53 protein-coding genes and 1 tRNA gene (2 of these 54 running past the window's edge) are annotated in these 57,671 nt (G+C 41.9%); 26 read left to right on the forward strand and 28 right to left on the reverse strand.

All coding sequences use genetic code 11. The features are described 5' to 3' along the window. Nucleotides 1–30, forward strand: the final stretch of a protein-coding gene (locus ACEYW6_RS07910) for an AAA family ATPase (RefSeq protein ID WP_412979279.1). It extends 5,646 nt beyond the left edge of the window; the window shows 30 of its 5,676 coding nt (coding positions 5,647–5,676); its start codon lies beyond the left edge, outside the window; the stop codon is at nt 28–30. Between the two features lie 170 nt (nt 31–200). Here ACEYW6_RS07910 and ACEYW6_RS07915 read toward each other — a convergent pair whose 3' ends face one another. Together ACEYW6_RS07915 and ACEYW6_RS07920 are read right to left on the reverse strand one after the other, a co-directional pair. Further along, nucleotides 201–1,592: a cytochrome P450 gene (locus ACEYW6_RS07915; protein WP_412979367.1), complete on the reverse strand. Its 1,392-nt coding sequence runs from the start codon at nt 1,590–1,592 to the stop codon at nt 201–203. A 160-nt stretch (nt 1,593–1,752) separates the two neighbouring features. After that, nucleotides 1,753–2,721: a terpene synthase family protein gene (locus tag ACEYW6_RS07920; protein ID WP_412979280.1), complete on the reverse strand. Its 969-nt coding sequence runs from the start codon at nt 2,719–2,721 to the stop codon at nt 1,753–1,755. A 383-nt stretch (nt 2,722–3,104) separates the two neighbouring features. Between ACEYW6_RS07920 and ACEYW6_RS07925 the strand changes: the two genes are divergently transcribed. The 6 genes from ACEYW6_RS07925 to ACEYW6_RS07950 all read left to right on the forward strand — a co-directional run bounded on the left by ACEYW6_RS07925 (nt 3,105) and on the right by ACEYW6_RS07950 (nt 9,530). Then, nucleotides 3,105–3,272 carry a hypothetical protein gene (locus tag ACEYW6_RS07925; RefSeq protein WP_412979281.1) on the forward strand — a complete coding sequence of 56 codons (168 nt, stop codon included), beginning with the start codon at nt 3,105–3,107 and terminating at the stop codon, nt 3,270–3,272. A gap of 59 nt (nt 3,273–3,331) precedes the next feature. After that, nucleotides 3,332–4,651 (forward strand): response regulator, encoded by a 1,320-nt coding sequence (locus tag ACEYW6_RS07930; RefSeq protein ID WP_412979282.1) that lies wholly within the window; start codon nt 3,332–3,334, stop codon nt 4,649–4,651. A gap of 42 nt (nt 4,652–4,693) precedes the next feature. Next, the gene (locus ACEYW6_RS07935; RefSeq protein ID WP_412979283.1) at nt 4,694–5,845 is read left to right on the forward strand and encodes an FIST signal transduction protein; all 1,152 of its coding nucleotides are present in this window, start codon (nt 4,694–4,696) and stop codon (nt 5,843–5,845) included. A 6-nt stretch (nt 5,846–5,851) separates the two neighbouring features. Beyond that, a complete protein-coding gene (locus ACEYW6_RS07940; RefSeq protein ID WP_412979284.1) occupies nt 5,852–6,895 on the forward strand; it encodes a sensor histidine kinase in 1,044 nt (347 codons plus the stop codon). Between the two features lie 623 nt (nt 6,896–7,518). Then, nucleotides 7,519–8,061 (forward strand): methanogen output domain 1-containing protein, encoded by a 543-nt coding sequence (locus ACEYW6_RS07945; RefSeq protein WP_412979285.1) that lies wholly within the window; start codon nt 7,519–7,521, stop codon nt 8,059–8,061. A gap of 83 nt (nt 8,062–8,144) precedes the next feature. Continuing rightward, a complete protein-coding gene (locus ACEYW6_RS07950; protein ID WP_412979286.1) occupies nt 8,145–9,530 on the forward strand; it encodes an ATP-binding protein in 1,386 nt (461 codons plus the stop codon). Nucleotides 9,531–9,595: 65 nt separating this feature from the next. Here the strand turns inward: ACEYW6_RS07950 and ACEYW6_RS07955 are convergent, their stop codons facing one another. From ACEYW6_RS07955 to ACEYW6_RS07970, 4 genes are all read right to left on the reverse strand, one after another. Next, nucleotides 9,596–11,200 carry an NAD(P)H-quinone oxidoreductase subunit N gene (locus tag ACEYW6_RS07955; RefSeq protein ID WP_412979287.1) on the reverse strand — a complete coding sequence of 535 codons (1,605 nt, stop codon included), beginning with the start codon at nt 11,198–11,200 and terminating at the stop codon, nt 9,596–9,598. A 341-nt stretch (nt 11,201–11,541) separates the two neighbouring features. Next, entirely contained in the window at nt 11,542–11,814 is a 273-nt protein-coding gene (locus ACEYW6_RS07960) for a hypothetical protein (protein WP_412979288.1), read from the reverse strand. Between the two features lie 248 nt (nt 11,815–12,062). Further along, a complete protein-coding gene (locus tag ACEYW6_RS07965) occupies nt 12,063–13,124 on the reverse strand; it encodes a WD40 repeat domain-containing protein (RefSeq protein ID WP_412979289.1) in 1,062 nt (353 codons plus the stop codon). Between the two features lie 93 nt (nt 13,125–13,217). Then, on the reverse strand, nt 13,218–14,189 hold the full coding sequence (locus ACEYW6_RS07970; protein WP_412979291.1) for a CobW family GTP-binding protein: 972 nt from the start codon (nt 14,187–14,189) through the stop codon (nt 13,218–13,220). A 299-nt stretch (nt 14,190–14,488) separates the two neighbouring features. On the opposite strand from ACEYW6_RS07970, the gene ACEYW6_RS07975 reads away from it, so the two are divergent. Next, entirely contained in the window at nt 14,489–15,433 is a 945-nt protein-coding gene (locus ACEYW6_RS07975) for an all3515 family Zur-repressed PEP-CTERM protein (protein WP_412979292.1), read from the forward strand. A 53-nt stretch (nt 15,434–15,486) separates the two neighbouring features. Here the strand turns inward: ACEYW6_RS07975 and ACEYW6_RS07980 are convergent, their stop codons facing one another. The 5 genes from ACEYW6_RS07980 to prfC all read right to left on the reverse strand — a co-directional run bounded on the left by ACEYW6_RS07980 (nt 15,487) and on the right by prfC (nt 22,585). Then, nucleotides 15,487–16,401, reverse strand: coding sequence for an alpha/beta fold hydrolase (locus tag ACEYW6_RS07980; protein WP_412979293.1), 915 nt, complete (start codon nt 16,399–16,401; stop codon nt 15,487–15,489). 108 nt (nt 16,402–16,509) lie between these two features. After that, nucleotides 16,510–16,950: a SufE family protein gene (locus ACEYW6_RS07985; RefSeq protein ID WP_196510832.1), complete on the reverse strand. Its 441-nt coding sequence runs from the start codon at nt 16,948–16,950 to the stop codon at nt 16,510–16,512. Between the two features lie 478 nt (nt 16,951–17,428). Then, complete coding sequence (locus ACEYW6_RS07990) at nt 17,429–17,935, reverse strand: RNA recognition motif domain-containing protein (protein WP_190892801.1); 507 nt, start codon at nt 17,933–17,935, stop codon at nt 17,429–17,431. A gap of 636 nt (nt 17,936–18,571) precedes the next feature. Beyond that, nucleotides 18,572–20,848 carry a M48 family metalloprotease gene (locus ACEYW6_RS07995; protein WP_412979294.1) on the reverse strand — a complete coding sequence of 759 codons (2,277 nt, stop codon included), beginning with the start codon at nt 20,846–20,848 and terminating at the stop codon, nt 18,572–18,574. Nucleotides 20,849–20,956: 108 nt separating this feature from the next. Next, nucleotides 20,957–22,585: a peptide chain release factor 3 gene (gene prfC / locus ACEYW6_RS08000; protein WP_190892805.1), complete on the reverse strand. Its 1,629-nt coding sequence runs from the start codon at nt 22,583–22,585 to the stop codon at nt 20,957–20,959. A gap of 125 nt (nt 22,586–22,710) precedes the next feature. On the opposite strand from prfC, the gene ACEYW6_RS08005 reads away from it, so the two are divergent. The 8 genes from ACEYW6_RS08005 (at nt 22,711) to ACEYW6_RS08040 (ending at nt 30,051) form a co-directional block, all read left to right on the forward strand. Further along, nucleotides 22,711–23,070, forward strand: coding sequence for a DUF4870 domain-containing protein (locus ACEYW6_RS08005; protein ID WP_190892807.1), 360 nt, complete (start codon nt 22,711–22,713; stop codon nt 23,068–23,070). A gap of 294 nt (nt 23,071–23,364) precedes the next feature. Further along, nucleotides 23,365–24,345: a porphobilinogen synthase gene (gene hemB / locus ACEYW6_RS08010; protein WP_412979295.1), complete on the forward strand. Its 981-nt coding sequence runs from the start codon at nt 23,365–23,367 to the stop codon at nt 24,343–24,345. 9 nt (nt 24,346–24,354) lie between these two features. Continuing rightward, nucleotides 24,355–24,600 (forward strand): hypothetical protein, encoded by a 246-nt coding sequence (locus tag ACEYW6_RS08015; protein ID WP_412979296.1) that lies wholly within the window; start codon nt 24,355–24,357, stop codon nt 24,598–24,600. A gap of 845 nt (nt 24,601–25,445) precedes the next feature. Beyond that, nucleotides 25,446–26,429, forward strand: coding sequence for an alpha-ketoacid dehydrogenase subunit beta (locus ACEYW6_RS08020; protein ID WP_190892814.1), 984 nt, complete (start codon nt 25,446–25,448; stop codon nt 26,427–26,429). A gap of 126 nt (nt 26,430–26,555) precedes the next feature. Further along, the gene (gene secD / locus ACEYW6_RS08025) at nt 26,556–27,968 is read left to right on the forward strand and encodes a protein translocase subunit SecD (RefSeq protein ID WP_196510880.1); all 1,413 of its coding nucleotides are present in this window, start codon (nt 26,556–26,558) and stop codon (nt 27,966–27,968) included. Further along, on the forward strand, nt 27,965–28,951 hold the full coding sequence (gene secF, locus ACEYW6_RS08030) for a protein translocase subunit SecF (RefSeq protein ID WP_412979297.1): 987 nt from the start codon (nt 27,965–27,967) through the stop codon (nt 28,949–28,951). Before secD ends, secF begins: the two co-directional genes overlap by 4 nt. 115 nt (nt 28,952–29,066) lie before the next feature. Beyond that, on the forward strand, nt 29,067–29,459 hold the full coding sequence (locus ACEYW6_RS08035; protein ID WP_412979298.1) for a hypothetical protein: 393 nt from the start codon (nt 29,067–29,069) through the stop codon (nt 29,457–29,459). Nucleotides 29,460–29,556: 97 nt separating this feature from the next. Then, nucleotides 29,557–30,051 carry a GNAT family N-acetyltransferase gene (locus tag ACEYW6_RS08040; protein ID WP_412979299.1) on the forward strand — a complete coding sequence of 165 codons (495 nt, stop codon included), beginning with the start codon at nt 29,557–29,559 and terminating at the stop codon, nt 30,049–30,051. On the opposite strand, the gene ACEYW6_RS08045 is transcribed toward ACEYW6_RS08040, so the two are convergent. The 6 genes from ACEYW6_RS08045 to ACEYW6_RS08070 all read right to left on the reverse strand — a co-directional run bounded on the left by ACEYW6_RS08045 (nt 30,014) and on the right by ACEYW6_RS08070 (nt 35,006). Next, nucleotides 30,014–30,955, reverse strand: coding sequence for a sensor histidine kinase (locus ACEYW6_RS08045; RefSeq protein ID WP_190892823.1), 942 nt, complete (start codon nt 30,953–30,955; stop codon nt 30,014–30,016). The two genes, ACEYW6_RS08040 and ACEYW6_RS08045, sit on opposite strands and share 38 nt — an antisense overlap. Nucleotides 30,956–31,053: 98 nt before the next feature. Then, nucleotides 31,054–31,662 (reverse strand): L-threonylcarbamoyladenylate synthase, encoded by a 609-nt coding sequence (locus ACEYW6_RS08050; RefSeq protein ID WP_412979300.1) that lies wholly within the window; start codon nt 31,660–31,662, stop codon nt 31,054–31,056. Nucleotides 31,663–31,741: 79 nt separating this feature from the next. After that, entirely contained in the window at nt 31,742–32,632 is an 891-nt protein-coding gene (prmC, locus tag ACEYW6_RS08055) for a peptide chain release factor N(5)-glutamine methyltransferase (protein WP_412979301.1), read from the reverse strand. 25 nt (nt 32,633–32,657) lie between these two features. Then, nucleotides 32,658–33,476: a Tic22 family protein gene (locus ACEYW6_RS08060; protein ID WP_412979302.1), complete on the reverse strand. Its 819-nt coding sequence runs from the start codon at nt 33,474–33,476 to the stop codon at nt 32,658–32,660. A gap of 599 nt (nt 33,477–34,075) precedes the next feature. After that, nucleotides 34,076–34,149: transfer RNA gene (locus ACEYW6_RS08065), tRNA-Pro, on the reverse strand. A 305-nt stretch (nt 34,150–34,454) separates the two neighbouring features. Continuing rightward, nucleotides 34,455–35,006: a GNAT family N-acetyltransferase gene (locus ACEYW6_RS08070; RefSeq protein ID WP_190892834.1), complete on the reverse strand. Its 552-nt coding sequence runs from the start codon at nt 35,004–35,006 to the stop codon at nt 34,455–34,457. A gap of 438 nt (nt 35,007–35,444) precedes the next feature. On the opposite strand from ACEYW6_RS08070, the gene ACEYW6_RS08075 reads away from it, so the two are divergent. Continuing rightward, entirely contained in the window at nt 35,445–36,164 is a 720-nt protein-coding gene (locus ACEYW6_RS08075) for a hypothetical protein (RefSeq protein WP_012410214.1), read from the forward strand. Between the two features lie 154 nt (nt 36,165–36,318). After that, complete coding sequence (locus tag ACEYW6_RS08080; RefSeq protein ID WP_412979303.1) at nt 36,319–37,230, forward strand: alpha/beta fold hydrolase; 912 nt, start codon at nt 36,319–36,321, stop codon at nt 37,228–37,230. 38 nt (nt 37,231–37,268) lie between these two features. Here ACEYW6_RS08080 and tsaD read toward each other — a convergent pair whose 3' ends face one another. Beyond that, nucleotides 37,269–38,318, reverse strand: coding sequence for a tRNA (adenosine(37)-N6)-threonylcarbamoyltransferase complex transferase subunit TsaD (gene tsaD, locus ACEYW6_RS08085; protein WP_412979304.1), 1,050 nt, complete (start codon nt 38,316–38,318; stop codon nt 37,269–37,271). Between the two features lie 272 nt (nt 38,319–38,590). Here tsaD and ACEYW6_RS08090 point away from each other — a divergent pair, with 272 nt between their 5' ends. From ACEYW6_RS08090 to ACEYW6_RS08100, 3 genes are all read left to right on the forward strand, one after another. Continuing rightward, nucleotides 38,591–39,085 carry a Photosystem I reaction center subunit III gene (locus ACEYW6_RS08090; RefSeq protein WP_190892841.1) on the forward strand — a complete coding sequence of 165 codons (495 nt, stop codon included), beginning with the start codon at nt 38,591–38,593 and terminating at the stop codon, nt 39,083–39,085. A 39-nt stretch (nt 39,086–39,124) separates the two neighbouring features. Further along, nucleotides 39,125–39,274, forward strand: a complete 150-nt coding sequence (gene psaJ / locus ACEYW6_RS08095) for a photosystem I reaction center subunit IX (RefSeq protein ID WP_190892844.1) — start codon at nt 39,125–39,127, stop codon at nt 39,272–39,274. A gap of 274 nt (nt 39,275–39,548) precedes the next feature. Then, entirely contained in the window at nt 39,549–40,070 is a 522-nt protein-coding gene (locus tag ACEYW6_RS08100) for a photosystem I reaction center protein subunit XI (protein WP_190892846.1), read from the forward strand. A gap of 102 nt (nt 40,071–40,172) precedes the next feature. Here ACEYW6_RS08100 and gmk read toward each other — a convergent pair whose 3' ends face one another. Both gmk and remA read right to left on the reverse strand, forming a co-directional pair. Continuing rightward, complete coding sequence (gene gmk / locus ACEYW6_RS08105) at nt 40,173–40,772, reverse strand: guanylate kinase (RefSeq protein ID WP_412979368.1); 600 nt, start codon at nt 40,770–40,772, stop codon at nt 40,173–40,175. Between the two features lie 169 nt (nt 40,773–40,941). Then, complete coding sequence (remA, locus tag ACEYW6_RS08110) at nt 40,942–41,208, reverse strand: extracellular matrix/biofilm regulator RemA (protein WP_012410221.1); 267 nt, start codon at nt 41,206–41,208, stop codon at nt 40,942–40,944. 252 nt (nt 41,209–41,460) lie between these two features. Here remA and ACEYW6_RS08115 point away from each other — a divergent pair, with 252 nt between their 5' ends. Beyond that, nucleotides 41,461–41,625, forward strand: coding sequence for a hypothetical protein (locus ACEYW6_RS08115; RefSeq protein ID WP_412979305.1), 165 nt, complete (start codon nt 41,461–41,463; stop codon nt 41,623–41,625). 230 nt (nt 41,626–41,855) lie between these two features. Here ACEYW6_RS08115 and ACEYW6_RS08120 read toward each other — a convergent pair whose 3' ends face one another. Genes ACEYW6_RS08120 through tyrS form a run of 3 tightly spaced genes read right to left on the reverse strand, consistent with a single transcriptional unit; the run spans nt 41,856 to nt 44,530 of the window. Further along, nucleotides 41,856–42,590 carry a hypothetical protein gene (locus tag ACEYW6_RS08120; RefSeq protein ID WP_412979306.1) on the reverse strand — a complete coding sequence of 245 codons (735 nt, stop codon included), beginning with the start codon at nt 42,588–42,590 and terminating at the stop codon, nt 41,856–41,858. Continuing rightward, a complete protein-coding gene (gene pyrF / locus ACEYW6_RS08125) occupies nt 42,587–43,318 on the reverse strand; it encodes an orotidine-5'-phosphate decarboxylase (RefSeq protein WP_412979307.1) in 732 nt (243 codons plus the stop codon). The genes ACEYW6_RS08120 and pyrF overlap by 4 nt, the downstream gene beginning before the upstream one ends. 21 nt (nt 43,319–43,339) lie before the next feature. After that, nucleotides 43,340–44,530, reverse strand: coding sequence for a tyrosine--tRNA ligase (tyrS, locus tag ACEYW6_RS08130; protein WP_412979308.1), 1,191 nt, complete (start codon nt 44,528–44,530; stop codon nt 43,340–43,342). A 173-nt stretch (nt 44,531–44,703) separates the two neighbouring features. On the opposite strand from tyrS, the gene ACEYW6_RS08135 reads away from it, so the two are divergent. After that, entirely contained in the window at nt 44,704–46,629 is a 1,926-nt protein-coding gene (locus tag ACEYW6_RS08135; protein WP_412979309.1) for a transglycosylase domain-containing protein, read from the forward strand. 50 nt (nt 46,630–46,679) lie between these two features. Here the strand turns inward: ACEYW6_RS08135 and ACEYW6_RS08140 are convergent, their stop codons facing one another. Together ACEYW6_RS08140 and ACEYW6_RS08145 are read right to left on the reverse strand one after the other, a co-directional pair. Continuing rightward, a complete protein-coding gene (locus tag ACEYW6_RS08140) occupies nt 46,680–47,003 on the reverse strand; it encodes a DUF1825 family protein (RefSeq protein WP_012410226.1) in 324 nt (107 codons plus the stop codon). A 126-nt stretch (nt 47,004–47,129) separates the two neighbouring features. Then, nucleotides 47,130–48,062 carry a DnaJ domain-containing protein gene (locus tag ACEYW6_RS08145; protein WP_412979310.1) on the reverse strand — a complete coding sequence of 311 codons (933 nt, stop codon included), beginning with the start codon at nt 48,060–48,062 and terminating at the stop codon, nt 47,130–47,132. Between the two features lie 189 nt (nt 48,063–48,251). Here ACEYW6_RS08145 and ACEYW6_RS08150 point away from each other — a divergent pair, with 189 nt between their 5' ends. Beyond that, complete coding sequence (locus ACEYW6_RS08150; protein ID WP_412979311.1) at nt 48,252–48,626, forward strand: NINE protein; 375 nt, start codon at nt 48,252–48,254, stop codon at nt 48,624–48,626. 14 nt (nt 48,627–48,640) lie between these two features. After that, the gene (locus tag ACEYW6_RS08155) at nt 48,641–49,174 is read left to right on the forward strand and encodes a helix-hairpin-helix domain-containing protein (RefSeq protein ID WP_196510849.1); all 534 of its coding nucleotides are present in this window, start codon (nt 48,641–48,643) and stop codon (nt 49,172–49,174) included. A gap of 101 nt (nt 49,175–49,275) precedes the next feature. On the opposite strand, the gene lepB is transcribed toward ACEYW6_RS08155, so the two are convergent. Beyond that, nucleotides 49,276–49,848, reverse strand: coding sequence for a signal peptidase I (gene lepB / locus ACEYW6_RS08160; RefSeq protein ID WP_190892856.1), 573 nt, complete (start codon nt 49,846–49,848; stop codon nt 49,276–49,278). A gap of 1,657 nt (nt 49,849–51,505) precedes the next feature. Between lepB and ACEYW6_RS08165 the strand changes: the two genes are divergently transcribed. Further along, nucleotides 51,506–52,414, forward strand: a complete 909-nt coding sequence (locus tag ACEYW6_RS08165; RefSeq protein WP_412979312.1) for a polysaccharide deacetylase family protein — start codon at nt 51,506–51,508, stop codon at nt 52,412–52,414. Nucleotides 52,415–52,581: 167 nt separating this feature from the next. On the opposite strand, the gene ACEYW6_RS08170 is transcribed toward ACEYW6_RS08165, so the two are convergent. Together ACEYW6_RS08170 and gltB are read right to left on the reverse strand one after the other, a co-directional pair. Then, a complete protein-coding gene (locus ACEYW6_RS08170) occupies nt 52,582–53,325 on the reverse strand; it encodes a class I SAM-dependent methyltransferase (RefSeq protein WP_412979313.1) in 744 nt (247 codons plus the stop codon). Between the two features lie 366 nt (nt 53,326–53,691). Continuing rightward, nucleotides 53,692–57,671 carry the 3' portion of a glutamate synthase large subunit gene (gene gltB, locus ACEYW6_RS08175; protein WP_412979314.1) on the reverse strand. 763 nt of this gene lie beyond the right edge of the window, so only the last 3,980 of its 4,743 coding nucleotides appear in the window; the start codon falls outside the window, past its right edge; it ends in the stop codon at nt 53,692–53,694.

The following is a 57,671-nucleotide window of genomic DNA, read 5'->3' on the forward strand; positions in this document are numbered from 1 at the left end:
GAGATCCCGATGCAACAGTCAGATATCTAGACTAGTAACACTTCTTTTAAAATACAAAGTTGGTTAAGTGAAGCGAAACCTAACATTTGGAAGTTTGTCGAGTTTTGTTTTGCTCTACCCAACTGATAATTCTAAAAACCCAGTTTGTTATAACAAACTGGGTGGTTGTTAAGACTCATCACAACAACTCTGACAAGCTACTAGGATACGGGTGTAGTTGTCATATTAACTAAAGACTCTTGACGCGCACGTCGTCCTGTAATTACCATCTTGACTCCACTGGCAGGTCCAAGGGTAAAACCTCGACGCTGAGGTCGCTCTGGACGCTGATCAGCTAGCGCCAAGTTATAGCGTGACAAAACGGTTGCTAATACTAGCTTCATTTCAAATATAGCCAAAGCTTCACCAATACAACGACGCGCACCACCGCCAAAGGGCAGGAATTCATAGGGAGAAAATTGACGTTCAACAAAGCGCTCTGGTTGAAACTCTTTGGGCTGGGGATATAAATCCTCTCGTTGATGAGTGAGATAAATACTGGGAAGCAGTACAGTTCCAGGCTCTAAAGGATGTCCCAATAATTCAACGGGTTCTTGCACTACTCTAGGAAACGAAAACATTGTAACGGGGTGAATTCGCAAGGTTTCATTACAGACAGCTGTGAGATATGGCAGTCGGTAAATGCTCATAGGGTCTGGGGAATCACCGAGAGTGTCCAGTTCTTGGAGTAGTTTTTCATGGACTAAAGGCTTTTGGTGAATCCAGTACAATCCCCAAGCCATTGCCGATGCCGTAGTTTCATAACCGGCAAGTATTAGGGTTATTAACTGATCGCGCAACTCCTGAGCCGTCATCGGTTGGCCTGCTTCATCCCGACATGATATCAGCAAAGAGAGAATATCGATGCGTTCTGGATCAGGTTGTTGCTGACACTCGGCAATTTCAGTATAGAGAAATTGATCAATTTGCTCTCGATTGCGTAGGAACTTCCCCCAAGGACTCCAAGCTCCTAAATCCTGTTGCAAGAATGAGAAAAAGAATAAACTAGAAGTGAAAGGTGACTGAAAAAGCTCTAACAGCAACGGCAATAGTTGTCTAAGTTTTTGAATTTTTTCTCCCTCAGACAAGCCAAAGATAGCCTGTAAAATGACTTGCTGGGATATATCCTGTGTTAGATTACGTGCTAAAAAGGGCTTATTTAGTGGTAACTGACTAAAGATTTTTTCAGACACATTACAGATTAGCTGACCATAGGCTTGCATCCGCTCTCCATGAAAAGAGGGTGTCACCAGTTGTCGTTGACGTTTGTGGCGATCGCCCTCCAGCATCAGGACTGAATAACTCCCCAAAATCGGCTGCAAAATTCCGTTGAGTTCCCCAACGGCTGTAAACTTCTTTCTATCATTAGTTAATATTGCCTGGATTGCTTTGGGATGGTTTACAAAGACTACCGTGTCACCAAAACCGATTATCTTACCAGTAAAAATATCGGGATACTGTTGAGCTGCATTTTCCATATAGCTAACAGGGTCAATAACCCATTGAAGCTTTTGTCGCAATGAAGGAGTTGGCAGAGGATTAGGTAGTTGCATTGAATGTTTCATGATGAAATTTTGCTAATTTACCGCCCTCATCTTTAGAGTAATAAGTGGCTATTGACTTTTTATGTTCAAATCTCAGAACTACAAGCGGCAAAAAATACAAGTAAAATGCGCGACAGTTTCCGACTTTACTTAGAAAATTGCAATTCTTCTAACATTTAATGACCTCTAGCTTTTCAACAGTCTGATAGCGAGTAGATTGAGCACACCAAGCGAGATTGGCACTTATCCAGCTATGCAATCCTGATATATATTTTGCGATTTCAGCATCTTCTTGTTCTCCAAAATTTGGAATAGATGCTTCTAGATTCATCATAGTTAGCACGTCTTGATCGTGGATTTCAGCAGCACGCTTGATTGCTTGTTCCAAAGGCAACTTCTGTTGATAATGCAATACCAATACTAAATTATGAACATCGCCATCTTCCATTTCCCTAAGTGCCGAGAAAATATCATTACCCCAGCAAAGAACCTTATTTGCCATCAGTTTTAGTTCTTTGACAATGTATTGTTCTCGGACAAAATCAGGAATTATTAAATGATCGCAAAATTCAATCAATTCGATAACAGGCTCCACCCCTCCGGCTAATATACGTATCGCCATATAAGTGTCAATATCAGGTACAACTCCCTGTATACGGTTAGTGGCTTCTTCCACACATCCTTGGAAGTAGCCTTTAAAGCTACAGAGAAAGTGATGAAACCATTTTCTATTTCCTCTTTCGAGTATTCTATGTCTTAAGTTACTTAAGGCATAAGCAAGGGGTACATCTTGATTCGTAAGTTCTTCCCCATTTAATATTTCCAAAAATCTATTGTGAAAACCCTTAAGTAGTTCAGGTTGTTTTCCTAAATCTGACAAATCGCATTGGTCATCCCAAATAAATAACCAACTCAATAAGTCATTTGCAATCTTAAGTTCTTCAAGCTGACAGGAAGGATAAGTACCTGCGGCTAGTAAAAAGAATTTTGCCTTATAGAAACGCTGATAAGACGATTCATGTGCCAGAAGGTTAAAGCGTAGCACCCATTCAAAAGCATACTCTTCCAAAACATCTACATGCTTATTTATCTGAGTTGAAAATGGGCAGTATAAATCAGGAATACTTGTTTGTTTCATATCAGTAGTCTTCATGAAGTTATTAATAATTTAGGAAATATAGGTTTTAAATTTAATTCCTATTCACATCACGCTTGCACAGCCAGCAAACTAGCTTTACATTAATAGTGGTGAAATTTTAAGGTGTGTAAATATTTCCCAGCTAATCAGCAATTATTCATTATATTTTTTAAAAACATATCCGAGAATATATGGATTTCACATTCTCTAAAAAAGACGTTCATATATATTTATGCTCATCATAAATACAGATTACAAACTTCCAAAACTAGTATTAAACATCAGTAAAATTATACTGAAATAACACTAACCTTATAAAAAGACAAGGGTAATAATGACTAATTTTAGAGCGATCGCCTTATGAAAGAGGATATTCAACTCTAGTGAAAGTGAAGATTGGTGGTAAATTTCCATCGTGTAGCGATCGCCCCCGTGGTCGCATAGAGCAATTTAGTGTGAAAATGTTGCTGTTGTCAGACTTTTTGGGAACTATAGGATTGTCAGACGAGAAAATTATCAGTCAGCCTGCGAACAAAATAGAGGTGACTTAGCTGCGATCGCGGGGCTAAATAGTAAACAAGTCATAAGGAGTCAGATTAATTTAAATACAATGACTTATAAGCCAGACATACCAATGCTTTATGTACCAAAAGATAGTTTAATTCTAGTAGTTGATGACACTACTACAAATTTAGAAATTGTCTTTGATGTATTAACTACTGTAGGTTTTGAAGTTACTACAGAGCATGATGGAGAAAGGGCACTTAAACAGGCTGAATATCTACTGCCTGATTTAATTTTATTAGATGTGATGATGCCAGGAATAGACGGATTTGAAACCTGTAAAAGGCTGAAACAAAATTTAGCTACTTGTGATATACCAGTAATTTTTATGACGGCAAATTCTGATACTGATAGTAAAGTAAAGGGTCTAAATATAGGGGCAGTTGATTATATCACTAAGCCCTTTCATGAAGAAGAATTATTAGCTAGAATTAAAACCCATCTTCAATTACGAAATCTCACAAAAACTTTAGAAAAGCGAGTTTCAGAAAGGACAGCAGCGTTGTCTAGGGCATTAAAAGACCTACAAGATTCTCAACTTCAGCTTGTACAGACAGAAAAAATGTCTGCCCTTGGTCAATTAGTAGCAGGTGTTGCTCATGAAATTAATAATCCAGTTGGTTTTATTCATGGCAATCTTGGACATGCTTCAGTATATTTCCAAGATATGGTTAACATTATTAGTCTCTATCAGCAGTACTATCCTCATCCGGTTCCAGAAATTCAAGAGGAAATTGCAGCGATAGATTTGAAATATATGCTTGCTGATCTACCTAATTTAATTTCCTCGATGAAAGAGGGAGTTCAGCGCATTCGCAATATTAGTACCAGTCTGAGAACCTTTTCTCGGTCAGATAGCGATCGCAAGGTTTATTGCAACATTCATGATGGTATAGACAGCACCATCATGATCCTCAAACATCGCTTAAAGGCATCCGAGGATCGTCCTGATATTCAAGTAATTAAAGATTACGATAATTTGCCAGAACTAGAATGTTTTATCGGACAACTAAATCAGGTATTTATGAATTTATTAGCTAATGCTATTGATGCTTTAGAGGAGTCTAATGTAGGACGCACCTATATTGAAATTGAAGCAAATCCCAATCAAGTTTTGATTCAAACTTCCCTCACTGAAGATAAAAATCATATATTGATTCGGATTCAAGATAATGGCGTGGGAATGTCAACTGATGTCCAGCAAAAAATCTTTGATCATTTATTCACTACCAAGCCTGTGGGTCAAGGTACAGGATTAGGATTATCAATTGCCCATCAAATTGTTGTCGAAAAACATGGAGGAACTCTAGAGGTAAATTCAACACTAGGACAAGGTTCAGAGTTCATTATTAAGCTTCCCATTTAGGGATCATAGCAAATTGCGTTCATCAACATAATAGGTAAATTTATGTTTAAGGCAGTAGTAGGCCACAGTAACGATCCAGATTCTCTATCCGCAGTTGAAGAAGTTATTGAGCAATGTTCCAGTTCTCTTGCAGGAGATATACCAAAAGCTGGAATTCTTTTTGCTGCAATTGATTTTGAACATTCTCTCATTTTGCAGCAAATTTATCAGGCTTATCCAGGGATTGAGTTGATTGGTGGAACAACAGATGGAGAAATTTCTTCAGTCTTAGAGTTTCAGCAGGACTCAATCACCTTGATGTTGTTCTGCTCAGACGAAGTTGAAATTTATGCAGGAGTTGGACGCAAAGTTTCAGCTGATCCAATTACTGCAACTAAACAAGCTGTAGAGCAAGCAAAAGCAAAAAGTACTGCACCTCCAAAGCTATGCTTAACTCATCCAGAGAGCCTCACAACTAGTGGTGTGTCTATATTGAATGGCTTAAAGCTAGCTCTTGGACAACATGTGCCGATATTTGGTGGTTTGGCAGCCGATCAGTCAAGATACCAAAATACATATCAATTTTTTCAAACAGAAGTATTAAGTGATTCTGTACCAATTCTGCTTTTTTCCGGCACAATATTCTTTTCTCACGGGATTGCAAGTGGTTGGCATCCCATCGGTCAAATAAGCAAAGTAACTAAGGTAGATAAGAATATAGTCTATGAAATAGATGGTAAACCAGCTTTAGATTTTTATCAAAATTATCTAGGTTTGCTTCCTCCTTCAATGGAATATCCGCTAGCAGTGTTTGCTCAGAATGGAGACAATTTTTATATAAGGGCACCTATTGCTTACAACCAAGAATCTGGTAGCATAACCTTTTTTGGAGATATTCCCGACCAAGCAATTATTCAAATTTCAGAAGCAGCTTATGAAGATATTCTAGCAGCTTCCAAAGCTTCATTCATGAGTGCCTTAGATAATTATCCAGGTGCAGAACCCAGTGCTGTTGTGTTTTTTTCATGTGTAGCTCGTCGGCAAATACTTGGTACTAGGGCACAAGAAGAGTACCAGAATACAAAACTTTGTATGGCTAAATATTTTCCTGCTTGTGGATTTTATTCTTATGGAGAGATTGCTCCTATAGATCGAATTAGTCAGACGCAATTTCACAATGAAACTTTTGTAACTTTAATTTTGGGAACTCGGTAAAAACTGATGGAAATGGGGGATTATCAACAAGAAATTAAGGAACTAAAAAAAGCCAATAGAATTCTCCAAAAGCAATTGGAACGTTCTGAATCTGATCGGATAAAACTTGAAGATGTAAATAACAAGAAAGAATGTTTGCTCAGAAAAGTAATTGATGAGTTAAAAGAATATCAAAACAAGTTAGAAGACAGAAGTCATGAACTAGAAATGATGCTTCTTAATCTTCAGATAATGCAAAATAAGATGTCTACTCTGGGAAGTCTTGTCGCAGATGTAGCTCATGAAATTAATAATCCAGTTGGCTTTATAGCAGGTAATCTGACTCCGGCTAAAGAGTACATTCAGAATTTATTACATCTCATCGACCTTTATCAGCAAACCTATCCCAAGGCATCTCAAGAAATTCAAGAAACAATCCAAGTGATTGATCTGGAGTATGTGCGCGAGGATCTACCTAAACTGATTTCCTCAATGAGAGAAGGCACAGATCGCATTTCCAACATTAGCAATAGCTTGCGAACTTTCTCTAGAGCAGATACAGAACAAAAAGTTATTTTTGATATTCATGAAGGCATGAATAATACTCTCCTCATTCTCAAGCACCGTTTGAAAGCTAATAAGATTCGTCCTGCTATTCAAATAGTTAAAGATTACGGCAATTTCCCTCCAGTAAAATGCTTTCCAGGACAACTGAATCAGGTATTTATGAATCTATTGGCAAATGCCATTGATGCTTTAGAAGAATCTAATTCTGGACTGAGCTTTAATGAGATTAAGGCAAATCCCAATCAAATCACAATTCATACTGACCTAATTGAAGATATAAATCACGTATTGATTCGGGTTAAAGATAATGGTGTGGGAATATCGCCTGATGTTCAGCTTAAAATGTTTGATAATTTATTTACAACCAAACCTGTGGGAAAAGGAACAGGATTAGGATTATCAATTGCTTATCAAATAATTGTCCAAAAACATAAAGGAACTTTAGAAGTAAATTCTGTGTTAGGAGCAGGTTCTGAGTTTATAATTACCATTCCAATTTCTTGAAATAGCAAATATAGTAATTACTCAAATTAATATTCTGAAAAATAAATGTTCAATTTGGTAGCAGGTCATGATGATTGAATAATTCATGGTTTATAATTCGTAATTACTTACGGTTTAAAAGCAACAAGTCTATTTATGGAAAACAGGAAAATTTTATCCTGATTATGAGCAAGCAGATTTATGTATGGGTTAACAATACAATAAGTAGTTAAACAAAATTAATTACAAAAAGTTAAGAGATGAAACCCTTGTCCAGACTAAAAACTCATGTGTAAATAATTGTTAGCGATTACTTATACTTGGTATTAGTGATATTTTGCCCCAGAAGATCCTCAAAACCCGTTTTTAAGGAGACTTAATTCCCTCCTTTTTAAGGAGGGTTAGGGAGCATCAAGCCTTAACCCAAAAGCATATTGGGTGATGGGAACATAAGCTAGAAAAGACTTTGCAAAATCTGGAACTGTCGTAACAAGAAAGTTCAGAATTTGTGATGACTATTACATTACTATTTATTAAAAACAAAAGTAAACATCAAATTTTCTAAAGAAAAAGATTAAGCAGTTACTTTGGAGGCATTTTGGGGAACTCTATAACTGTAGTTCAAGATTGTGTCCTCAAAATTTATGACCAATGCACTTAACCACTCAATAGCTACACTTAATCTTCCTTTAGAACGCGATATATTTTTACGTACATTAATCAGAGAGTTATCTGGCACTTTGCAGGACGTAGTTGGCTTAGAAGAAGCTTCTGGATTTATTAGCGTAGTTGGTCAAAGGATGGCTAGGCAGCTCAACCAAGATTACAAATCTGCCCTGGAAGTTTCCAACCTTTCTCGTAAGCAGGTCGCTGATGTCTTGATTGACTTAAAAAAACGAATTCAAGGTGATTTTTATGTCATTGAGCAGGATGATGAAAAAATTGTCTTTGGCAACCGCGTTTGCCCATTTGGCGAAAAAGTGCTTAATCGCCCTGCCATGTGTATGATGACCTCAAATGTCTTTGGGACGATCGCAGCTAATAATCTGGGATATGCGAAAGTAGAATTGCAAGAAACCATAGCACAGGGTGCTTCTGGATGTAGAGTTATTGTTTACTTAAAATTTACAGAAGAGGCAGAAGATGCAGAAGGTAGAGAATACTTTAGAGGACTAGAATCTGTATAAACTCTTCACCACCAAAATAACTTCGGGATATAAGTTTAGTGCAGATATGTAAAGTAGAGTCGAACCTTGAAATTGGAAGCCCCATGACTCCTGAACAATTTCTTGAACTGGCCAAAGTTTTACCAGAACCTTTACTCCTGGTAAGTGGAGAGGGTCAGTTGTTAGCTACCAATCAACCAGTAGCAGATATGCTAGGTTTACGCCGTCAGGAACTGCGCGGAAGAATGCTCTTTGAAATTGTAACTGAGTCTACCAACGATATTGTCAGGTATCTGCAAGCTTGTTCAAGTAGTAGGGCAATGGTTCTTGGCTCCTTGACTTTACGAAAGAATGATGGACAAACGTTAATATGTCGTAGCCAAGGAGCCGTTATTCAACCTTGGTCTCCTGAATCTTCAGCTTTAATTCTCTTACGCTTGGAAAATAGAACTCTGACCAGCAGTAATTTCGTTCTTCTAAACGAAAAAATCGATGAGTTAGCAAAAGAAGTTCAAAGACGAAAACAAGCAGAGGAAGCGCTTTGGAAAGCGAATCAAGAGCTAGAAATTCGGGTTGAGGAACGTACAACTGCTTTACAAGAAACACTAAACGAACTACAACTTACCCAAACTCAGCTTATCCAAGCTGAGAAAATGTCTAGTTTAGGTCAGATGGTAGCTGGTATTGCCCATGAAATTAATAATCCCGTGAGTTTTATTTATGGCAACCTTCATCACGCCCATAAATATACTCAAGATTTACTGAAATTGGTGCAAATTTATCAACAACTTTGTCCAAATACTCCTCTTGAAATCCAAGAGCAAGTAGAAGAAATAGACTTAGATTTTCTGATTCAAGATATAACTAAACTTTTCCAGTCCATGAAAGTGGGAACAGAACGCATTCAGGAAATTGTTAAATCACTACGTAACTTTTCCAGACTTGATGAAGCAGAACTTAAGCAAGTCAATATCCATGAAGGAATTGATAGTACTTTAATGATTTTGGAGCATCGCCTTCAAGCTAGGCATGAGTACCCAGAAATCAAAGTCATCAAAAAATATAGTCAACTGCCGAATGTAACTTGCTATCCTGGCCAACTTAATCAAGTTTTTATGAATATTCTTGCTAATGCGATCGATTCATTGGAGGCATCGGTAAATCCACAAACAACTGACAATCAAAAACTGATAAATAATAATCCCCAAATTCAAATTAAAACTGAGCTAATCGATGAAAAATGGATAACGGTTACTATTGCTGATAATGGTTTGGGGATAAATGAACAAGTTCGCTCAAAGCTATTTGATCCATTTTTTACCACTAAATCTGTGGGCAAAGGTACTGGACTAGGACTATCTATAAGCTATCAAATTATAGTTGAAAAACATAACGGAGAACTTAGTTGTTTTTCTGTTCCAGGAAAAGGTGCAGAATTTGTGATTAAGATACCTATTAACTCAGTCTCATATTTAAGTGAAAAGATATGACAAACGCCTGTCTGCTAATTAGCAAACAGGCGTGTATTTGAGTACAAAGTTTGGTTGAGAATCGGTTAAATCTTAGCAGTAGAATCAACTGAGGGTTGAGACTGACTAACCGAATCTAACTTTGGCAAAAGCAGTAGATTTTGTGCTTTTACATTACTGTTGATTGTTGCTTGCAAAAATGGTGTGTGGGAGATGGAATTATTAGCCAATGTAAACAGTGGATTTGACAAAATCCCTGCTATAGAAGTGGCAATCAATGTTACCACCAACCCGACTTGCAAAGGTCTTAGCCCAGGCAAATCCCAACGCACTTGTGGATAATTCTTCACCGCGTCGGACATTTCATGGGGTTCTTTGACTACCATCATCTTAACTACGCGAATGTAGTAATAGATCGAGACGACGCTAGTAACTAAGCCTAGCAAGACTAACCAATAAAGTCCTGCTTGCCAACCAGCCCAAAATAAGTAAATCTTGCCGAAAAATCCAGCTAATGGTGGAATACCACCCAAGGAAAGCAGGGAGATACTCAACGCCAGTGTTAGGAGTGGGTCTTTTTGATATAAACCAGAGTATTCGGCAATCTGGTCAGTTCCCGTCCGTAGTGAGAACAGGATGATGCAGGTAAAGCCGCACAGGTTCATGAACAGATAAACCAGTAGGTAAAATATCATACTGGCATACCCTGCCTGTGTACCAGCAATTAAGCCAATCATCACAAACCCAGCTTGGGCAATGGATGAATAAGCTAGCATCCGTTTCATGCTGGTTTGAGCTAGGGCGACTACGTTACCCAAAATCATGCTGAGAACGGCTAGAGCCGTGAAGACAAACCTCCACTCGTCAGCAACAAGAGGGAAGGCTGTTGTCAGCAAGCGGATGGCTAGGGCAAACCCAGCTGCTTTGGAACCGACAGATAAAAAGGCGATAACTGGGGTGGGAGCGCCTTCGTAAACGTCTGGTGTCCACTGGTGGAAGGGTGCAGCGGAGATTTTGAAGCCAATACCCGCGATCGCAAAAACCAGGGCAATCACTAAACCTAAAGATTGTCCTACTTTCGCTGTGGCAATGCCATTTGCGATCGCACTTAGTTCGGTTTGTCCTCCCGATAGTCCATACAGCAGTGATACACCGTACAAAAATATTGCTGTACTGGAAGCTCCAATTAACAAGTATTTCAGCGCCGCTTCATTGGAGCGGGGGTCACGCTTGGTATAACCTGTCAACAAGTAAGAGGAGATACTCAGGGTTTCTAGGGAGATGAAAATCATCACCAACTCACTAGCCCCGGATAAAAACATCCCTCCTAAAGTAGCACTCAGCAAAATAGCGATGAATTCGGCTAAAGCAGTGCCGCTCTGCTCAACGTAGCGAATTGACATCAGTATAGTGGCGATCGCAGACAAGGCAATAATACCGCGAAAGACGATACTCAGGTCATCACTGTTAAAGCTACCGGTAAAACCGATGGGATTAGGAGAGTCCCATTGAAAATATAGGGCGACAATCGAAGCAAATAAACCTGCGATCGCTAGATATCCAATCCAGCGTGCGGATGTACGCCCCAAAATCAAATCAACAATCAAAACCCCCAAGAGGGTGAGAATAACAATCCCCTCTGGCAAAATCGTTCCAGCGTTTAGCTGGGATGCAATATTAGCAAAATCCATGAGATGTATAGGTTTTGGGGATTAGACATTAAGGCTAACTCTGTTCACTCTAGCAAGTTTTCTAATCCTCGGACTAGCTCTTTTAACAAGAGCTTAACAGCTTGAGTGCAGATGGGGAACGCACCAATTTCACTGGCTTACCAGCAGTTGTCTCAGTATCTAGGAATTCACCTAACAGCTTTCCTACCTCGTCTTTCAGGCGCGATCTTCAGCGAATATCATAAATAATTATGCTGCAACGAGTGCGTGCCGTAGGCGATCGCCACGTACAAAAAGCTTATAAAACTAATAAGGGCACAGCATTGCTGTGCCCGGACAATATTCATAGCTCCTAAATTTATTTAAAAATCGACGGATGGGAGTTTGCCTTGTAACGACTGAAATTTAGACTGAACACAGTTGGCACAATTGCAACCAAGTTGATCAATAATCGGATTAGATGTTTGAATCAAATGTAGTGTTGCCAGATCAGGAATTTGTTGTATAGATACTACCGTCATAATTTGGGTATCATCAGCAGATTTCAGGCTGGATGCGTGTGCTGGATTGACTACCAGCAGCATGGATACCAAAAATGCGGGACAGGCAAGTAAAATAAGTTTGACTATGTTCATAATTTACACAAAGATACCTTTGCTGATACAGCATAGCTAATAAATTGACCACCTTCAACTTTAATAATTCGTAATTCGTAATTCGTAGTTCGTAATTGTTGGGTTTAATTACCCTTCTTCCAAAAGGATAGGCGAACGCCAACATCTATAAGTGGCGCTTTAAGTGGCGCTTTTTTTCGGTCTGCGTATAAATACTTTGATGTAATAGTCTTTAATTACGAATTACGAATTACGAATTACGAATTATTTTAACTGCGCCCGAATCCTTGACCTCGCAAAACCTTTGACCATACAAGTAATTCGCCCTGTTCACCGCCTGCGGCCAGTAACTTGCCTTGGGGATGCCAAGCTAGGGTGGAAAATCCTGCTGAGACACCTGTGATAATTTGGGATACTTCCTTGGCTTTGTTCCACAAACACAACCAGCCATCAGCAGCAACAGAAGCGAGAAGGAAGCTTTTAGGTGCAAAGGCGATCGCATTAATCACACCCACATGATTTGTTAATACTCGCGCTTCCCAACCTAAAGTGTCATCCTCTAGCTTTTCCCACACCACAATACCTTCAACGCTAGAAGATGCCAGTATTGGCGCACCCACTTTTGTAGTAGCTTCTGACCATGCCAATTGGCGAATTTTACCAGGGAAGCCACGCATTACCCAAGGGTCGGGGTTGTTCCATTCTAAAACGGTGACACTACGATCCATGTTTCCAGAAGCCAGGAATTTGCCATCGGGCGACCAAGCCATCGCTACACTAACAGTAGTCATATCTAGGTTGTATGGTTCTTCATCCCAGTTTTGACTATGCCAAATTTTGACTCCCTTATAACCACTAATGGCTAAGTATTGTCCGTCAATGCGCCAATCTATACCCAATACTGAAGAGTTGTCGAAATTCAGTGTCACGACAATTTCACGAGTATCTGCATCCCAAACTTGGACGTAACGCCCCAAACTAAAAGCCAGTTGGTTACTGGTGTAATTCCAAGCTAGTTTGTCAACCCATGCGGGGGCATTTTCCAAGGTGGCGATTAATTCGGTATCGTGCCAAATTTTCACCTGTCCATCTTGTCCACCAACGGCTAAAAATTTTCCATCTGGTGAAAATGCGAGACAGTCTACTGATTTACCGTTACCAGTTTGTAAAGTTGTGAGTTCGCCATCATTCCACAAAACTACTTCCCCGGCGGCGGAAGTTGCTGCTAAAGTTTTACCTTGTGGCGACCAAGCGATCGCAGTTACATAATCTGAAAGTGTCCCCGAATAGTGTTGTTCAAATTCCTTAGATTTGCTGGTTGTGGTGTTCATAGTTATGTAGAGAAGTTAGGAGTTAGGAGTTAGGAGTTAGAAGTTAGGAGTTAGGAATTTTTAACTCATCACTCATAACTCCTAACTCGCTTTTTAAGCTAGACAAGCAAGAAAATCTTGCTTGAGTTGGGCTGCATCAAGGTTACGGCCGATGAATACTAGTTCGTTTTTGGGGGTTTCACTTGGTTTCCAGGGGCGATCGGGTTTGCCATCGAATATCATGTGTACTCCCTGGAATACAAATCGATTATCTTCTCCAGCAATATTTAAAATGCCTTTCATCCGAAAGATATCTGGGCCTTGGGTACGCAGTAATTCTGAAAGCCAAGTGTTTAATTTTTCTCCATCGACAGCACCCGCTTCTACTAAAGCCACAGAAAAGACGCTTTCATCGTGTACGTGGGCATCTTCGCCTAAGAAATCTGGATCAATTTCTAATGCGCGGTCTAAATCAAAGGCTTTTACACCTAATAAAGCATCCATTCCTAGTTCAGAATTGCGGGTACGGTGGATTTTTGCGATCGCATTCATCGCCCGAATCCGTTTTTCTAATTCATCTAACTCTTCTGGCGCTACCAAATCTGTTTTATTAAGTAAAATTACATCGGCAAAAGCAATCTGTTCTTGTGCTTCGTCGGCATCCCAGTGCTGCCAAATATGCTTGGCATCTACGACTGTCACCACCGCATCTAAAGACAATTGGCTTTGCAAGTCTTCATCAACAAAAAATGTCTGAATCACTGGTGCAGGATCGGCTAATCCAGTCGTTTCAATTACTAAATGGTCAAATTTATCGCGCCGCTTCATCAAGTTGCCAATGATGCGAATTAAATCGCCGCGTACTGTACAACAGATACAGCCATTGTTCATTTCAAATATTTCTTCATCTGCATCGATAATCAATTGATTATCAATACCCACTTCCCCAAATTCATTGACAATCACAGCAACTTTTTTGCCGTGTTCGTAGGTGAGGATGTGATTGAGTAGAGTCGTTTTACCTGCTCCCAAATAGCCAGTCAGAACAGTAACGGGAACTGAATTATTGATTACGTCAGCCACCATACTCTAAATTCCTCTTGTCTCACCTTATGGATAATCATTATCGCCTATGATAAATCTTTTTATATTTTTGTGCGAACTTGCTGTTATTTTGAGTTTCAGCAAAATAATCACATAATTTTCTCACCAAATATTTTCTTTTATGCATCTGTAATAAGTAATAAATATCCGCAAGTTGGCGTAGCTGGTAGGAATATCCCAACTAACCCTCCAGGAAGTTGCAGGTTAGTACATTGACAGTACCAAGAAAATTATGATAATCATTATCGCATAGGGAAATTATAGTTTGATGGAGAAGTGTGGTGGTTTCAAGAAACACTGCCTGCTCGAAAAAGCAAGTAACTCAAACAGGGCAAGCATCTGCGTCTATTGCAATCAGCTTTTTAGTTGTTGCACCACTGGTTTTATCTACCGCTTTAGCCCCAGCACAAGCAGATGATACTCATAATCATTCGGATGAAACCAGCTTTTACGTTGGGTTAGATGGTTTGGAGGCTATCTCTACAGGGACATACGCAGGATTGGAAAACCCCAACTACAATCGTTTGACCCTTCTGTTTGCACACAGGAATGAAGAAACGCCGGAATCTAGCCATTTCCACGGCATTGGTACTTATAGCTACTCTGGTTCTTTAGATAACCCAACTATTAACCCAACCAATACAAATAACCGAATTCCTGAGTCTTACTCAGAACAACCGCCGCTAACATTGTTACCTGGCACAGGGTTTTATACTGGTCGCTTGATTAGTACTCCAACAGATAAGGAATATAGCAATCTGACAATAGAACCTATAGCGTCTCTAAAAACTTCAAAAGAATTAGACAACCAGTATTTGTTCAATAGCTCTAATGGTCGTTGGCAGTCGTCTCTTGAGGGTGCAAATATTGGTTTACAATTAGCGTCAATTAGCAGTGGATTGAATATTGGCGATTCAGCAGGCGTTGATATTGTCAAGTCAGTCGGCGATATCTACACAATCGGCAGTGGTGATAATTTTTCGTTCACCCCTACTTTTTGGACTGATGCTGCTGCACCACTGGGAACTTATTCTGCATCATTCAAATTAGTGGATTTAGGCAATGGCAATAACCCCATTCCCTTTAAAGAGTCTGGCACTTTCAATTTTGATTTTGAAGTCAAGGCAGTCCCTGAGTCATCAACTGTTCTTGGTCTTGGTATAGTCGGTCTACTAGCGCTTTCTCTTTCTCGCTTGCAAAAACTTACTCGCAGTAGCTTGAACTAATCTTAAATTTCGCACCAAGGCGCAAAATGATCTTTGCATCTTGGTGCGAGGATTTAATTTTCTGGGGAAAACAAAAAATCTTGAACTGCTTCTAAAACAACTGCTGGGTATTCTTCATGCAGTCCCAGAGAACCAGGAATGACAACGCTTCTGACTCCTGGTAAGGCTACCAAAGCGTTCATTTCTTCTCGTGATTTGGGGGGGCTGGATTCTCCAATTACTACCATGAGCGGTACGGTTAGAGACTTTACAAGTTCCAGAAAATCAGATTGTTCGTGTACAGCATCGAGATTACCAGTTACAAAGGCAGCAGATGCAAATCGCGCTCCTGGTTGTTGAGTCGTGTGCCACTTCTTCTCAATGAAACTGGGTGTAATTTTAGCCGCGTCAGTAAAGACATGACGGCGATACATAAAACTTAAGAAAGATTGGGTAGTGTTGAGTTTGTAGAGAGCTTGACCAAGTATAGGCGATCGCACCAATTCTCTCACCATGCCAGCTATTTGCTGACTTGCGCCCATTGTCGGCAAAGGCCCACGCCAAGTAGGAGCTAACAACACAATCTTTGAGAAAGCAGCAGGTTGTTTGACAGCTAATTGTAAAACGTAACTAGCAGCATGACCAGCCGCCACCACAGTAATGGGAGTATTAAAAACAGCTTTGACAAAATCTTCCAGAAATTGCTGATAAATTTCCGGTCGATAATTCAAACTAGGGCGAGAAGATTCACCAAAACCTGGCCAGTCTACGGCTACAACTTGAAAATTGGGAGCTAGTAACTTAGCAAGTTCGCCCATTTCCAAGCGAGTCGAAACACTGCTGAAAGCTGGTAGTAGCAATAGCGGTGAACCTTTACCGAGGGTTTCATAAACAACGCGCAATTGCTGATTTTCAAAATTCCAGAGATATTCTTGAACTACTCCACCAAAAGCAACAGCACCAGAGGTAGATAATAGATTGGTTGACATAAGACTAAATTTTGGTAGTTGTACGTTTTTTGTCATTTGTCAGTTGTCCTTTGTCCTTTGCAAATGACCAATGACTAATGACTAATGACAAATGACCAATAACCAAGTTTAGTTAGGCAAATCTAACTTACATTCCAATGCTTTTTTTTGCATGGTTTTAAAAATGTTGTAAAACCCATTAGCACGGGAAGGTGTCAGACTAACGTTTAAACCTGTTTGTTGAATAAAATCTGGGGTAAGTTGCACAATCTCAGTTGGCGTTAGTCCATGCAATCCTTCAACCAGAAGCCCTACTAATCCTTTAGTTAACTGGGAATCGGAATCGCCCTGAAATACAACCTTACCGTCATCCAAAGCTGCGGTGATATAAACTTGAGATACGCAACCAGGAACTTTATTTTCAGGTAATTTATCAGCTTCTGGGAACTCATTGAGCTTCTGAGCATACCAGATTAGCTGTTCGTAGCGTCGCTTCGGTTCGGAAGCGCGTTGAAAGCGCTGGACAATTTTAGCGAGCGCAGGTGGCAAAGAATCTAGAGTTGAAGACATAACAGAAGCTGCAAACGATCGGTATCTCCTTGAGTGTAGATTATCTTTGGAGCGATGCCTACGGCGGGCTGCGCCTACGCGCCTCTAGTTCTCTTGGCAGTATGAAGCTTGCCATTACTGAATATAATTTATCAAATCCAGATAATTCCTGCGATCGCATTGATATTTGCTTAGGTTTTTCAATGCGCCTAATCACAAAACTTAATTTTTTTATAAGTAAGCTTTGATAGCAACTCTATATCAGTTACTAGTGTATCAGTATATACTTATTGCTATTGCGTAAGTATCGGGAATGCGTGAAATTTATGTGTCGTTTGATTTTACTATGCGATGCCTAGGTTGGGCTGCGGCTACGCAATTACAAAATTAGCTGCAAGTTGTTTTTAATCTAGCAGCTAGGTGATAATCAACAATAATTAAAAATTAAAAATCAAAAAAAAATTCTGATTTTTAATTTTTAATCTCTTTCCCTTAGGGACTAATTCGTAGTTTGTGCAGCTAGCATCTGCTTCAGCTTTTCTAATTCCGAAGCCCAACGAGGATCTGGACGAATAGCGTCTGAATCGGTAGTTGTGGTGCTGTTTTCACGAGAACCTCCACCTCCACCACCGCCACGACGAGGCTTCTTAGAGCTTTTCTCGCGACGGCTACCTTCTCTATTAGGGGTAGGAGTGGGAGTACTACTAGCAAGAGTAACCGGTTTAGGTGCTTGCTCGTCGCCTTCTTCACCCTTTGTCCGAGGTAATGCTTTCTCTAGCTTAATCGGAGTGTCTTTGAACATCTGACCATTGTATTTTTCAATGATTTCGTCAGCTTGTTCGTCGTTGTTGACTGTCAGAAAACCAAAACCACGGCATTTGCCAGTTTTACGGTCTTTAATTAATTTAGTAGTTACAGCATCACCTTCTGCTGCAAAAACTGCTTGCAGATCCTGACGATCTATTTCTTCTTTAGGCAAATTACCTATATATAGGCGAATGGACATGAACTATACCTCCAGAGTTAAATGAACATGGCAAGGCAAGAAAACAATCACTTGGCTTTGGCTTTTAATTAAATAGATGCTATTGACCAAGACTGCCATCAACCAATTTTTTTGCTCGAAACTGTTAACCTATACAACAATACAGTTTTTCGTCGGGATCAAGCTTGTTTAATCCAAAGGCCCACTCTATGGTGAGCTAATAACACCTTAATTCTAAGAATTGTAAATTTAATAGCCTATTGCCTGCTAAAGTACACGCTTTTTTCCATGCCCTTTTTCGCAGAATCAAATACCATTCCTTACATTACCACGGTATTTTCTACGTAGCTAGTTTAGCGCATACATTTCCGACATTAGTATTATTGCATCGTAACATAAAACACATTTTTTTATTCAAGGGAGCATATTTTGAAACAAAAACCAGCCAGTGGCTGGTTATTTTCCTGCTGTGTTGGGAGGATAAAAAGGTATGGAGCGGGGGAAAAGCATCCAGATTTATAACTAAGCTGTAGTGCTGAGTTATATTGGCTGCTATTGTTTGTGTAAATAAATGTAACACTTTGAAAGAAAACCTGCAACTTTTGTTTACATTACGATTTTTCCTTTGTCAATCGTTTATTGTCTCCTGACTAATGACTAACCAGTGAGAAAAACATATGCGCCCCAAGCCTGTGCTGCAACTGCCAAAAAAGTAGACCAAATTGGATGCGGGCTATGAATCGTCTTACCACTTTGAGTTTCCAGAGTTTGGATATCGATCCAAGGTGTTGCTCCTCGCCGGAACCAACCTGTAACGATAATTTGCCTACCAATTAGATCCTGGTGATTGACTGACTGTCCTAGCCAAGAAACATGGTGTAATTTCACTAAACCTGCACTGGACTGGAGAATTAAATCTTGCGCTAGGGAGTTGCTAGTGCCTTGACGACCTAACAATTTGCCTACAAGACGCACACTGACGCTATCAATGGGTAAGGTAGAAGGATCAGATAACAGGTTGGGTAGGTAGTCGTCAGTTTGTACGGTGGTAGGTTTAATATCGGGGAAGAAAGAATTAATCCGCATCACAGTACCGATGCTAAAGCCAATCAGAAGGCAGCCTGTAATAAAAGACCAATCTTCATATATCCACTTTAGATTTAAAAACTTGAGTGTGAATGCTAGTTGCCAGGTTAGCCAGACGAACGATGCAAACAGAACCCCCAGAGGAATTCCCAACCAGGGAGCGATTTGCAACAAGAAAGACTGACGCTTAACCTTTGATGGAACGCTTGCAAAATGTAGTTCGGTGTCTAGATGCCAGTGACGGGCTATTTGACAGAGGCGTTCGATGCGATCGCCCATCAAAGGATGGCTATTGTTAATCGTAAACCATCGGCGATAGGGATTGGCAGTATCCCACTTCAAAAATGATTCAAAAGATAGATTGCTGGCAATAGTGCCCAAAGATAGGCTCTGTTGGTGGCTGACTGGTGTTAGGAGATTTAAGCTTTCTAGTTGCCAACTAGTCTGTTCCTGTTTTTGGATATCAGCTGCAATGCCAATGGCGATTTTGAGTAAAGCGCGAATCAGGGCATTGGGATTACCAGTAATTTCAGATGCGACGCGATCGCTATAATAAAGCCGCAACCGCGACAACCACAATGCAGTTCCAGTCAGCAAACACCAAATTCCATAAATCAGACTCGCCAGAATTGTCACCGGCCAGCGCCAAATTTTCCCTGATATTTTGTCTCCCCACTCTGATACTTGCTGATATAGCTGATGAATTGGTAGTGTTACCAGCAGCAACAAAGACATCACAGCAAAATCCCAGTGAGCAATATGCCCTAACTGCGTGGCGTAAATAGTGGCGATTTCATCATCTGCTAGTTGCTCTAATAGACCTTGACTCACAACAATCCTGGCATTACGTGGTAAACTACCATAGGTCAGGATAATTGGTGCAGCCATTGGTAAAATCCGCAGTTTGGGTAATGGCCAGTGCCGCTGCTGGCAACAACGTTGTAACACCCGAACAGCTTCGCGGCTATGGGCATTCAATACATCTTTGGCAAATTCTCGCTGACCATACAAGTTCGCCAATAGCAGATCCAGCAACCAAGGTGATACTCCGATCAGAATCACCAATACTATTAGCAACAATTTAGTAGGGTCGCGGTATAAGATCTGTAATGGCTCCAGATAAGGTAGTTTGACTAAAGTCTGGTTGATGAATCCAAATGCTAGCTTAAGCATTTCCCGCATCACCCAAAACAGGGCGATGAATGTCCCTGCTGTCAGCAACCGCAAAGGGATTAATTTCGGTTTACGTAGGGGTTGCCATGCTTTGGCGCGTTGTGCTTGTCGCCAATAAATAACACCGAATAATTTAGCTTGGGTGCGGGTCACAGAACCCATGAAACCGCTTAAGGGCACAGATGCAGATGCTAGTGGTGGCGGTGGTGTCGCTACTGTAGCTTTGAGTCTACCTAGTGGTACCATCGGCGGGGTGTCGTCGCTCTTGGTCTCTATGACTTGATCTTTTGTCTGTTCCTCTAATGTAGAAGTTACCGGGGGAGTAACTGGGGGAGAAGCTGGGGTTGAATTATCAAAGGCAACAAATCCAGTTTCTACATTTTTTGATTCTTGATCGCGTTTTTTACGTTTTGTCAGGTGTTCGAGAGCGCGTTTTGCCCACTCTTGAACTTGCGGATTGTTACTCTCAATGAGATTCTGGGAAATAGCGATCGCTTTGGAGGCTTCGCCAATACGTGCATAAGCCATTACTAAACCAACCTGGGCTTGTAAGCTAGCAGTAGCATTACTTTGGCTGCTAGCAATAGGTTCTAGTTGAGCGATCGCTGTTTGGTAATTTCCCTGCTTGAGGGCAACTAAACCAGCCTCCAAAGACGGTTTGGCATGTGAAGGCATACAAATTCTGGCACTCCAATCTCTTCTAGGTGATCCACGTTTGTGCAAAAGCGCGAACCTCGGATGCCGTGGAAATCAACCGCGCCCAAGTTTTGCTTGTCAAGTGAATTATTCCTCCACTGGTTTTTGACTAGAAAATACTGGAGCGATCGCGCTTAATTTTAACTCTGGATGGTCGCCCAGTAACTGTTGACAATTCCATTCATTGCGGAATAGCAACACTGGTCGTTCCATACTGTCTTTAACTGTAGTGGTATTGAATATCCGTCCCACCTTTTCTAATGCTTCCCAACCACCCTCAACCCAACGGGCGACACTGTAGGGCAATAACTCTAATATGGTTTCTACACCATACTCGTTTTGTAAGCGAAATTGCACTACCTCGAATTGCAACTGACCCACCGCAGCCAAAATTGGATCGCGCTTGGCTTCATCAGTTGAATACATAATTTGCACAGCACCTTCTTCTCGCAATTCCGCAATGCCTTTTTGGAATTGTTTCGACTTCGAGGGGTTGGGATTCCTCAGAGACGCAAACAGTTCCGGCGAGAAATACGGAATTCCCTCGTATTCGAGCTTTTGCCCCGTGTAAATTGTATCTCCGATCGCAAAAACACCGGGATTATTCAAACCGATCACATCGCCAGGATAAGCCACATCAATCGATTCTCGCTCTTGGGCAAAGAGTTTTTGCGGGCGAGACAGACGGATGAGTTTACCAATGCGGGCGTGATTCACCATCATATCTTTTTCAAACTTACCAGTGCAGACCCGGATAAATGCGACGCGATCGCGGTGTTTCGGGTCCATGTTCGCTTGCAGTTTGAAGACAAACCCTGAAAATTCCGGGTATGTAGGAGCAACTTCGCCAACACTGCTGTAATGAGAACCGGGTTTAAGGGCATAGTCGAGGAAGTACTTGAGGAATAACTCTACCCCAAAGTTAGTCATGGCGCTACCAAAGAACACAGGCGTCATTTTGCCTTCGTGTACCAACTGCAAATCTAGCTCTGGCCCAACTCCTTCTAACAGTTCTAAATCATTTTTCAGTTGGTAGTAGAGGTCTTTTTCTAGCTGTTCTTCTATTCTCGGATCACCTAACTCGACTATCGTATCACGGGCTTCTCGGCTACCGTGGGCGCTGCGTTCAAACAGGTGAATTTGTTGCATGTGTCGGTCAAAAACACCTTTAAAGCGATCGCCCATACCAATCGGCCAGTTTACCGCATAGGTTTGCAATCCCAGTTCTTGCTCAATTTCATCCAACAGTTCCAGAGGTTCCCTTCCTGGGCGGTCGAGCTTGTTGACAAATGTAAAGATCGGGATACCGCGCAACTTACATACTTCAAACAATTTGCGAGTTTGGGGTTCCAAACCTTTTGCTGCATCAATCAGCATTACTGCATTATCGGCGGCGGCGAGAGTCCGATAAGTATCTTCACTGAAATCTTGGTGTCCGGGAGTGTCTAATAAATTTATTTGACAGTTCCGGTATTCAAATTGCAACACTGTGGAGGTAATAGAAATACCCCGTTGTTGCTCCATCGCCATCCAGTCAGAGGTAGCTTTGCGCTGTGCCCGTCGCGCCTTAACCGCCCCAGCTTCGTGAATAGCACCTCCGTATAGGAGCAGCTTTTCTGTTAGTGTAGTTTTACCCGCATCAGGGTGAGAAATAATCGCAAAGTTGCGGCGAAGTTCAACTGCTTGATGCAGTTCAGACTGAAGTTCAGTTGACATAACTGTATTTGTTTGTAACTTAACTTAATTTTTTTCTATTCTGGCAAGTCTTTTAATCTTAAGACAACGATGCTCGTGATAGGGTCGTAATATAATCAACAATCTAACTAAACTAGGAGAAAGGAATGTACGACACAGACAAGCGAAAGCTTCTATCCGCCTTGTCTCATGGAGCCATTTTTTTCAGCACCACGTTGGTATCTGTAGGTATACCTATAGCCATACTGTTCGTATCTGATGACCCTGTTGTTAAAGAAAACGCCAAAGAATCCATCAATTTCCACTTTAATGTCTGGCTTTATGGAGGAATTCTGGGAGCGCTATTTTTTCTATTAGGTTGGTTAGTGTTACCTCTATTAGTGCTGGGGCCACTAGCAGGTATCGGATATTTGTTGCACTGGGGATTAACAATTTGGGCACTCATCGGAGTTTTCAGCAATCCTGATATACCCTTTCGTTATCCCTACATTTTCCGATTTCTTTAGCACAAATGATGGTATTCGGTAATTTGAATTACCAACATCAGAAAAATTTTTTCCCTATTAGCCAATTTATGTAATTGCTTTGGTGGAATTTGCTATCTATGTTGTTTTTTTTCTAGTCCGTCGGATAGATGCAACCAAGCTGTAAAATACAAAATTGCCCTACAGCTTGATTAAGAGTAGGGCAAAGGACAGTTAAGCACTGTTTGTAGTCTGTCTGACGGCAGGAAAGTTTTAGCCTGCTTTTGTGACGCTTTGTTTTGTGTCCATTTGCGTTGTTTTTCTTCATAAAATTTTATGTTTCCTATACATCGCCCCCGTCGTCTACGTACTCATCCTCAACTGCGGCGGATGGTTCGTGAAACTGTTTTGACAACAAGCGATTTAATCTACCCACTATTTGCCGTACCAGGTGAGGGAATCGCTAATGAGGTGAAATCGATGCCCGGAGTCTACCAACTTTCGGTAGATAAAATTGTCGAAGAGGCAAAAGAAGTTTACGACTTAGGAATTCCTTCCATTATTCTATTTGGTATTCCGGCTGATAAAGATGTGGATGCCACTGGCGCTTGGCATGATTGCGGTATCGTTCAAAAAGCAGCGACTGCGGTAAAAGCAGCAGTGCCAGACTTAATCGTAATTGCTGATACTTGTTTGTGTGAGTACACCAGTCACGGTCATTGTGGTTATCTGCAAGTTGGTGATTTAACAGGACGAGTTTTAAATGACCCAACTCTGGAATTGTTGAAAAAAACGGCTGTTTCTCAAGCGAAAGCCGGTGCCGATATCATCGCGCCTTCGGGAATGATGGATGGTTTTGTCCAGGCAATTCGTGTAGGTTTGGATGAAGCAGGATTTCAAGACACGCCGATTTTGTCTTATGCTGCTAAGTATGCTTCGGGATATTATGGCCCATTTCGGGATGCAGCAGACTCGACACCGCAATTTGGCGACAGAAGGACTTACCAAATGGACCCAGGTAACGCCCGCGAAGCAATTAAAGAGATTGAATTGGATATCGCTGAAGGTGCTGATATGCTCATGGTTAAGCCAGCTTTGGCATACATGGACATTATCTGGCGGGTGAAGGAAGCAAGTAACTTACCAGTTGCGGCTTACAATGTTTCCGGTGAGTATTCGATGGTGAAAGCTGCGTCTCTCAATGGTTGGATTGATGAGGAGCGGGTGGTTTTGGAAACTTTAACTGGATTTAAACGGGCTGGCGCAGACTTGATTTTGACCTACCATGCTAAAGATGCGGCGCGATGGTTAAAGTAGGGTGAGCCATTGAAAAGTAAGGATTTAGAAATCTCACGCAGAGGCACAGAGGCGCAGAGTTGTATTTTTGTGGCTCGACGTGAGATTTTGTGTTTTGACTGTGATTGTATCGCCAGCCTCAAAAAAGAAATTGAGAGTCTCCTCAATCAATACAAAGAACTTGAGCCAAAAATACGTGCTACTAATCCTAAATATGCAGCACTAAAATATCCTGACCTTGTGAAATTAACTCAAATTCATAGCCGCGTTAACTAACTTAACCTCTCAAAAATCTTACCAACCCCTACTAGTAAATCAATTTAATAAAACTATTTTATATTTTCCAGGGGAGCATGAATATGGATATGCAAGCCCTGAGAGAGCATGCAGAACTGAGCCGTGCAGAGATTGCCTTCAGGCTTATATGCAGTTAATAGCTTGCTCAGTGAAGGATTAGTAGATATTTGATTTTGTGTAAAGACTTCAAAAAACCTATAAAATCTAACTTAGGTATGTAGATTTTTTTATTCGCAACTTCTAATGTAGGTTGCGTTGGTTATGTTAGTAACATAATGTTTCTCAGGTATTGTGCGTTAGACCTACTGTAACGTAACAGCACATCTATCTGTGTATGACAGCAGTTGCTTATGCAGCCTCTCCTATAGAGTTAAAGTTAGAGTTAAAGTTTTGCGTTTTATTTTGCTCCACCTTCCTTGTGATTTTGCTCACTCCAGCGAGGAGAGTTCCGCCTCTATCACTGGTTGAATTTCCTAAATTTCTCACGCCTAATGTGTAGAAAATCAGTCAACTTCCCTCATCCGTTTGATAATGCATTTCCGAGATATGAATTGCCTAACTTTGACGGTAATTTCGAGTTTGGACAACAGTTTTGATATAGTTATCTCGGCAATTACTCTCTGCTTAGGGGCAAAATAGCAATTAAACAGACAGCACAAGAGATGGGAAATAATAAAAAATCTAGAAAGAACCTTTTTACCTTTTCTCTCTGTGTCTGAGGCGGTTCGTTAAAAAAACCAATCTCTAACTAGTGCGATCGCTCACCGTATTTGCGACAGCAGCACGATAAAATTCTAAAACCATAATCGTACTAAAAGGTCTAAATGGCAGAAACACTATTCTTCAACGCCTTACGGGAAGCCATTGATGAAGAAATGGCACGTGATTCCAGCGTATTCGTTCTGGGTGAAGACGTAGGACACTATGGCGGTTCCTATAAAGTTACCAAAGACCTGTACCAGAAATATGGCGAACTCCGCATTCTAGACACCCCAATCGCCGAAAATAGCTTTACTGGCATGGCAGTGGGAGCCGCGATGACTGGGTTACGCCCCATCATTGAAGGCATGAATATGGGCTTTTTACTGCTCGCCTTCAACCAAATATCCAACAACGCTGGAATGCTGCGCTATACTTCTGGCGGTAACTTTAAAATTCCGATGGTAATTCGCGGCCCTGGAGGTGTGGGACGGCAGCTAGGTGCAGAACATTCCCAGCGACTAGAAACTTACTTCCAAGCTGTGCCAGGGTTGAAGATTGTTGCCTGCTCCACACCAAGAAACGCTAAAGGACTACTGAAATCCGCTATCCGCGATGATAATCCGGTGTTGTTCTTTGAACACGTTCTGCTTTACAACTTGAAAGAAGATTTACCAGAAGAAGAATATTTACTACCTCTGGATAAAGCAGAAATGGTGCGTGAGGGTAAAGATGTCACAATTATTACTTATTCCCGAATGCGGCATCATGTGCTACAAGCTGTAAAAACTCTTGAAAAACAAGGATACGATCCAGAAGTTATCGATTTAATATCTCTCAAACCATTAGATTTTGATACCATTGGTGCATCAGTAAGAAAAACCCATAAAGTCATTGTTGTGGAAGAATCTATGCGAACTGCGGGTATTGGAGCAGAAGTTATCGCCTCAATAAACGATCGCTTATTTGATGAATTAGATGCGCCAGTATTGCGGCTTTCTTCGCAAGATATTCCCACACCTTACAACGGCAATCTGGAACGACTAACAATCATCCAACCAGAACAAATAGTAGAAGCTGTGGAAAAAATGGTAGCTTTGCGGGTTTAAAAGTTAAAACTTAAAAGTTAGGAGTGAGGAGTTAAGAATTTAATATTGAATTTACAACTCCTAACTCCCAACTCATAACTCCATAAAAGAGCGCTATTATAGCCTTTGTCAGTTGCGAGTTATGGTATGCAAAGACAGCGATCGCTATTAATTTTGATTTTAGTCCTGATAATCGCCGCGATTACGGTGATTGCCACAATTCCGATACCTCTTGGGCTTGACTTGCGCGGAGGCTCACAGCTAACTATTCAGGTGAAACCATCAGCGGAAGTTCCCCAAATCACCGAACGAGAATTGGAAGGTGTGAAGAAAGTTGTCGAAGGTCGGATTAATGGTCTGGGTGTTTCTGAGCCAGTCATCCAAACAGTCGGCGCAGATAAAATATTGGTGCAACTACCAGGGGTCAATAATCCAGAGCAAGCTGAACGAGTGCTAGGGGGTACGGCGCAGTTAGAATTTCGCACCCAAAAGCCGAATACAGAAACCCAACTGTTTGCTTTTCAAGCATCTAGAGCCGAATTGAAAGCCAAGCAAGAAGAGTTAAGAAAGAGTACCGACAAAGCAGCAATTGTCAAGAATCAAGAAGATTTACAGAATAGCAATCAAGCGATCGCTGAATTGTTTGAAAGCACCAATCCACCGCTAATTGGCAAATACCTCAAGGATGCCTATGGTGAACCCACTCAAGGTAACAATTGGAATGTTGCCATTCGCTTCGACCAACAGGGTGGTCAACTGTTCGCGGATTTGACAAAAAATCTCGCTGGTACTGGACGGAGCATTGGTGTTTTTCTAGACAATGAACTGATCAGCGCTCCTACTGTGGGTATAGAATTTGCCGCTACTGGTATTACTGGTGGCGCTGCCGTAATTACAGGAAATTTTACCGCACAGCAAGCCAATGACTTAGGTGTGCAGTTACGCGGTGGCGCATTACCCGTACCGGTAGAAATTGCAGAAATTCGCACTGTTGGGGCAACCTTGGGTAAAGACAGTATTACTAGCAGTATCTACGCTGGTATCGGTGGTCTGACTTTAGTATTAGTATTTATGGTAGTGTACTATAGACTACCAGGACTAATTGCCGATGTAGCACTATTGATTTACGCCTTGCTAACCTGGGCTACCTTTGCTTTGTTGGGTGTCACTCTAACTCTGCCAGGAATTGCCGGTTTTATCCTTAGTATTGGGATGGCGGTGGATGCAAATGTACTAATTTTTGAGCGGACACGGGAAGAATTGCAAGCAGGCAAATCCCTGTATCGTTCTGTAGAATCTGGTTTTTACCGAGCCTTTTCCAGTATTTTAGATGGCAACGTGACTACAGTCATTGCTTGTGCTGCACTATTCTGGCTGGGGGCTGGTTTGGTGAAAGGCTTCGCCCTAACTTTGGCTTTGGGTGTAGCCGTGAGTATGTTTACAGCAATTACCTGTAGTCGCACCTTGATGTTTTTAGCAATTACAATTCCCGCACTCAAGAAACCAGAACTTTTCTGTCCAAACCTGCCAAGATCAAATAAGGCAGAGGTGGCTCAATGAAACTAAGTATTAACAAATCGCGATCGCTTTGGTGGGCTATTTCTAGTGCCGTCATTCTGGCTGGTATCATCTCAATGGTGATTTCTTGGCAAAACCCGAACATCAAAGCACCTCTACGTCCCAGTTTAGATTTTGTCGGTGGTACACGATTGCAGTTTGAACGCGATTGTACCAAACCAGGTAACTGCGACCAGCCAATTGATATCAATGTCGTCCGGGAAGTGGCTAAAGCTCAGGGGTTGGGTGATAGCAGTATCCAAATTGTCGCTGACAGAGGCACTGGTGCAGAAAATGGTATACTAATTCGCACAAAAAACTTGGATCGTGAACAGCGTACCAATTTGCAAAATGCCTTAAGTGAAAAAGTCGGTACTTTTGACGAGCAAAAAAATCAATTTGACACCGTTGGCCCAACTCTGGGGGCAGAGCTGTTTAGGTCTGGGGTAATAGCTCTAATAGTTTCCTTTGCAGGCATCATAATCTACTTGACCTTCAGGTTCCAGTTAGATTATGCAGTGTTTGCGATCGTTGCGCTATTACATGATGTCTTGATCACGGCAGGGATTTTTTCGATTTTGGGTTTAGTACTGGGTACTGAAGTAGATAGCCTGTTCATCGTTGCTCTACTGACAATTACAGGTTTCTCAGTCAACGATACAGTAGTAATTTACGATCGCATTCGGGAAACCCTCAAGACAAATCCCAACCAAGCGATCGCTGACATTGTGGATGATGCAGTTAACCAAACTTTAGGACGGTCAATCAACACGACCTTTACTACGATGCTGTCATTGTTTGCTATCTTTCTGTTTGGCGGCGAAACTCTGAAAAACTTTGCTTTAGCTCTAATTATTGGCTTTACAGCGGGGGCTTATTCAAGTATTTTCATCGCCAGTACTCTTCTAACTTTGTGGCGAGAGCGTAATGGTCAAACAAGCGTGGTAATCAGTGGTGAATCGATTGATACATCTGCTGGTAATTAGTCATTGGTCATTGGGTATTGGGTATTGGGCATAGGTTATTCTCCTTGTCCCCTCATTCCCCACCCTGCGGGAAGCTAAAGCTACATCTTCCTCATCCCCTACCTTCCCATAGCCTATGGATCAATCCGAACACTCGTCAATAACTGACCCATCCTTTGCTCAACAAGTACAAAGATTACACAAGCTGACAATATATGGCAGATGGCTTTTTGTGGGCTGTTTATGGCTTACCATTGCACCTGTTAGCTTGTGGGGTTTACGTGCTGAAATTTCTCTGTGGCAACAATATTTTACCTGGGTAGCAGTGCGATATGGACTCTTCTATAATCCACTGTCTACCTTTGGTTTAGCATTTTGTATTGGGATGACTGCTGCTGTTTTAGTTTGGCAAAGTCGGAATATTATACTCGGACTACCACAACAGGAAAAACAACGTTTAGAAAAACAAGTTTATCGGATACGTCAGCAAGGGCCAACTCATCCTCTATGGAAGTGGGTTTGCCATTAAACTTTCTTTCTCGTTGTATATATATGTACACGTACAGCAATTTCTAGCAAAATATGACTTAACGATACAAAGATATTGCCAAAAGTGGATGCCATACATGAACGAATCTCAGATTCAATTTAGCGAACATATCCGTTGCGCCAAAGGCGAACGCAAGTCTGAAATTGACCTTTACAAACTCCAAGAGCTGTTAAACGTTTCAGCTTTCTGGGCAAAGGGACGCAGTATTGAGGATTTAGGTATAGCCATTGCCAACAGTGAACCAGTGATTTCCGTCTACGATCACGATCGACTCATTGGCTTTGCTAGAGCAACATCTGATGGCATATATCGCGCCACAATTTGGGATGTTGTGATTCATCCAGAATATCAAAGTAGTGGGTTGGGAAGCAAGTTAGTAGAAACCGTTTTGAGTCATCCCCGCATGCGGTGGGTTGAGCGCGTTTACCTGATGACTACTCACCAGCAGGGTTTCTACGAAAAGATTGGTTTTCAACCCAACACCAACACTACGATGGTGCTACACAACCTAGTTAACCCTGCTTTCGTTTCTGCTACAGAAGTTCAGCTTCAGGAATCACTAGGGGGATAGAGATTTGTAGTCTGGTAACCTGCTGAGGCGTTTCCTTCGTAATGGTCGAGGGCATAATTTCTAACTTTCCTCCCATAACTTCCACTAAAGTCTGATTGATCAATAACCTCATTCCTGGGGAAAGAGCAGCGTTTCCTTGATCAACCTGGGTCGGCTGATCTTCAGATTTCATCAAATTAATCGGCTCGCTCCAGGGTATGGCATGGGTTGGTACATCCAACCAAATATTGACAAAATTATTTGTAGGTTGGATGCTGCTGGAAATACAGATACTGCCTTCCTCCATTTGAGTAATGGCAGTGTCTATTAAACTTATCAATATTTGGCGGAGCCAGAGGTAATCTGCCAAAACATAAATTTCTGGATCGGCGGGTAACAATTGCAAGGGAAAATTGCGATTTGCCGCCAGCATATAAGTTAAATTATGAACCTCTTCTAAAACTTGGGCTAACGGTCTGGGCTGAATATCTAATTTATTGGTACCATGTTCCGTTCTAGCAACGGTAAGAAGTTCATCCATCAGCTTGAGCAGTTTCAGTGTTCGCTCATGAGCTTGGGCAATAAATTCTCGTTCTTCAGCTGGATCTTCACATAGATCCGACAAAATTAACTGATGTAAGCCAATCAAACCATTGAGGGGCGATCGCAATTCATGAGTAGTCCGCGCCAAAAAACCAGCTTTAAACTGGCTCATTTCCCTTGCCATTTGGTATGCCAGCTGCGTTTGCTGTAGCTGTTGCGATATTGGTGGCATATCTTCTTGATCTAATGGCGCTACTGGAGATGAGCTAGATGAAACATTTGACGATGCCTGCGGCGGGCGTAGCCATCGCGCAAATAACTGACGGAAAACCATACCTAGTGCTATTCCTGCTCCTAGATATATCCAGTTGCTCCAATTCATAATCTGGCAATTATTAACTTGTTAATTGACCACAACAGCGCAAACTAAAATTCCAGATTTCTCTGTTGTTAAAATCAGGAAAACAACATTATAACTACCTATATTTGGTTATCACTCGAAATATCTAACTTTATCCCACCTTGCCGCAAAATCTGCCAATTTGTTTCTGTCCATTTAGCAACAGTGGAAGGTACACCCATTCCCGACATTTTACCCTGGTATTCTGTCGTTGCTAGAGTTAGAACCTTGGGAAACTGAACCTCAATTTCTGCCATCGTTTGCAAAGGCGGTTGACCAGAAAAATTGGCGCTAGTAGTAGCAAGAGGGCCTGTTTGCGCCAAAATAGTTTGGGCGATCGCACTGTTTGGTACTCGAATGCCAATTGTTGTCGGGTCGATGGGGTTCATAAATTTTGGCACACGATCTGAAGCTGGTAAAACTAATGTCAGCCCTCCTGGCCAATATTTATCTGCTAGTTCTTGCCAAACTTTATACTCGTTCTCACTACCTTTAACATACAGCCACAAATCTTCAGCACTAGCAGCCATCAAAATCAAGGGTTTGTCTTGACTGCGTTGCTTCGCCGCAAAAATTAATGCTGCTTTTTCTGGTATAGCTGCAAGTGCCGGAACAGTATCCGTGGGAAAGCTGACCAAAACACCAGTGCGTGCGCCAGCTATTAGATTTGTTAAAGAAACTTGTGTCATTTTTATAGAGTTAAGAGTTAGGAGTGAAGAGTAAGTAATTTTTTGTATCTTCTTTCTAATAACTCATAACTCATAATTCCTAACTTTTATAAGCAAGGGCAAAGCGTTCAATTCCAGCTAAATCAGCGTGAATTTGAATTTTACAATAGCTACCTTGATTTTGCAAAAGTTCTTGCACTGCATCCGCCTGTCCTGCCATCATCTCAACTAACCACACGCCACCAGGTTGCAAATAGCTGGGAGAAATTTCTATCAAATGGCGAATGCAATCTAAGCCATCAGTGCCACCATCCAAAGCTAGATGTGGTTCATGGTTAACTACTTCTGGTTGCAGGGTAGGTAAGGTACTGGTGGGTATGTAAGGGGGGTTTGACACCATACCACTGAACTGACCTTTTAAGAATGTTAGTGGCTCCCACCAGGAACCTTGATAAAATTTAATCCGGTCAGCAAAACCCAAATTATGGGCGTTGGTTCGTGCGATCGCCAGAGCTTCTAAACTGTAATCAACTGCATGAATTGTTGCTTTTGGCAAAACATCTGCTAGTCCCAAAGCGATCGCTCCACTCCCAGTGCCTAAATCAGCCCAGTGTCCTGAAGCATTACTAGCAGATGCTAAAGCTAAATCAATTAAGCTTTCTGTCTCTGGTCTGGGAATCAAAACCGCACTTGACACCGCGATTTGAAAGTTGCGCCAAGGTGTAACTCCCGCAATATACTGCACTGGGAAGCGGTCATTTAATCGTCTTTGCCAGAGCTTGTCTAACTCTTCTAGCGGCAATTGCAGCTGAATTTGAGGCCAGTTTTTGAAAGACTCCAAACGCAGTGCCAAGCGGTCTAACCCAGAAACTTCTAGGAGCAGCCAATCTACCTCGGCAGGTGGGACATCAGTGGCGATCGCTGCTTGGTGAGCTGCATTGCGCCACTGCCATAGTTGTAAACCAGAAACTATCAGATGTTTCTCCCCCATGCCTTAACCTTGGATTGTATATCCGTTATTTTTTCGGAGCAGCGGGTGCAGCAGGCTTGGCAGCTGGAGATTGATTCGGTGCAAGCGAGCGAATAAAATTGATGGACTCCCGTGATGGATACAGAACAATTTTATTTATACTAGGATCGCTACTGCTATTGAGAGCCTCCATAACACCGTACAAATCCACCACCTGAATTTCAGTGTTGGCTGCTTCCTTTGGCACGGCTTTTTTGAATTCGTCTAACAGAGCCACTGCTTGCTCTTTCTCAAAAAAGAAAGGGATGTACCGCTCGTTGCCTTTGGCAACGGGAATAGTCAGATAGCTATTATCTTTCTTAAATTTGGGTACAAATAAGGGAATACCATTAAATTGCTGCCCTTTTTTACCATTTTCATTCAGCATACTTGTTGCCGAAGCTACCTGCTGTTGGGTTGGTACTAAAGTATAAATTACAGAGTCTGATTTCTTTTTGCTTTCTTGGACTATTTTATAGTAGTCTGCCAAGGACAAAGGTCTCACCTGTAGAGTGCTTGCCAACTGGGGGTTTTCTTTCTTGAGCCGATTGTCAAGGAATTTTTGAGCATCTTGCTTGCTAATAAAAAATCCCACTTGAGAGATTGGCTTAGATTCGTTGTTCCTCGAAAGAACTACAAATTCGCCTTTGGGATTGGTGAGCGTGAATACAGGTACTTCTTGGAGCTTTTTCACTACCTGATCTTGTGGCAACGCGATCGCTTCTAGATTGCCTATTCCTGGTAGATTTCCTATTCCTGAAAGCCCCGTTAAAAATACACTGCCAGCTATACCCAATGTTGCGCCCAAGCGAATAAATGATTTCATGACTGCTCCTCGCATCAATAGTCCAATTAAATTAAACAAATGGTTGGATTTGCACAGCACCAACTAGCTTTAGTTATATAGCAATCTATTTCAGTTGGGAAAAATTCATTGTGCGCGTTGAGGTTGAATGTTAACTGTCAACGGTCAAAATTCAATATTCCGCAACTATTTAGGGTTGCTATAGTTATAGTTTTGACAAATCGACTGTGCTAAAGTTGTGTTTTTATCGATTTCGCTGCGCTATTCACCACAAAATGCTGTAGATGCCTATTATATGTCTTCTCAAACAGTGAAAACTCTCTATGTCTCTCAACCTTGGAGATGATAAACACCATTTTATCCGCTTTCTCTAATATCGGGTGACGCTATTACTTAATCAATCGTTCCATCTGCGCTTGCTTTAATATCTTCTCAAATCTATACAAAGCTCCGTTTCAGGAATAACTTACTGCTTAAAGGCGAAATTTGCCTGTTAAACTTCAACAGCAAATCAAATAGTGTAACAGACAATTTGTTCTTATCGGTAAGAATGTGCAATTTAATTGCATATCTTAAGAAACTTAGTCAATCTGCCTTAGCTGTTAACTATATTACTTAAATCGGGATGACAGGATTTGAACCTGCGGCATCCTGCTCCCAAAGCAGGCGCGCTACCAAGCTGCGCTACATCCCGTTTAGACTTATCTACTTTTTGTAGTTTGGTTTTAATTTACCATCAAAGCGATCGTGCTTTACAAAAAGTATTAAGTTAACTATATCACATCAGACGGCTAATGCCTAATTTATTTTATCCTTTGCCAAAGACAGGTATAGATTACATTGTTACGATAAAGGTTTTTTGCCGACTTAGTTTTACAAGATATATTACTTGACTTGCGCTTTCGTCGGCAGAAAAAAAGCAAAACCACATCAAAATAATAGATTTTGACTATATTACCTGATTTTATGGTGTAAATCGGGTTTTCTTTTGATTGATCGCTAGTGAGGATACCAGAACATGCCTTTAATGCCTTCTGGATCAGCCATAAACCCCATAGTTCGGTAGAAATCTACAACATGGGGGTCGGCGAAGAGAGTGACATTACTAATTTCTTCACTCCTAAGTTTTTTGAGAACGTATTTCATCAGTGCCTTGCCCAGTCCTTGACTTTGAAAGTCTGGGTGAACCACCACATCCCAAATAGTGGCATTAAACGCGTGATCTGAGGTAGCGCGGGCAAAACCAATGAGCCGCTTTTGGTTTCCTCTCACCTGCCACATTGAGGCGACAAGAAAACTATGCTCAATAGCTTTTTTCACTTTTCTTAGAGGACGACGCGACCAACCAACTGCATCACAGAGTTCTTCTAGCTCATACAGGTCAATGTCTCGCTCCGTACTGAAGACGATGCGAGCTTCTTTTGGAGAAGCTTCGCCAATGCTACCGAGGCTGGAGTTGCCCGCAGTTTCCGCTGTATGCTCTTCAAAGGAGTTTGTCCTAGTTGTCCCTACAGATTCAGGAGTGCTAAACCAAGTTTTCCAAAAACCCATGCCGACGTGGTTCGGGTAGTATAACTGAATTGGTTTCCACTCTCAGGAGTGTTGATTCACGTTTAACATAGCTACCCCCATTTACTACCCCTTACACTCAAAGTTTTTCGGTTGTTTTTGGGATTTGCAATGGTAACAGCCAATTAGAGCGTGTTTCACACCAATCATTTTCAACTTTAGCATTTTGTTGTAAAGGCTAGGAGAAATTCACCAAAAGGGAAGAATATAAACAATTCAAAATTCACGCATTCAAAATTCAAAATGGAAAAACCTAATCGTGGCAATTGCTCGTATAGAGCTTAAATGCACGTTAACTTAGGAGTGAATTGTATACAAGGGATTATTTGGGAAAATTCTTCCCTAGTTCCCAATCCCCGACACCCAGCCCCCAACACCCAGTCCGCAGGTGACGAAAGCAAGCGAGTCTTACCCTTAACAATGGCTTCTGGTTTAAAATCTTCGACACTGGAACTCCTAAAGCGCTTTAACCGAGCGTTTCCCCAGTTTTATGAGCAATTCGTCAGCAGTGAAATTCAACTGCAAAATTTGCGGCTAGCCTACCGTCTTTATAAAACTAGACGTGCTGTTATTGAACTGAAACCGGAAGGTAGCAAAAGTGCCCTGCATTTTGCTTACCGTAACCAGTCTTTTCTCCTCAGCGATATTTTTGGTGTACTAGCAGCTTATGGGTTGACTATTCACGGTCTGAGTCTATACGGTCAGATCCGTCCGCCGATGTTAGTTTTTATCAAACTGTTGGTGTCTCGTGGTAGTAAAGCCTTAACCGAGAAAACCGCAGAAAATGTCTGTCGCGCCATTCGTGAGGCTTTAGGAGGTCGGTTTGAGGTAGAAGAGATGCTGGCAGTAGAGTTCAATCTTGACACTGGCTTAGAGCAGGTACAAACTGAGTTCTATGTTGATCCGGTCTTTCATCTCCCTGCCCTAGTAATTGAAGCCGATAATCAACCAGGATTATTCTACAAAGTGATGTACGCCATCTGGCAAGAAGACCTTCTGGTAGTCAATGCCAATTTACTGGTTTGGCGTGGACGTACACGGCTAATTCTCTACTTGTTGGGGCCAAATGAAAGTCTCATTCCTGAATATCTGGGTCACAAAATTGCCGAAGGGGTGCGACAGAGGTTGCTGGGTAAATGATAAAAGTGAGGAGTGATGAGTTAAATAATTCGTAATGACGCTCCTGCGTCGCTAACGTAATTCGTAATTAAAAATTAATAACTCCTTACTCATAACTTCTAACTCTTCGCACTCCGTATTTAGTCGCACCCACCCTTAGGGGTACGATATAAGTATGGCAACTATCGAAATCTTGGGCGTTCCACACGCATACGAGCTAACGGCTCCCACCTCCTGCCCCCATGCTTTAGTATTTATCCACGGTTGGCTCAATAGCCGTGGATATTGGCAACCTGTGATTTCCCGCCTATCAGATGATTTTCAGTGCCTGTCCTATGATTTGCGGGGTTTTGGTGAATCCCAATCCCAGGTAAAAACCGATTTTAGTCGAGCACAAACGTCTCTGAGTCTTACGCCCATCTCCAGTAGTGCGCTTGGCTCACCCATCGATTCTCTTTATACTCCTGTTGCCTATGCTCAGGATTTAGCAATTCTCTTGAAACAGCTGAATATTACTAGTGCTTGGCTAATTGGTCACTCTTTGGGAGGCACGATCGCTCTTTGGGGAGCAGATCAAATGCCTGAGTGTGTTAAAGGAGTTATCTGTATCAACGCTGGCGGTGGTATTTACCTCAAAGAAGCTTTTGAGCAGTTTCGCTCGGCAGGTCAAAAATTTTTGCAAGTCCGCCCACGTTGGCTGTCCCAAGTGCCTTTGATTGATTTGCTGTTTACCAGAGCCAGTGTGGCACGTCCTTTAGACCGCTATTGGGCACGTCAGCGATTGATTGATTTCGTTGTAGCTGACCCAGAAGCTGCTCTGGGAAGTCTTTTAGACTCCACTACTGAGGAAGAAATCAATCGTTTACCTGAGCTAGTATCCCAACTGAAGCAGCCTGTTTATTTTTTGGCTGGTGCCGAAGATAAGGTTATGGAACCCAAGTATGTGCGCCATTTAGCTAGCTTTCACAGACTGTTCCAATATTGTGGTGACAATGTTTTGGAAATTCCTGACTGTGGACACCTAGCTATGTTGGAACAGCCGGATGCAGTGGCTAATCACATCCGGTCGATAGTCATTAGTCATTAATCATTGGTCATTGGTCATTGGTCTTCTCTCTTTGCCCCTTACGGCTCAGGCTGATACAACTTCATCACCTGGGTAAGAGCTAACCTAGACTCAACGCCCAGTGTGAGAGGGGATGTATGACCACAGGATAGATGGTCAGCGGCGGCACAGCCGATCATGGCGGCGTTATCGGTACAGAATTTTAGAGGTGGGAATAGGACGCGTAGGTTATGTTCAACGGCGGCGGCTTGGAGGTTTTTTCTCAAGCCGCTATTAGCTGCTACACCGCCACCAACAGCAATTGTGTCTAGACCATAGTCTAGGGCACAGGCGATCGCTCTTTTAGTTAGCGATCGCGCTACGGTTTCCTGAAAGCTAGCTGCTAAATCTGCCACTGGCGCTTGTCCACCATCTTTCTCTAACTGCTGCACTAAACGTAATACAGCCGTTTTTAACCCACTAAAGCTCGTATCATAACGATGGAACCCCCCACTAGGTAGAGAAACTTTTCCTTCTGGTAGGGCAAAGGCTTGGGCATTACCTTCTTGTGCCAACTTGTCAATCACTGGGCCACCCGGATAACCCAACTTTAACAATCGCGCCACTTTATCAAAGGCTTCACCCGCAGCATCATCACGAGTTTGCCCCAGAGTTTCGTACATACCACAACCCTTGGCATAAATCAAGCTTGTATGTCCGCCAGAAACTAATAAACTCAAGAAAGGGGGATTTAAACTTGGTTCGCTCAAATAAGTTGCGTAAATGTGACCTTCAAGGTGATGAACTCCCAAAAATGGTTTGTTATGTACCATCGCCAGGGTTTTGGCAGCAGTCAACCCCACCAACAGCGCTCCTACGAGTCCAGGGGCACAAGTGGCGGCAATCGCGTCAATATTCTCCCAGTCTAGTTGAGCTTGCTCTAGGGCTTGAGCGATCGCTTCATTGATTGTTTCCAAGTGCTGGCGAGACGCTACTTCTGGTACTACCCCGCCATACTGCTGATGGACTGGAATTTGCGAAGCTACAATACTGCTGCAAACTTTACGATTGTTAACAATTGCGACGGCAGTTTCATCACAACTGGTTTCTATTGCTAAAACGGTTGCCATTGAGGGTGCTGAGTGCTGAGTTTTGAGTAGTAGAGACAAAATATTGCTTCTTTACTACCCTACAACAACAATTCTTATACTTAGGACTCGTTACTCACCACTTAGCACCCGATAAAGATTTGGTTGAGAAGCTTTAACTTTTATTTACTTAAACTTTACTCGGTTCCCACCCAAGAGTATGATGACTTCCTAGTTATGCAAATAAACAACTGTACAAGCCGCTTCGTTTTGTACAAAGAACTTCTTGTTTTGTAATAAAAGGAAACAACTCTATGCGACGATTGTTTGCTTTGATGTTAGCGATTAGTCTTTGGTTCAATTTTGCCCCCCCAGCACAAGCTTTAGGGGCTAATTTGACACCGTGCAAGGACAATCCCGCTTTTCAAGAGCTAGCAGCTAATGCCCGTAATACCACCGCTGATCCCCAATCAGGGAAAAAGCGGTTTGAGCGTTATTCTCAGGCGCTGTGCGGGCCTGAGGGCTATCCCCACTTGATTGTTGATGGTCGTCTAGATCGTGCTGGTGACTTTTTGATCCCTAGCATTCTGTTTCTATATATTGCTGGTTGGATTGGCTGGGTAGGTCGTGCCTATCTGCAAGCGATCAAAAAAGACGCTAACACTGAACAAAAAGAAATCCAAATCGATCTTGGTTTGGCACTACCCATCATGGCTACAGGGTTTACTTGGCCACTAGCAGCAGTCCAAGAATTACTCTCTGGAAAATTAACAGCCAAGGATACAGAAATCCCCATTTCTCCACGTTAAATCAGCTTAACTAATTCATTTGTTTTGGAGACTAAATTCATGGCAGACAAAAGCGACCAATCATCCTATTTGATCAAGTTTATTTCCACAGCACCAGTGGCAACAACCCTATGGCTGACAATCACAGCAGGTATCTTGATTGAGTTCAACCGCTTTTTCCCCGATCTACTTTTCCACCCACTACCATAAGTGGAGAATGAGATTTAGGACAGTGAAATGTCTTGTTTTTTGCTTAATATTGTGTAGTTGATGTATTCAGCTTAATTTAGGCAGAATTATCAGCAAAATAGACAGCAAAAATAGTTTTTTGAAACTCGTGATACTGTTTACATATCGCGAGTTTCACAGCTTTAAAACTAGCTAAATTAATTTTTCTAAACTTCCTAGCCAAAAACCATCTTTAGCTACAATTATTATTAATATAAAAATGCCACCATTTTAATTTAGAGGCGAACATAAGAATATGGCGCAAGCAGTAGATGCATCAAAAAATCTCCCCAGCGATCCCAGAAATCGTGAAGTTGTTTTTCCCGCATTCCGCGATCCGCAACTGGGCAACCTAGAAACCCCAGTAAATGCTTCTCCCTTGGTCAAGTGGTTCATTAATAACTTACCTGCCTATCGCCCAGGTCTGTCTCCTGCCAGACGCGGTTTAGAAGTTGGCATGGCTCATGGTTACTTGCTATTTGGCCCCTTTGCCAAATTGGGCCCACTGCGAGATACAGATAATGCGAACTTAGCTGGTTTACTAGCAGCCATCGGCTTGGTTGTTTTGCTCACCGCTTGTCTATCTCTGTATTCTAATAGCAATCCACCAAAAGCACTTCCTAGCGTTACCGTACCCAACCCTCCGGTAGATGCTTTTAACTCTAAAGAAAGCTGGAACAATTTTGCCAGTTCTTTCTTAATTGGTGGTATTGGTGGTGCAGTAGTTGCTTACTTTTTGACTAGCAATTTGGGATTAATTCAAGGTTTATTTGGTTAATTTTGAAATGAGGAGTTAGACGCGATTAATCGCGTCTGTACAGGAGTTAAGAGTTAGGAGTTAAAATTTATAACTTCTAACTTTTAATTCTTAACTCTTAGCTTATTTAAACAAAACCGTTTCAATGTCGTTTAAAGCAGTTTCAAAATCGTCATTAACGATTTGAATATCAAATTCATCTGCGGCTTGAATTTCTTCTTGGGCCCGGAGTAAACGACGGGTGATCGCTTCTTCAGAGTCTTGGGCGCGAGAGCGTATCCGTTTCTCTAATTCATCAAAAGAAGGCGGTAAAATAAAAATGCTGAAGGCACTGGGAAAGGAAGTACGAATTTGTCTTGCTCCTTCTAACTCAATTTCTAGCACCACCAACTTGCCAACATGAATTTGGTTAAGCACAGCTTCACGGGGAGTGCCATAATAGTTACCAGCAAATTCTGCCCATTCCAAAAATTCACCTTCAGCAACTAATTGTTCAAACTTACTGCGGCTGATAAAGTAGTAATTTTTGCCATCGATTTCCCCTGGACGAGGAGAGCGCGTCGTCACGGATACGGAATAATAAAGTTCTGGATGACGCTCTAGGAGCGATCGCATTAAAGTGCCTTTACCGACCCCACTGGGGCCAGTTAAAACAATCAACCTGCCTAAATGTAAGCATTCTTCGGTAGTAGCAATACTCTGGATGGGTAAAACTGGCATCATCCCTTCAACCTGTGAATCAATCAATAGATATTATTCATTAGTCTTGTGTTCCTGGCCAAGTCCACTAGTGACTAAAGAATTTGTAGCAAGGGTGACAGAAAACTTGTCTAATTCACATGGTACTGCCGATATGGTGCAAATAGAAATGAGATTATTAATCCACTCCTAATCAATTATCTACAGTTTGATGATCGCGGGAAATTACAAAGCGATTTGCTACCGTTTCCGGCTGAATAGCGGACAGAATTACGTGGCTGGAATCGGTGATAATTACAGCCCTAGTCCGACGACCGTAGGTTGCATCAATCAATTGACCCCTGTCCCGTGCATCGGTAATAATCCGCTTAATCGGGGCAGACTCTGGACTGACAATGGCAACTACTCGGTTGGCAGACACGATGTTACCAAAGCCGATGTTGATTAATTGAATCTCCATAAAAAACTGACGCCAAACGCGGTTTGAGAAGCATGAAATAAACTTATTTCCATGTTATCGCCAAAAAACGGGAGTCACAACGCTTAAATTCAAGCCTGCCTTGATTTTTAAATAATGTCTGCTTTTTTTCGCTGTTTATCAGCTATTTTTCCTCAAAATCCTCCCATAGATATAGGCGCAATTCCACTGATACAAGCTAGTTGGATGATGTACATTTATTTCGTTTGAAATAAGTATCTAATTCGGAAATTGATGGGGAGAAAAATCGATTGGAATTGCCTCGCTCTAACTGTGCTAGCTCAGTACAATGTCAATGCTGCTGAATTGGTATTTTTAGGTCATAGCGAAAATGTGACGTTTCGCGTTGAAACTCGGAATAATCAAAATTTTGCTACATCTGGAGAATATGATGAGTAAGCTTTATTTCTTCTCCGTATCCATTATCTGATCGCGGAACCCAGCGATCGCATCTGGCAACAACATACAACTCATGTGGCTTACTGCGTTGTATCGAGATACCGATTTGCTTTTTTAGCGCCGCAGCCAAATGAACACGATTACTTATTAAAAACTGTACCCTACGTTAGTGAAAGCTTCTGTAGCAAATATCTTAAAGGCGAGACATTTTTGTTCGATTCATAGCTGTTCTACTTTGATATTAACGGTTCAATTTTGTCTCCCAGATTTACAGCACGCAACCGTCGTACACTTCCAGCTTGACAATCGCGTAACCAAGTTTTAACTCCTTGGGCAACAGTACCGTTACTACTATCGCGTGGCGGAGATAGTGGCTGCTGTGCTGAATGGGAACCAGTTTGAGAAAACATCATCACTAGTTGCCAACCACTTTTAGTTTTAGTCAACAATAGCCAGTGGAATTGCTGCAATTCTACAACTTTCTTTCCTATGTACTGGCGCTCTAAGGTAGTAAAGAAAACTTGCTCAACTCCTGATGCAGAGCTTTTAGGCGCATCTGTACTATATTCTTCAAGATTAAGGGGCAGAGGAGTAAATTCAGGTCTTCCTGCCACTAGCATATAACTGTAAACATCACTGCTTCTGCTGAGGCGGCGGGCGCGTTGACTAGCGCGATTGGTGTAACTAGATAAATCTTGAAGTAGCTGTATAGTTAATGTTTCTAAATTTTGCTCAGAACACAAAGACCTCGCCCCAGTGTTCACATTTTCCCTTTCTGCTAGGGCAGAGGGTTGAGGGGTGAAGTTTGTCGAGAACGCTGGGTAAGCAAGGCTATTTGATACTAAAACCCAGAAGCCACAAGCTAAAAGCCAACTATAATTTTTCTTCTTGAGCGAAGAGGCAAGATTGTTCTGCCCTACACCCTGCACACTATCCCCCAGATTTTCACTGACTCTTAGCTTCATGCCACCGTGGTTAACTCCTCAGAAATCCTTTTCCAGGCTAACTCAGGCTCAATAGCAGCGGTGATGGGACGCCCAATTACTAGGTAATCTGCGCCTGCTTTAATGGCTTGTGCTGGGGTGAGCGATCGCTTTTGATCACCTTTATCTGCCCAAGTTGGTCTAACCCCTGGACAAACAAGCAAAAAGTCATTTCCACAAGTTTGTCGCAACTGTGCCACCTCTTGAGGCGAACAAACTACCCCATCCAGACCACATTCTTGAGCCAGCAGGGCCATTTCTAAAGCATATTCTGGCAATTCCAGAGGTATTTTTAAATCAAATGCCAACTGCCTAGCAGAAATGCTTGTTAGCAGGGTAATAGCAATTAACTTTGGTGGTTCTACACCTGCTTTTGCAGCCCCTTCCTGTGCCGCCTCAGTTGCGGCTTTCAGGGCATCTCTACCAGCAGTAGCATGAATTGTAAGTAAATCCACTCCGTATCTAGCTGCACTCCGGCAAGCACCAGCAACGGTATTGGGGATATCATCAAACTTTAAATCTAAGAAAATGCGCTTTTGCCGGAACTTTAGTTCTTCTAGAATTTTCGGGCCAGTGCTAGTAAACAACTCTAAACCAACTTTCCAGAAACTAACTTGCGGAAGTTGATCTATAAGAGCGATCGCACTTTGCTCATCCGGCACATCCAAAGCCACAATAACTCGTTGTTCTGCCTGTTCACCATTCCCCATTCCCCACTCCCCATATCCCATTTAAGGAACTAAACGCACAAACTTATTTTTCCCAACTTGTAAAACCTTACCTTGTAACTCAGCAGGATCAGCAAAAGTAGTATCAACATCAGTAATGCGATCGCCATCTAAGCGCACGCCACCTTCTTGAATTTTCCGCTTTCCTTCCCCTGTACTTTTGCATAAACCAGTGACATTGAGAATATACGCTAACTTAGTAGGAAACTGCGATACCTCAGCTAGAGAAAATTCTGGAACTGCACCTTCCTTTCCACCACTTTGGGCAGCTTCTTTAGCCTCTTGCGCTGCTTGTTCACCGTGGTACTGTTTGACAATTTCCCATGCTAAAAGTGTCTGGCGATCGCGGGGATTTTCTGGCAGACTATCCAAAGGTAAATCTGTCAACAGTTCAAAATACTGCTCCAGCAGATGATCGGCAACTCCTTGTAACTTCTGATATTTTTGCCCCGGATGTTCTGATAACCCAATATAATTACCTAAAGACTTGGACATTTTTTGCACCCCATCCGTGCCAATCAAAATTGGCAGCAGCATCCCAAATTGTGGCTCTTGACCAAAATGGCGCTGCAAATCTCTGCCCACAGCAATGTTAAATTTTTGATCAGTCCCTCCCAATTCCACATCTGCCTCAACGGCAACGGAATCAAAACCTTGCATTAACGGGTACAGGAACTCATGGATAAAAATTGGATTCTCTTTTCTATAGCGATCGGCAAATCCTTCTTTCGCCAACATCTGCCCCACCGTCATCGTGGAGAGTAACTCCAAAATTTTCTCTAAGTTTAGCCCAGAGAGCCATTCGGAGTTATAACGCACCTCTAATCTTCCTGGTGTGTCAAAATCCAAAATAGGGCGTACTTGGTCAAGATAAGTCTGAGCATTTTGAGCTACATCTGCTTCTGTAAGCTGACGACGCACTTCAGATTTACCTGTTGGATCGCCAATGCGTGCTGTAAAATCGCCAATAATCAGAACTGCTATATGGCCTGCATCTTGAAACGCTCGCAGTTTCCGTACTGGTATGCTATGACCAAGATGAATATCAGTACCTGTAGGATCAATCCCCAATTTGACCCTTAAAGGTTGGTTTGTGGTTACCAAGCGCTTTTCTAGACTATCACTGTTAACATCAGCTGGTTGTGGGAAAACTTCTACCACACCACGACGCAGCCAAGCAAAATCTTCCGTCATACTAGAAAATCCACTGTTAGCTATGTTTTGCACACTAGAAGTTAAGTTGGTTATAAACACTTGCAATTTATCCGCTTTCTCATCCGCCAAACTACTATAATTGCAAAAAATTAACCGCCTTGCTTCGTCCAATCAATTACAGTTAAATTTATAAGTGAGGAAGTGAAATCGCCGTGTCGTCTTCTAGGACTTTTGAAGATAAACAGCCACAACGTCGGGCTTCATCAGGTTTTGAGTTTTTGAAAGGAGTCGGTCAGGTAACTGGCGGTACTCTCCTCTCAATCACCATGTTGGCAAGTTCCATTGTAGCCGGAGGACTGGTTGGTTTAGCCATTAGTTTCCGTAATTTGCCAGATGTAAGACAGCTACGTAACTTCTTTCCCTCAGAAACAACTTACATCTATGACGTTAAAGGTAAGCTTTTAACCAGTATCCACGGGGAAGCCAACCGGGAAGTCGTGCCCCTGGATAGAATTTCCCCGAATTTAAAACGGGCAGTATTAGCCAGTGAAGATAGTCACTTCTACGATCATCACGGGATTAACCCCACTGGTGTTGGACGTGCTGTAGTAGTTAATGCTGTAGCAGGTGGAGTCAAAGAGGGTGGCTCTACTGTTACCATGCAATTGGTAAAAAACCTATTTTTGTCTCGCAAGCGTGCCTTTACCCGCAAGTTAGCAGAGGGGGTGCTAGCAATTCGGTTAGAGCAAATTCTCACTAAAGACCAAATTTTAGAAATGTACCTCAATCAAGTTTATTGGGGTCATAACAATTATGGTGTACAAACGGCAGCCCGGAGTTACTTTAATAAATCAGCAGAATATTTAAGCTTGGGTGAGTCAGCAATGATGGCGGGTTTAATTCAAGCACCAGAAGAATTCAGCCCGTTTGCGAGTATGAAGCTGGCAAAACAGAAACAAAAAGAAGTGCTCGGACGGATGCTGGAATTAAACTGGATCAATCAGTCAGAGTACGACAGTGCCCTCAAGCAAGAAATCAAACTTGGTAGAATCAAATCCTTTCAAGGTAGTGCCCTACCTTATATAACCAATACAGTAGCGCAGGAGTTGGCTAAAAAGTTTGGGCGTGAGACACTACTCAAAGGCGGGATGCGGGTGCAAACTACAGTTGATGCCAACTTCCAAATTATGGCAGAGGAAACTGTCGGTAAGTGGCATAAATCACTCCTTGGGCAGGGATTATCTAAGAATCAAATCGCCTTGGTGGCAATTGATCCGCGCACGCATTTTATTAAAGCACTAGTGGGTGGTGTAGATCCTAAAACCAGTGAATTCAATCGTGCAACTCAATCTCAACGCCAGCCCGGATCTTCCTTTAAACCGTTTGTATACTATACTGCTTTTGCTACTGGTAAGTATGGGCCAGACTCAACGGTGGTAGATGCCCCAGTCAGTTATCGAGATGGTAACGGTTGGTACTTTCCCAGAAATTATGATGGGGGTTTTAGCGGTTCTATGCCAATCCGCACAGCTTTAGCCCAGTCACGCAACATTCCTGTGATCAAGATTGGTAAGACTGTGGGGATGAATAGAGTTATAGAAACCTGCCGCACCTTGGGCATTATGAGTCCGATGGAACCTGTTAGCTCCCTGCCTCTGGGTGCAATTGGTGTTACTCCTCTGGAAATGGCTAGTGCCTATGCTACCTTTGCTAATTATGGCTGGCAGTCCCCACCAACTGTAATTGCCCGTGTCACCGATAGTAGTGGTAACGTGTTATTAGATAACACCCCTAAACCCCAGCTAGTTTTAGACCCTTGGGCATCGGCAGCTATTATTGATGTGATGCGAACGGTAGTTACTAATGGTACAGGTAAAGGTGCTGCCATAGCTCGTCCGAGTGCTGGTAAGACGGGTACAACTTCCTCAGAAAAAGATATTTGGTATGTTGGGACTGTGCCACAACTAACAACTGCTGTTTGGGTGGGGAGAGACGACAACAGACAATTAGCTAACCGTGCTACAGGCGGCGGTATGGTTGCTCCCATCTGGAAAGATTTTATGGAAAAGGCACTGAAGAATGTACCAGTAGAAAACTTCAAGCCACCTTCCCAGTTTTCTCGGCCCAAGTCACAATAATTTTGAATTTTGGATTTTGGATTGGCAATTAATCCAAAATCTAAAATTGACTAGGCCTGTTTTTCTAGCTCGGCTTTCATCCGTTCTAAAGTCAGGTGCATTTGGTCAAACATTTGTTGCGGGGTGACACCGAACTGACCTAATTGTGTTTTAAGTTGTTCTACTGTCATTTGTGCCATGAAATCTTCTGATAGCTCGAAGCGCTTCATAAAGATGCGATAACGATCCATCATGGCTTCCATTTGCTCAATAAACAGCTTTTTGCCATCGCGGTCAAATTTGCCGTAGTTGTTACCAAGCTTGATTAGCGCTTGATAATCCTCAAACAGCTGTTTTGCTTCTTGCTGAACTATCTCAGAATCGAAGAATCCCATATTGCTTATATTAAACTGAGTGTCCAGACTCAGCAGCTTAATAGTTTTACTTCTATTTATTATTTTAGTCTAGGTGAGTAATCTAGTGACGAAGCTTCGGTTTTAGTACGGTTTGTTACCGAAATTTCAACACTTGACTTGAGAACCTTTCCTTTGTGTAAACCGGCTTAATAAAGCCGCAATACTCATAGCTTTAGCCATTGATTTAGGATTGGTATCTTCTCCCGGTTGAATTTTCAGTTTGGGAGCGTATTTCAAAGCTAATGAATTTTGCGGGTTCAGTTTTAATGCTTGACAGATGTAAACCCTAGCCATCCCTAAAAATTTCTGTTGGAAATGTACCGAACCTAATAAGGCATAATAGTCGCTGTTATTTGGCTCTAACTTGATGGCATCGCGCAGTTCTTGCACTGCGAGGGCCCATTTAGCTAGCCTGACGTACTCAATAGCTCGCTGGTAGTGACGTTGAGCATAGTTTGTCAAAATTGGTTTGATATCAGTTTGTTCAGATAATGTAAATTTAACTGGCTTAACTTCTACCTCAGGGATGATGCGAACAGCTTTTTGCGGTAGGAACAGGTCTGGTTTATGCAACCGTAAGTAAACTAAATTCAGTATACTAATTTGTTGCGTTACCTGATAAAACTGAGCTAGTGATTTGTACTGAGCTTCTGCATAGCAGGCGATCGCTTCTTCGTAAAACAATTCTGCTTGGGGTGTAGACATTTCCATAATTTCCTGAGCTATAGCACTTTGAGAAGACAAAGCTTTTTGCTCTAAAACTCTTGCGTCTGATCGCAGCATAGCGATCGCAATCAAGCGCTTCTGTCGATGTTTCAGCTGTTCATAAGCTGGATTGATTAAATGGCTAAATATTGCCGTTGCTAATTCTTGGTCTGGATTACAGTTTTTGGCATTGCGATCGGGATGTAGCAGCTTGGCTAAACTGTGATAGCGTTTAAAAATCTGGCGATCATCAGCAATCACAGAAATTCCTAGCACAGCGTAAGGATCACAAAGCTGTTCAAGCCATTTTGGCGGTAGGAAGGTCTGTGACATAGTAGTAATAAAGCTGTTAAAAACTTAAAATTAGCATCAAAGCTCAATGCACAGTCATGTGAAACTTACTCAAATTTCTTTAAATACTAAATTGTGTGTGGGGCTTCCCAGCTAAAAGTCTGAAGGGAAAGGCAGAGTAGATGGCTCTCTGATTGTAGGAACTGTGGTATTGGTAAATTTATTAGAAATATGTTGACTAAGCGTAAAAGCCGAAGTGTTGCCGCTGTCTTAGCTTTTTCTGGCACGCTGACAATTTCAGGATTACATAAATTCTATCTGGGACAGCCGTTGTGGGGTGTTTTGTATGTGTTGCTTTCCTGGACACCTATTCCCAAGGTAGCTAGTGCCATTGAGGGAGTTTGGTATTTAGCCCAAGACGAAGAAGCTTTTGATCGTAATTTTAATCTAGGGAAGTCAACGACAAGAAACTCACAAAGGGTGAGTAATCAGGTAGGAGCGATGGCTGATGCAATGCGTGAATTAGATGCTCTGCGCCAGGATGGACTGATTTCAGAGTATGAGTTTGAGCAAAAGCGCCGCCAATTGCTAGACCAGATTTCTTGAGGTAAGTGACAACCATGAATAACTGGCTACCTTTGAACCCCAGACTGCAAAAACTCCGCGCCAAACTCCTCAACGATCCTTACTATCGCCTACAATCTGGAGAAGAAATTCAGATAGCAGCAAAATTAGGTATCCGCATTGATGCTAATCAAGCCACTGTAGATGATTGGTTACGCCTACCAGGTTTGTCAATTCACCAAGCGCGATCGCTTGTAGAACTTTCGCGTTCTGGTGTTAAATTTTACTGTATTGAAGATATTGCTGCGGCTTTGGCTATACCAGCGCCGCGTCTGGAGCCATTAAAGCCTCTGCTGAATTTTATTTATTATGACCACGAATCTCTAGAAAGTCCTACGCATATAGTTAACCCAAACACAGCAACAGTTGAAAAGTTAGCACAAATTCCATTTATAGATTTGTCTTTGGCGCAAGCAGTGGTGCAAAATCGGCAATCAGCCGGGCCTTACCGTAACCTGGCTGATTTCCAACGGCGGTTGGAGTTAACTGGTGATGCGATCGCCCAACTGATGTATTATTTAAGGTTTTAAGTTAGAAGTTTTAAAATAACTCCTAACTCAGCAAATTTTAGATTTTGAATTTTGGATTGAAGGAAAAGTCTAAAATCTAAAATTGAATGATTCCTAACTTTTTAAATGAACCCAATGCGGTCGAGAGGCCAAAAGCGAAACGTTGCCCGACCGATGACATTTTTTCTGGGTAAAAAGCCCCAATAACGAGAGTCATTACTATCGTTGCGGTTATCTCCCATGACAAAAAATTCGTCTTCTGGGACTTTCACTGGTTGATATGGCTGATTTGGTGGTTCAGCGATGTAGTCTTCTGCCAAGGGTTGACCGTTAAGGTAGACTTTGCCAGAAGCAACACTAATTACCTCACCAGGCTGGCCAATAACCCGCTTTATGAAAGCTTGGTCTTTAGGATATCCCCGACGTTGTAGTTCTGCGGGTGGCTGAAAAACAATAATATCCCCAGTTATGGGAGGGTGAAAATGGTAGGATATTTTTTCCACCACCAAGCGATCGCCTGTATGCAAGGTGGGCAACATCGAATCAGAAGGTATATAGCGGGGTTCGGCAATAAAAGTCCGGATCAGGAACGCCAAACACAATGCGATCGCAATTAAAATCAGATTTTCTTGCCAACTACGCCATACTTTTAACGACGCACGCTCTTCTTTTGCATCACTTTCGTGAGGAACCATAAAACTTTCTAGCCAGTTTAAGAAGTGGGACAAATACCTTGATTATTTTGACTCAAAAGGTATACTGATAAACAACATGGGTTCTGCATAAACCCATACAGATATTAAATAATACAGTTAGCGCATCTACCAAAGATAAGCAAAAGTGCTGTAAATAAACTATCACCTGCCTAAGGCAATATAAGCTAAATAATTAGGATTTTTGGATAGATGATTAAAAATCATAATTCTAATTGCTGCAATTATAAGGCAAGTTATTAAATAATTTTCAGTTTTGCTTCCTCCTGCTAAAAAATTAGTTCCACATTGTTAGAGCGGTACAGCCAGTCGGTTTTTTGTTGGAGCAGAAAATTGGTCGTTGAGTTGCAAAAAAAGTTTCCTGAATGTCTTGAAATATATGCTTCATTTTCGCTGAACACTAAGATGTTTATTCCATTATTCCAGTAGAGTAGTTTATCTACTTTTTGCGAACGAATAAAAATATGTTTTTTCATATGTTGTGTGAGCAAAAAATCTGCCCATAAAAGGCTCATATCCAGCAATTACCTGGAAACCTGCTTGGGTCTATATTATTAAGTAATGTTACGTTTATTTTAAGGTTATTTAATGTATTTTTAGATACACAAATATAGCTTGAGCAAGTGTAATTAGTAAAAAATCCTTCATAATAAAGGTAGAGTATAGTGTTTAGTATAGATGTATACTACATGAACGCAATTTTAACAACTAGATTATAAATAATGTAAGTGATTTACGTAATTATACGGTGACATTATATATTAGATTGTACTATTAATAATATATCAATCTTCTTTACTATCAAGAAGAAGCTACTAGCAATTGAAGCTTAAGTACCAGCATCAAAAATAGAGTTGAACTGCCGATAAAATTATTTTTGCTGAATGAGTTAAAAGTATCTAGATTAACGAATACATGCCCCTTGGCAATGAGAAACTATATTGAATCAATTTTCGTCTGTTTATTTCATAGAAAATACAAGGCAACATTCTGCCAGTTAAAAATTTAACTTTTTCTTAAAAAAGAAGCAATGGCAGCAGGCAGTAAGATATATCTTATCAAGAATAGAACTAATAGTTTATTAGACTCTTTTTTGAAAGATACACCATCCCTTTTAATTAATTTTGTATGCTAACCAAATAATTTACTAAGCTGTAAATTATACAACTTTCCTGTAAGAAAGTCTTGCTATAAAAACCTCAGCTAGCGAAAAGTTCAAATTGTCGGGCGCGATAGTTGAGCTACATCTTATTTGTAAAGCTATAAAACTTGAAAGGATAATACTGCCTTAGCAGTGAAGTTAAAGACAGTAATTAAAAGGGTTTTGGGGTGTAATTAATTATCTGATTGTGCTCCTTCTTAGAGCTAGCGGTAAGAATGTGGAATTGCAGACCTTGCCTTTTATGAATGGTTGACATTCAACAGTACCAAGTACTATATAAGCGTTTTTCCAAATCTAGATGCTCTAGATTTCAGTTAAAGCCGTATAGTCTGTTTTTTTGATTGTAAATTTCTATTAGTCCAATTCCAATTGTCAGGATTAGCAGAAAGCAGATGGTATCTAAGATATCTAAAAAAATGTGCTATAACGTACCGTCATAACCGTGGTTGATGGTTCGATCTTTGAAGGAGCTATGAGGTGGAAAACAATAAGTCATTTCTGTGGCCAGAAGGAATATTAATTGCACTGCTTGCTTTATGTGGTGTTTTTAGCCTTGCTTTCATGATGCTTCTAAGGCCAAATCCTTCAGAGGCTCAGAGCCAACAAAATATAAATGTGAAGGATGTAAGTGCAAACATAGGAACTCAGCAGCGCATTGAGAAATTAAAGGCGACGATGCTTACAAGTTGGCAGCAAGAAGCACAAACAAAAGGACTATCTTACGCTCTACCATCACGTTTTCAAGGGGCAATAGTTAAAGCGGCAAAACTCACTAAGGCGGAGAAAGTAATTGCTCTTACCTTTGATGATGGGCCTTGGCCTCAGACCACAGCGCAAGTGCTAGATATTCTAAAATCAAATAATATTAAAGGGACGTTTTTTGTCGTTGGGCAAAACCTAAAAAATTATCCAGAGTTAGGAAAGCAGATTGTCTCTCAAGGTCACGTCATTGCCAACCATACTTGGCATCACTGGTATCATTCCTTTAATCCACAAGCAGCAGCTTTTGAAATTGACCGCACAACAGACCTAATTTATCAAATTACAGGTGCTAAAACAAATCTCTTCCGACCGCCAGGTGGCAACCTGCACAATGGATTAGCTGCTTATGCTAAAGGTAAAAAATATGCCGTGGTCATGTGGTCAGCGGACTCCATAGACTATAAGTTGCCAGCTGTACCAAAGTTGATCGATAACGTGATTAAAGATTCAAAGCCTGGCGGTATTGTGCTAATGCATGATGGTGGTGGTAATCGTTCCAAAACTGTACAAGCTTTACCAGAAATTATTAGCAACTTCAGAAAGCAAGGCTATCGCTTTGTGACTATTCCAGAACTTTTAGAAATGGAAGATGCAGACCAAAAGCTACTTGCTAACAAAAAGTAATTATTAATTATAGGTAATTAGTCAATAGTAATTGACTAAAAAGTAAAATTATATTTTTTACTTATAATGGCTTATTTATGACTGAAATTTAGACAGTTCTAGGTGCGAAACTAAAGAACAAATCAACTGAAAACTTGACAAATAATCTTGGTTATTGAAATGACGGTTTAACCCAGCAATGGAGATGCAATAACTGTCCAAGCTGCCATATATGTTCCAGCGTACTTATTGGAATAGTCAGTAGTGCTATCGGGAACAAACCAGTCAGGAGTTTTCTTCTGCTGTCTAACTTTTTTGTCCAAGCCAATTTGTAGAGAAATATTCTCGTAAACAATTTTTGCATTTACAGCTTTCAGCAATTCTTCTACCAAATTTTGTAGCCATTCTGCCCGAACATAAAGATTATGGGATGGATGATCACCATAAGCAAAAGGTACAATAAGCACCAGATATCCTTTGTCGCTTATTAGTTTGTCCAAACAGAATTGAACAAGCTGTTGATCGTCATTTTTTTCTAGTGTTTCCTTGTCGACATTATGAAATAGTAATCCGGCTAGCACGACAGCATCAAATTTTTGATTTTCTGAAGCAAATTCTGGCAGTATTACCGATAAATCTTTGGCAGTAAACTTCTTGTTGGGGTATAGCTTTGAACAGTACTGAATCGCAGCTTCACTGTGATCTATCCCAAGGTAATCACATCGCTCAGGTAGATATTTGTTCAAGGCCCCATTGCCACATCCTAAATCTAATAAAGAGAATGAACGTTGCTTAAAAGCCTCATCGAGATACCAAACCGATGGTGTGTATCGGGTAGCATTTTCAGAAGATTCAAAGTATGAATAATAATCATCTTGAAAACGTTCTTCTTCAGAAGTTTTGCGATCGGGAGCTTGATCTTCTATAAGCATTTTTATAGACAAATCCTACTTTTTGGGACACATTTATATGGCAGTTTACCAGGATTTAGGTAATGCCTTCTATACTCAATTAGGTAGATTTCAGGACATTGTTGATCTCAACTTTATTACTTGCACTTTCACAGGATTTGATTGCTCAGACATTTTTGTTGCTTTAGTCTAAAGTCCAATTATGAATTAATTAATGAATATTTCCCCTTTTTTAGGGGGAATATTTTTTTCTCTCTACACTTTTTTTAAGGGGTAAATACAGGTGACTGCTTTGGATGCCCAAAGCAGTTTTCGCAGAGTACCTGTTTGTGCAATTTCTCCGACGGGAGAATGGCTTAAGACCAAGTATGAAAACAGTTACAGTTACTAATGACTAGTCACTAAACTTAACTCGGTTGTTTCTTTTTCAGGATCAGCTTCTGCACTATCAGCTTCAGAAGGCGGAACCAACTGCCAGAATTTCGGCAAAAATTCTTGCCAATCTTGGAGAATTTTCTTCGCCTTTAGTGAACCAGTTCGTTCCCCATGAGTTTTAATTAACTCTTGCAGTTGTTTTGCACCTGCTTCTGTAATCACCCTCTGGATTTTGACAATTTCCGGGTTGACTAATTCACGAAATGAATCATCTTCATCCAAGAAGTACGCTAGTCCACCAGTCATCCCAGCAGCTACGTTACGTCCTACTTTGCCGAGGACGACAATCACACCACCAGTCATATATTCGCAGCAGTGATCCCCAGCGCCTTCAATCACTGCTATCCCTTTGGAGTTTCTTACAGCAAAACGCTCTCCTGCTAGTCCGTTGGCAAATAACATGCCACCAGTAGCACCATAGAGGCAAGTATTGCCAACTATCACGTTTTGTGATGCCTTATAGGTAGCATCGGTTGGAGGTTTGATGATTATTTCACCACCATGCATCCCTTTACCTACGTAGTCGTTTGCCTCTCCTTCCAGGGTCAGAATTATACCAGGGAGGTTGAAAGCACCAAAGCTTTGCCCAACACTGCCTGTGAAGTTGAGATTAATTTGTCCTTTAAAGCTGCTGTCACCATATTGAGAAGCGATCGCTCCCGCTAATCTTGTGCCTACTGTTCTGTCAGTATTGACAATAGGGTAAGTCTTGGTGACAGTAGACTGGTTGCGAATGGCAGCCTGAATGTCGGGATCGGCAATCAATTTGTCATCCAAAACCACGCCGTTACTGTGGACTTCTTCATGCAGCAACCAGCTACGATTGTCTCTGGTATCTGGTAGCTTAAGTAAACAATCCAGGTTCAGCGATCGCGTTTTGGTGAGTTTTGCCTCTGGGCGCAGTTTCAACAAATCTGCACGTCCAATAATTTCTGACAAAGAACGGTAACCTAGTCGCGCTAGCAGACTACGCACTTCTTCGGCGATGAAGTAAAAGAAGTTAACAACCTGTTCCGGCATTCCCGTAAACCGCTTGCGGAGTTCTTCTTTCTGAGTAGCAACACCCACAGGGCAAGTGTTCATGTGGCAAACTCGCGCCATGATACAGCCTTCAGCAATCATGGCGATGGAGCCGAAACCGAATTCTTCACCGCCCATCAATGCACCTATTACTACATCCCAGCCACTCTTGAGTCCGCCATCTACGCGCAAAATCACGCGATCGCGCAGGCTATTTTCCATCAAGACACGATGCACTTCACTTAAACCCAATTCCCACGGTGAACCTGCGTGTTTAATCGAACTTAGTGGCGATGCACCTGTACCACCATCATGTCCAGAAACCTGGATAATATCAGCGTTTGCCTTAGCTACACCAGCAGCGATCGTGCCAATGCCTACTTCTGCAACTAGCTTCACCGATACCTTTGCTTTGGGATTAATTTGGTGCAGATCAAAAATCAGTTGCGCTAGGTCTTCAATGGAATAAATATCGTGGTGCGGTGGTGGCGAAATCAGCGTTACACCTGGCTTCGAGCGCCTTAACATCGCAATGTATTGGCTCACCTTTGGCCCTGGTAGCTGTCCACCTTCTCCAGGCTTGGCACCTTGGGCAATTTTAATTTCAATTTGTTTGGCGTTGACTAGGTACTCTGGCGTGACACCAAAGCGTCCCGATGCAACTTGCTTAATGGCACTATAGGCTTTATCACCATTCCGCAATCCTTTTAAATGAGGTAGGGTTGGCGAGTGACCAGACTCGTCTACATCATCTAGAACTGTATAGCGCACTGGGTCTTCGCCACCTTCTCCAGAGTTTGATTTACCGCCAATGCGATTCATGGCGATCGCTAAAGTTTCATGAGCTTCTCTTGACAAAGCGCCTAAAGACATGCCGCCGGTGCAGAAGCGCTTGACAATTTCAGTTACCGACTCCACTTCTTCTATAGGAATTGGGGTGCGATCGCCTTGGAAGTCTAGCAAGTCCCGCAAGGCAGTTACTGGCCTACCTTGGAGATGCTTTTGGTAGACTTCGTAGTGGTCATAGTTTTTGCCATCTAAAGCCTTATGCAGCGCCTTAACCATTTCTGGACTATTCATGTGGTACTCGCCGCCAGGACGGTACTGCACAAAGCCCAGGTTTTGTAACTTATTGGCAGTTACTTCTGGGAAAGCTTTGCAGTGGAAGGAAAGCACTTCATCAGCTAGTTCACTAATACTCAAACCACCGATACGGGAAGTCGTACCACGGAATCCTAATTCGATTAAATCTCCACCGATGCCAATAGCTTCAAAGATTTGGGCTGCTTGATAGCTGGAGAGCAGAGAAATTCCCATCTTGGAGAGAATTTTTAGCAAACCTGACTCTACTGCTTTGCGATAGTTTCCTAAAGCTTGTTCTAGGGTGAGGGTTGGAATTTTTTGCACACCCATTAACTTTTGAGTTTTGGGATCAGACCACCAATCACGCACCGTATCTAAAGCCATATACGGGCAAACTGCACCAGCACCGTAGCCAATGAGACAAGCAAAGTGATGAGTACTCCAGCATTGGGCAGTATTGACAATCAGGGATGTTTTCATTCGCAGCCCTTCCCGAATCAGGTGATGATGTACAGCACCCACTGCTAACAGGGGAGGAATGTATGTATCTTCTGGGCTGATACCGTCATTTCCCTTATCGCTTAAGATTAAAATCTTTGCACCTGCGCGGACTGATTCAGCTGCTTGTGCTTGTAAAGATTGGACTGCGGACTTTAATCCTTCAGGGCCGGTAGCGATCGCAAATAGGGTTGACAACTCAGCGGTGGCAAATCCTGACAGCTTAATTGCCTCTAACTCACCATCAGTTAACACTGGCGATTCGAGCTTCAATCTCCGAGCATATTCTGGCTTGGGTTCTAATAAGTTACCTCGTTCACCCAGTTCGACTTTCAGAGACATCACTAGCTTTTCCCGTAGGGGATCAATTGCCGGGTTTGTCACCTGAGCAAAGCGCTGTTTGAAATAGTCATAAAGCAGGTGGGGTTTTGTTGACAGCACTGCTAAAGGAATATCATCCCCCATGCAGAAAGTCGGCTCTGAACCTGCGATCGCCATTGGATGAATCACCATTTCCACATCTTCTGTGGTGTAGCCAAAGGCAGTTTGACGCTGAAGTAAGATTTGCTTGTCAATACTCAATTGTCCAGGGTCATTTGTCATTTGTCCTTTGCCATTACCATTTGCTAATGACGGATGACCGATCCCTTCGGGGTTCGCCAATCGCTCATGGGGGAGATCCCCAAGACCGCGTTGGCTCACCAATGACTTTAATTCTTGACGGTACTGTTGCAGCCATTCTCCATAAGGGTGCTGCTTGGCAATCCGCTGTTTAATCTCCCAATTCTTCAGCACTTCATGATTTTCTAAATCCACGGCAATCATTTGCCCTGGGCCGAGTCTACCTTTCTCGACAATATTCGCTTCTGGAAAGTCCACTACACCAGCTTCGGAAGCTACTACAATGTAATCATCTTTAGTGATCACGTAGCGAGCTGGTCTTAAGCCATTACGATCTAGTGTTGCACCAACTTTTTTGCCATCGCTGAATACTAAAAGTGCTGGCCCGTCCCATGCTTCTTGTAGACCGCTGTAATATTCGTAGAAATCAACAATTTCTGGAGAGTCACGTAAAGAAGGCTGATTTTGGTAAGCCTCTGGAACCATAATCATTAAAGCTTCCAAGGGACTGCGTCCAGAGGACACCAGCAATTCCACTACATTGTCTAGGGTAGCCGAGTCGCTGTTATCAATATGAACTAATGGCTTGAGTTCCTGGATGCGATCGCCCCATACAGGATGATTCAGGCTAGCTTCTCGTGCCATCATCCAGTTGATGTTACCCAATAAGGTATTGATTTCGCCGTTGTGCCCCAAAAGCCGCATTGGTT

The sequence above is a fragment of the Nostoc sp. UIC 10607 genome (assembly GCF_047228265.1).
GTDB lineage: Bacteria > Cyanobacteriota > Cyanobacteriia > Cyanobacteriales > Nostocaceae > Nostoc > Nostoc foliaceum_A.

Excerpts from the sequence above, each read along its gene's own strand:
- ACEYW6_RS07955 (WP_412979287.1), bottom strand. The coding sequence starts at position 11,200 with ATGGATTTTGCTAATATTGCATCCCAGCTAAACGCTGGAACGATTTTG.
- ACEYW6_RS08005 (WP_190892807.1), top strand. The coding sequence starts at position 22,711 with ATGTACGACACAGACAAGCGAAAGCTTCTATCCGCCTTGTCTCATGGA.
- psaJ (WP_190892844.1), top strand. The coding sequence starts at position 39,125 with ATGGCAGACAAAAGCGACCAATCATCCTATTTGATCAAGTTTATTTCC.
- ACEYW6_RS08120 (WP_412979306.1), bottom strand. The coding sequence starts at position 42,590 with ATGAAGCTAAGAGTCAGTGAAAATCTGGGGGATAGTGTGCAGGGTGTA.
- prmC (WP_412979301.1), bottom strand. The coding sequence starts at position 32,632 with ATGGGGGAGAAACATCTGATAGTTTCTGGTTTACAACTATGGCAGTGG.
- ACEYW6_RS08155 (WP_196510849.1), top strand. The coding sequence starts at position 48,641 with ATGAATAACTGGCTACCTTTGAACCCCAGACTGCAAAAACTCCGCGCC.
- ACEYW6_RS08080 (WP_412979303.1), top strand. The coding sequence starts at position 36,319 with ATGGCAACTATCGAAATCTTGGGCGTTCCACACGCATACGAGCTAACG.
- ACEYW6_RS07965 (WP_412979289.1), bottom strand. The coding sequence starts at position 13,124 with ATGAACACCACAACCAGCAAATCTAAGGAATTTGAACAACACTATTCG.
- tsaD (WP_412979304.1), bottom strand. The coding sequence starts at position 38,318 with ATGGCAACCGTTTTAGCAATAGAAACCAGTTGTGATGAAACTGCCGTC.
- ACEYW6_RS08115 (WP_412979305.1), top strand. The coding sequence starts at position 41,461 with ATGGGGAGAAAAATCGATTGGAATTGCCTCGCTCTAACTGTGCTAGCT.
- ACEYW6_RS08145 (WP_412979310.1), bottom strand. The coding sequence starts at position 48,062 with ATGTCACAGACCTTCCTACCGCCAAAATGGCTTGAACAGCTTTGTGAT.
- ACEYW6_RS07930 (WP_412979282.1), top strand. The coding sequence starts at position 3,332 with ATGACTTATAAGCCAGACATACCAATGCTTTATGTACCAAAAGATAGT.
- tyrS (WP_412979308.1), bottom strand. The coding sequence starts at position 44,530 with ATGACGGAAGATTTTGCTTGGCTGCGTCGTGGTGTGGTAGAAGTTTTC.
- ACEYW6_RS08045 (WP_190892823.1), bottom strand. The coding sequence starts at position 30,955 with ATGAATTGGAGCAACTGGATATATCTAGGAGCAGGAATAGCACTAGGT.
- ACEYW6_RS07915 (WP_412979367.1), bottom strand. The coding sequence starts at position 1,592 with ATGCAACTACCTAATCCTCTGCCAACTCCTTCATTGCGACAAAAGCTT.
- ACEYW6_RS07945 (WP_412979285.1), top strand. The coding sequence starts at position 7,519 with ATGACCAATGCACTTAACCACTCAATAGCTACACTTAATCTTCCTTTA.
- lepB (WP_190892856.1), bottom strand. The coding sequence starts at position 49,848 with ATGGTTCCTCACGAAAGTGATGCAAAAGAAGAGCGTGCGTCGTTAAAA.
- pyrF (WP_412979307.1), bottom strand. The coding sequence starts at position 43,318 with ATGGGGAATGGTGAACAGGCAGAACAACGAGTTATTGTGGCTTTGGAT.
- ACEYW6_RS07960 (WP_412979288.1), bottom strand. The coding sequence starts at position 11,814 with ATGAACATAGTCAAACTTATTTTACTTGCCTGTCCCGCATTTTTGGTA.
- secF (WP_412979297.1), top strand. The coding sequence starts at position 27,965 with ATGAAACTAAGTATTAACAAATCGCGATCGCTTTGGTGGGCTATTTCT.
- ACEYW6_RS07970 (WP_412979291.1), bottom strand. The coding sequence starts at position 14,189 with ATGGTGGCTGACGTAATCAATAATTCAGTTCCCGTTACTGTTCTGACT.
- ACEYW6_RS08150 (WP_412979311.1), top strand. The coding sequence starts at position 48,252 with ATGTTGACTAAGCGTAAAAGCCGAAGTGTTGCCGCTGTCTTAGCTTTT.
- ACEYW6_RS08060 (WP_412979302.1), bottom strand. The coding sequence starts at position 33,476 with ATGAAATCATTTATTCGCTTGGGCGCAACATTGGGTATAGCTGGCAGT.
- ACEYW6_RS07950 (WP_412979286.1), top strand. The coding sequence starts at position 8,145 with ATGACTCCTGAACAATTTCTTGAACTGGCCAAAGTTTTACCAGAACCT.
- prfC (WP_190892805.1), bottom strand. The coding sequence starts at position 22,585 with ATGTCAACTGAACTTCAGTCTGAACTGCATCAAGCAGTTGAACTTCGC.
- ACEYW6_RS08035 (WP_412979298.1), top strand. The coding sequence starts at position 29,067 with ATGGATCAATCCGAACACTCGTCAATAACTGACCCATCCTTTGCTCAA.
- gmk (WP_412979368.1), bottom strand. The coding sequence starts at position 40,772 with ATGATGCCAGTTTTACCCATCCAGAGTATTGCTACTACCGAAGAATGC.
- ACEYW6_RS08170 (WP_412979313.1), bottom strand. The coding sequence starts at position 53,325 with ATGCTTATAGAAGATCAAGCTCCCGATCGCAAAACTTCTGAAGAAGAA.
- ACEYW6_RS08100 (WP_190892846.1), top strand. The coding sequence starts at position 39,549 with ATGGCGCAAGCAGTAGATGCATCAAAAAATCTCCCCAGCGATCCCAGA.
- ACEYW6_RS07985 (WP_196510832.1), bottom strand. The coding sequence starts at position 16,950 with ATGTCTTCAACTCTAGATTCTTTGCCACCTGCGCTCGCTAAAATTGTC.
- ACEYW6_RS07940 (WP_412979284.1), top strand. The coding sequence starts at position 5,852 with ATGGAAATGGGGGATTATCAACAAGAAATTAAGGAACTAAAAAAAGCC.
- ACEYW6_RS07920 (WP_412979280.1), bottom strand. The coding sequence starts at position 2,721 with ATGAAACAAACAAGTATTCCTGATTTATACTGCCCATTTTCAACTCAG.
- ACEYW6_RS08140 (WP_012410226.1), bottom strand. The coding sequence starts at position 47,003 with ATGGGATTCTTCGATTCTGAGATAGTTCAGCAAGAAGCAAAACAGCTG.
- ACEYW6_RS08070 (WP_190892834.1), bottom strand. The coding sequence starts at position 35,006 with ATGGGTTTTTGGAAAACTTGGTTTAGCACTCCTGAATCTGTAGGGACA.
- ACEYW6_RS08050 (WP_412979300.1), bottom strand. The coding sequence starts at position 31,662 with ATGACACAAGTTTCTTTAACAAATCTAATAGCTGGCGCACGCACTGGT.
- ACEYW6_RS08090 (WP_190892841.1), top strand. The coding sequence starts at position 38,591 with ATGCGACGATTGTTTGCTTTGATGTTAGCGATTAGTCTTTGGTTCAAT.
- secD (WP_196510880.1), top strand. The coding sequence starts at position 26,556 with ATGCAAAGACAGCGATCGCTATTAATTTTGATTTTAGTCCTGATAATC.
- ACEYW6_RS07995 (WP_412979294.1), bottom strand. The coding sequence starts at position 20,848 with ATGCCTTCACATGCCAAACCGTCTTTGGAGGCTGGTTTAGTTGCCCTC.
- ACEYW6_RS08020 (WP_190892814.1), top strand. The coding sequence starts at position 25,446 with ATGGCAGAAACACTATTCTTCAACGCCTTACGGGAAGCCATTGATGAA.
- ACEYW6_RS07980 (WP_412979293.1), bottom strand. The coding sequence starts at position 16,401 with ATGTCAACCAATCTATTATCTACCTCTGGTGCTGTTGCTTTTGGTGGA.
- ACEYW6_RS08040 (WP_412979299.1), top strand. The coding sequence starts at position 29,557 with ATGAACGAATCTCAGATTCAATTTAGCGAACATATCCGTTGCGCCAAA.
- hemB (WP_412979295.1), top strand. The coding sequence starts at position 23,365 with ATGTTTCCTATACATCGCCCCCGTCGTCTACGTACTCATCCTCAACTG.
- ACEYW6_RS08075 (WP_012410214.1), top strand. The coding sequence starts at position 35,445 with ATGGCTTCTGGTTTAAAATCTTCGACACTGGAACTCCTAAAGCGCTTT.
- ACEYW6_RS07935 (WP_412979283.1), top strand. The coding sequence starts at position 4,694 with ATGTTTAAGGCAGTAGTAGGCCACAGTAACGATCCAGATTCTCTATCC.
- remA (WP_012410221.1), bottom strand. The coding sequence starts at position 41,208 with ATGGAGATTCAATTAATCAACATCGGCTTTGGTAACATCGTGTCTGCC.
- ACEYW6_RS07990 (WP_190892801.1), bottom strand. The coding sequence starts at position 17,935 with ATGTCCATTCGCCTATATATAGGTAATTTGCCTAAAGAAGAAATAGAT.